The 54,792-nt window shown below is 69.3% G+C and carries 56 protein-coding genes (1 of these 56 only partly in view); 26 read left to right on the forward strand and 30 right to left on the reverse strand.

The features are described from left to right. The 5 genes from EPN98_RS03890 to EPN98_RS03910 all read left to right on the forward strand — a co-directional run. A partial coding sequence (locus EPN98_RS03890; RefSeq protein WP_293360602.1) for a magnesium chelatase domain-containing protein occupies positions 1–389 on the forward strand: 389 nt, incomplete at its 5' end. After that, positions 386–991: a CvpA family protein gene (locus tag EPN98_RS03895; RefSeq protein WP_293360604.1), complete on the forward strand. Its 606-nt coding sequence runs from the start codon at positions 386–388 to the stop codon at positions 989–991. The genes EPN98_RS03890 and EPN98_RS03895, both read left to right, overlap by 4 nt. Continuing rightward, positions 988–2,478 carry an amidophosphoribosyltransferase gene (gene purF, locus EPN98_RS03900; protein WP_293360607.1) on the forward strand — a complete coding sequence of 497 codons (1,491 nt, stop codon included), beginning with the start codon at positions 988–990 and terminating at the stop codon, positions 2,476–2,478. Before EPN98_RS03895 ends, purF begins: the two co-directional genes overlap by 4 nt. After that, on the forward strand, positions 2,475–3,470 hold the full coding sequence (locus EPN98_RS03905) for a bile acid:sodium symporter family protein (protein WP_293360609.1): 996 nt from the start codon (positions 2,475–2,477) through the stop codon (positions 3,468–3,470). The genes purF and EPN98_RS03905 overlap by 4 nt, the downstream gene beginning before the upstream one ends. A 12-nt stretch (positions 3,471–3,482) precedes the next feature. Beyond that, complete coding sequence (locus EPN98_RS03910) at positions 3,483–4,229, forward strand: SDR family NAD(P)-dependent oxidoreductase (protein ID WP_293360612.1); 747 nt, start codon at positions 3,483–3,485, stop codon at positions 4,227–4,229. Here EPN98_RS03910 and der read toward each other — a convergent pair. From der to EPN98_RS03950, 8 genes are all read right to left on the reverse strand, one after another. Beyond that, entirely contained in the window at positions 4,177–5,757 is a 1,581-nt protein-coding gene (gene der / locus EPN98_RS03915) for a ribosome biogenesis GTPase Der (RefSeq protein WP_293360615.1), read from the reverse strand. The two genes, EPN98_RS03910 and der, sit on opposite strands and share 53 nt — an antisense overlap. 21 nt (positions 5,758–5,778) lie before the next feature. Further along, positions 5,779–7,167, reverse strand: coding sequence for a PQQ-binding-like beta-propeller repeat protein (locus tag EPN98_RS03920; protein WP_293360617.1), 1,389 nt, complete (start codon positions 7,165–7,167; stop codon positions 5,779–5,781). Next, positions 7,164–7,940 (reverse strand): tetratricopeptide repeat protein, encoded by a 777-nt coding sequence (locus tag EPN98_RS03925; protein ID WP_293360619.1) that lies wholly within the window; start codon positions 7,938–7,940, stop codon positions 7,164–7,166. The genes EPN98_RS03920 and EPN98_RS03925 overlap by 4 nt, the downstream gene beginning before the upstream one ends. 337 nt (positions 7,941–8,277) lie before the next feature. Beyond that, positions 8,278–8,931: a hypothetical protein gene (locus EPN98_RS03930; RefSeq protein WP_293360622.1), complete on the reverse strand. Its 654-nt coding sequence runs from the start codon at positions 8,929–8,931 to the stop codon at positions 8,278–8,280. A gap of 232 nt (positions 8,932–9,163) precedes the next feature. Further along, a complete protein-coding gene (locus EPN98_RS03935) occupies positions 9,164–9,454 on the reverse strand; it encodes a hypothetical protein (RefSeq protein ID WP_293360625.1) in 291 nt (96 codons plus the stop codon). Positions 9,455–9,460: 6 nt separating this feature from the next. Then, positions 9,461–9,901: an iron-sulfur cluster assembly scaffold protein gene (locus EPN98_RS03940; RefSeq protein WP_293360628.1), complete on the reverse strand. Its 441-nt coding sequence runs from the start codon at positions 9,899–9,901 to the stop codon at positions 9,461–9,463. A 36-nt stretch (positions 9,902–9,937) separates the two neighbouring features. Then, a complete protein-coding gene (locus tag EPN98_RS03945) occupies positions 9,938–10,267 on the reverse strand; it encodes a hypothetical protein (protein WP_293360630.1) in 330 nt (109 codons plus the stop codon). Between the two features lie 12 nt (positions 10,268–10,279). Continuing rightward, positions 10,280–12,511 (reverse strand): sulfatase-like hydrolase/transferase, encoded by a 2,232-nt coding sequence (locus EPN98_RS03950; RefSeq protein ID WP_293360633.1) that lies wholly within the window; start codon positions 12,509–12,511, stop codon positions 10,280–10,282. A gap of 140 nt (positions 12,512–12,651) precedes the next feature. On the opposite strand from EPN98_RS03950, the gene EPN98_RS03955 reads away from it, so the two are divergent. Further along, complete coding sequence (locus tag EPN98_RS03955) at positions 12,652–13,722, forward strand: sensor histidine kinase (protein WP_293360636.1); 1,071 nt, start codon at positions 12,652–12,654, stop codon at positions 13,720–13,722. Positions 13,723–13,791: 69 nt separating this feature from the next. On the opposite strand, the gene EPN98_RS03960 is transcribed toward EPN98_RS03955, so the two are convergent. Both EPN98_RS03960 and cysS read right to left on the reverse strand, forming a co-directional pair. Beyond that, positions 13,792–14,364, reverse strand: coding sequence for an SRPBCC domain-containing protein (locus EPN98_RS03960; RefSeq protein ID WP_293360639.1), 573 nt, complete (start codon positions 14,362–14,364; stop codon positions 13,792–13,794). Continuing rightward, positions 14,361–15,791, reverse strand: coding sequence for a cysteine--tRNA ligase (gene cysS / locus EPN98_RS03965; protein ID WP_293360641.1), 1,431 nt, complete (start codon positions 15,789–15,791; stop codon positions 14,361–14,363). Before cysS ends, EPN98_RS03960 begins: the two co-directional genes overlap by 4 nt. A 165-nt stretch (positions 15,792–15,956) precedes the next feature. Between cysS and folE the strand changes: the two genes are divergently transcribed. Further along, positions 15,957–16,586, forward strand: a complete 630-nt coding sequence (gene folE / locus EPN98_RS03970; protein WP_293360643.1) for a GTP cyclohydrolase I FolE — start codon at positions 15,957–15,959, stop codon at positions 16,584–16,586. On the opposite strand, the gene EPN98_RS03975 is transcribed toward folE, so the two are convergent. Further along, on the reverse strand, positions 16,583–17,719 hold the full coding sequence (locus tag EPN98_RS03975; protein ID WP_293360646.1) for a serine hydrolase domain-containing protein: 1,137 nt from the start codon (positions 17,717–17,719) through the stop codon (positions 16,583–16,585). The genes folE and EPN98_RS03975 overlap by 4 nt on opposite strands. Before the next feature lie 100 nt (positions 17,720–17,819). Between EPN98_RS03975 and hisI the strand changes: the two genes are divergently transcribed. The 4 genes from hisI to EPN98_RS03995 are packed head-to-tail and all read left to right on the forward strand — an operon-like array spanning position 17,820 to position 19,958. After that, positions 17,820–18,215 carry a phosphoribosyl-AMP cyclohydrolase gene (hisI, locus tag EPN98_RS03980; protein WP_293360649.1) on the forward strand — a complete coding sequence of 132 codons (396 nt, stop codon included), beginning with the start codon at positions 17,820–17,822 and terminating at the stop codon, positions 18,213–18,215. Further along, complete coding sequence (locus EPN98_RS03985) at positions 18,212–18,838, forward strand: LysE family translocator (protein WP_293360651.1); 627 nt, start codon at positions 18,212–18,214, stop codon at positions 18,836–18,838. The genes hisI and EPN98_RS03985 overlap by 4 nt, the downstream gene beginning before the upstream one ends. Before the next feature lie 14 nt (positions 18,839–18,852). Then, positions 18,853–19,281: a hypothetical protein gene (locus tag EPN98_RS03990; protein ID WP_293360654.1), complete on the forward strand. Its 429-nt coding sequence runs from the start codon at positions 18,853–18,855 to the stop codon at positions 19,279–19,281. After that, complete coding sequence (locus EPN98_RS03995) at positions 19,278–19,958, forward strand: HTTM domain-containing protein (RefSeq protein WP_293360657.1); 681 nt, start codon at positions 19,278–19,280, stop codon at positions 19,956–19,958. The genes EPN98_RS03990 and EPN98_RS03995 overlap by 4 nt, the downstream gene beginning before the upstream one ends. On the opposite strand, the gene EPN98_RS04000 is transcribed toward EPN98_RS03995, so the two are convergent. After that, a complete protein-coding gene (locus tag EPN98_RS04000; RefSeq protein ID WP_293360660.1) occupies positions 19,955–21,601 on the reverse strand; it encodes an alkaline phosphatase D family protein in 1,647 nt (548 codons plus the stop codon). The two genes, EPN98_RS03995 and EPN98_RS04000, sit on opposite strands and share 4 nt — an antisense overlap. Before the next feature lie 62 nt (positions 21,602–21,663). On the opposite strand from EPN98_RS04000, the gene EPN98_RS04005 reads away from it, so the two are divergent. Both EPN98_RS04005 and EPN98_RS04010 read left to right on the forward strand, forming a co-directional pair. After that, complete coding sequence (locus EPN98_RS04005) at positions 21,664–21,981, forward strand: ferritin family protein (RefSeq protein WP_293360663.1); 318 nt, start codon at positions 21,664–21,666, stop codon at positions 21,979–21,981. Next, positions 21,971–22,951, forward strand: a complete 981-nt coding sequence (locus EPN98_RS04010; RefSeq protein WP_293360666.1) for an RluA family pseudouridine synthase — start codon at positions 21,971–21,973, stop codon at positions 22,949–22,951. Before EPN98_RS04005 ends, EPN98_RS04010 begins: the two co-directional genes overlap by 11 nt. Here EPN98_RS04010 and EPN98_RS04015 read toward each other — a convergent pair. Then, positions 22,948–23,439 (reverse strand): VOC family protein, encoded by a 492-nt coding sequence (locus EPN98_RS04015; RefSeq protein WP_293360669.1) that lies wholly within the window; start codon positions 23,437–23,439, stop codon positions 22,948–22,950. The genes EPN98_RS04010 and EPN98_RS04015 overlap by 4 nt on opposite strands. Before the next feature lie 364 nt (positions 23,440–23,803). On the opposite strand from EPN98_RS04015, the gene rpoH reads away from it, so the two are divergent. Next, complete coding sequence (gene rpoH / locus EPN98_RS04020) at positions 23,804–24,691, forward strand: RNA polymerase sigma factor RpoH (protein WP_293360672.1); 888 nt, start codon at positions 23,804–23,806, stop codon at positions 24,689–24,691. 75 nt (positions 24,692–24,766) lie between these two features. Here the strand turns inward: rpoH and EPN98_RS04025 are convergent, their stop codons facing one another. Continuing rightward, the gene (locus EPN98_RS04025) at positions 24,767–26,395 is read right to left on the reverse strand and encodes an ABC-F family ATP-binding cassette domain-containing protein (protein ID WP_293360675.1); all 1,629 of its coding nucleotides are present in this window, start codon (positions 26,393–26,395) and stop codon (positions 24,767–24,769) included. Between the two features lie 215 nt (positions 26,396–26,610). Here EPN98_RS04025 and EPN98_RS04030 point away from each other — a divergent pair, with 215 nt between their 5' ends. Both EPN98_RS04030 and EPN98_RS04035 read left to right on the forward strand, forming a co-directional pair. Beyond that, positions 26,611–28,230: a HAMP domain-containing sensor histidine kinase gene (locus tag EPN98_RS04030; protein WP_293360678.1), complete on the forward strand. Its 1,620-nt coding sequence runs from the start codon at positions 26,611–26,613 to the stop codon at positions 28,228–28,230. Between the two features lie 9 nt (positions 28,231–28,239). Continuing rightward, entirely contained in the window at positions 28,240–28,959 is a 720-nt protein-coding gene (locus tag EPN98_RS04035; protein ID WP_293360680.1) for a response regulator transcription factor, read from the forward strand. Positions 28,960–28,985: 26 nt separating this feature from the next. On the opposite strand, the gene EPN98_RS04040 is transcribed toward EPN98_RS04035, so the two are convergent. The 5 genes from EPN98_RS04040 to EPN98_RS04060 form a co-directional block, all read right to left on the reverse strand. Beyond that, positions 28,986–29,549, reverse strand: coding sequence for a hypothetical protein (locus tag EPN98_RS04040; RefSeq protein WP_293360683.1), 564 nt, complete (start codon positions 29,547–29,549; stop codon positions 28,986–28,988). Between the two features lie 95 nt (positions 29,550–29,644). After that, positions 29,645–30,298 carry a hypothetical protein gene (locus EPN98_RS04045; RefSeq protein WP_293360686.1) on the reverse strand — a complete coding sequence of 218 codons (654 nt, stop codon included), beginning with the start codon at positions 30,296–30,298 and terminating at the stop codon, positions 29,645–29,647. A gap of 37 nt (positions 30,299–30,335) precedes the next feature. Then, positions 30,336–31,013, reverse strand: a complete 678-nt coding sequence (locus EPN98_RS04050) for a DUF2490 domain-containing protein (RefSeq protein ID WP_293360688.1) — start codon at positions 31,011–31,013, stop codon at positions 30,336–30,338. Next, positions 31,001–31,684, reverse strand: coding sequence for an OmpW family outer membrane protein (locus EPN98_RS04055; RefSeq protein WP_293360691.1), 684 nt, complete (start codon positions 31,682–31,684; stop codon positions 31,001–31,003). Before EPN98_RS04055 ends, EPN98_RS04050 begins: the two co-directional genes overlap by 13 nt. Before the next feature lie 143 nt (positions 31,685–31,827). Beyond that, on the reverse strand, positions 31,828–33,093 hold the full coding sequence (locus EPN98_RS04060) for a P1 family peptidase (protein ID WP_293360694.1): 1,266 nt from the start codon (positions 33,091–33,093) through the stop codon (positions 31,828–31,830). A gap of 296 nt (positions 33,094–33,389) precedes the next feature. Between EPN98_RS04060 and EPN98_RS04065 the strand changes: the two genes are divergently transcribed. The 5 genes from EPN98_RS04065 (at position 33,390) to EPN98_RS04085 (ending at position 39,941) form a co-directional block, all read left to right on the forward strand. Then, positions 33,390–36,812 (forward strand): response regulator, encoded by a 3,423-nt coding sequence (locus tag EPN98_RS04065; RefSeq protein WP_293360696.1) that lies wholly within the window; start codon positions 33,390–33,392, stop codon positions 36,810–36,812. Next, positions 36,809–37,645 carry a CheR family methyltransferase gene (locus tag EPN98_RS04070; RefSeq protein ID WP_293360699.1) on the forward strand — a complete coding sequence of 279 codons (837 nt, stop codon included), beginning with the start codon at positions 36,809–36,811 and terminating at the stop codon, positions 37,643–37,645. The genes EPN98_RS04065 and EPN98_RS04070 overlap by 4 nt, the downstream gene beginning before the upstream one ends. After that, a complete protein-coding gene (locus EPN98_RS04075) occupies positions 37,642–38,235 on the forward strand; it encodes a chemotaxis protein CheB (RefSeq protein WP_293360702.1) in 594 nt (197 codons plus the stop codon). Before EPN98_RS04070 ends, EPN98_RS04075 begins: the two co-directional genes overlap by 4 nt. Next, the gene (locus EPN98_RS04080; RefSeq protein ID WP_293360704.1) at positions 38,232–39,374 is read left to right on the forward strand and encodes a hybrid sensor histidine kinase/response regulator; all 1,143 of its coding nucleotides are present in this window, start codon (positions 38,232–38,234) and stop codon (positions 39,372–39,374) included. Before EPN98_RS04075 ends, EPN98_RS04080 begins: the two co-directional genes overlap by 4 nt. A gap of 120 nt (positions 39,375–39,494) precedes the next feature. Beyond that, on the forward strand, positions 39,495–39,941 hold the full coding sequence (locus EPN98_RS04085; protein ID WP_366558455.1) for a fasciclin domain-containing protein: 447 nt from the start codon (positions 39,495–39,497) through the stop codon (positions 39,939–39,941). A gap of 85 nt (positions 39,942–40,026) precedes the next feature. On the opposite strand, the gene EPN98_RS04090 is transcribed toward EPN98_RS04085, so the two are convergent. From EPN98_RS04090 to ligD, 7 genes are all read right to left on the reverse strand, one after another. Beyond that, the gene (locus EPN98_RS04090; RefSeq protein WP_293360710.1) at positions 40,027–40,662 is read right to left on the reverse strand and encodes a TetR/AcrR family transcriptional regulator C-terminal ligand-binding domain-containing protein; all 636 of its coding nucleotides are present in this window, start codon (positions 40,660–40,662) and stop codon (positions 40,027–40,029) included. A 75-nt stretch (positions 40,663–40,737) separates the two neighbouring features. Beyond that, positions 40,738–41,970, reverse strand: coding sequence for a DUF6880 family protein (locus tag EPN98_RS04095; RefSeq protein WP_293360714.1), 1,233 nt, complete (start codon positions 41,968–41,970; stop codon positions 40,738–40,740). Positions 41,971–42,181: 211 nt separating this feature from the next. Next, the gene (locus EPN98_RS04100; protein ID WP_293360716.1) at positions 42,182–42,571 is read right to left on the reverse strand and encodes a VOC family protein; all 390 of its coding nucleotides are present in this window, start codon (positions 42,569–42,571) and stop codon (positions 42,182–42,184) included. Further along, a complete protein-coding gene (locus EPN98_RS04105; RefSeq protein WP_293360718.1) occupies positions 42,571–43,329 on the reverse strand; it encodes a helix-turn-helix domain-containing protein in 759 nt (252 codons plus the stop codon). The genes EPN98_RS04100 and EPN98_RS04105 overlap by 1 nt, the downstream gene beginning before the upstream one ends. A gap of 110 nt (positions 43,330–43,439) precedes the next feature. Beyond that, the gene (locus EPN98_RS04110) at positions 43,440–44,504 is read right to left on the reverse strand and encodes a tetratricopeptide repeat protein (RefSeq protein WP_293360721.1); all 1,065 of its coding nucleotides are present in this window, start codon (positions 44,502–44,504) and stop codon (positions 43,440–43,442) included. A 3-nt stretch (positions 44,505–44,507) separates the two neighbouring features. Then, positions 44,508–45,401, reverse strand: a complete 894-nt coding sequence (locus EPN98_RS04115) for a Ku protein (protein ID WP_293360723.1) — start codon at positions 45,399–45,401, stop codon at positions 44,508–44,510. 11 nt (positions 45,402–45,412) lie between these two features. Then, positions 45,413–47,884, reverse strand: a complete 2,472-nt coding sequence (ligD, locus tag EPN98_RS04120) for a DNA ligase D (protein ID WP_293360725.1) — start codon at positions 47,882–47,884, stop codon at positions 45,413–45,415. Between ligD and EPN98_RS04125 the strand changes: the two genes are divergently transcribed. Next, positions 47,883–48,602, forward strand: a complete 720-nt coding sequence (locus EPN98_RS04125) for an alpha/beta family hydrolase (protein ID WP_293360728.1) — start codon at positions 47,883–47,885, stop codon at positions 48,600–48,602. The genes ligD and EPN98_RS04125 overlap by 2 nt on opposite strands. Positions 48,603–48,635: 33 nt before the next feature. Here the strand turns inward: EPN98_RS04125 and EPN98_RS04130 are convergent, their stop codons facing one another. Continuing rightward, positions 48,636–49,424, reverse strand: a complete 789-nt coding sequence (locus EPN98_RS04130; protein ID WP_293360731.1) for a hypothetical protein — start codon at positions 49,422–49,424, stop codon at positions 48,636–48,638. A gap of 210 nt (positions 49,425–49,634) precedes the next feature. Between EPN98_RS04130 and EPN98_RS04135 the strand changes: the two genes are divergently transcribed. Further along, on the forward strand, positions 49,635–50,432 hold the full coding sequence (locus EPN98_RS04135) for an SDR family oxidoreductase (protein ID WP_293360734.1): 798 nt from the start codon (positions 49,635–49,637) through the stop codon (positions 50,430–50,432). A gap of 79 nt (positions 50,433–50,511) precedes the next feature. Here EPN98_RS04135 and EPN98_RS04140 read toward each other — a convergent pair whose 3' ends face one another. After that, a complete protein-coding gene (locus EPN98_RS04140; RefSeq protein ID WP_293360736.1) occupies positions 50,512–50,895 on the reverse strand; it encodes a response regulator in 384 nt (127 codons plus the stop codon). Positions 50,896–51,310: 415 nt separating this feature from the next. Between EPN98_RS04140 and EPN98_RS04145 the strand changes: the two genes are divergently transcribed. Further along, positions 51,311–51,649: a helix-turn-helix transcriptional regulator gene (locus tag EPN98_RS04145; RefSeq protein ID WP_293360739.1), complete on the forward strand. Its 339-nt coding sequence runs from the start codon at positions 51,311–51,313 to the stop codon at positions 51,647–51,649. A 16-nt stretch (positions 51,650–51,665) separates the two neighbouring features. Here EPN98_RS04145 and EPN98_RS04150 read toward each other — a convergent pair whose 3' ends face one another. After that, positions 51,666–51,998, reverse strand: coding sequence for a hypothetical protein (locus EPN98_RS04150; RefSeq protein WP_293360742.1), 333 nt, complete (start codon positions 51,996–51,998; stop codon positions 51,666–51,668). 40 nt (positions 51,999–52,038) lie between these two features. Next, positions 52,039–52,677 carry a polyhydroxyalkanoate synthesis repressor PhaR gene (gene phaR / locus EPN98_RS04155; RefSeq protein ID WP_293360745.1) on the reverse strand — a complete coding sequence of 213 codons (639 nt, stop codon included), beginning with the start codon at positions 52,675–52,677 and terminating at the stop codon, positions 52,039–52,041. A 175-nt stretch (positions 52,678–52,852) separates the two neighbouring features. Here phaR and EPN98_RS04160 point away from each other — a divergent pair, with 175 nt between their 5' ends. Beyond that, positions 52,853–54,028 (forward strand): acetyl-CoA C-acetyltransferase, encoded by a 1,176-nt coding sequence (locus EPN98_RS04160; RefSeq protein ID WP_293360747.1) that lies wholly within the window; start codon positions 52,853–52,855, stop codon positions 54,026–54,028. A gap of 47 nt (positions 54,029–54,075) precedes the next feature. Beyond that, positions 54,076–54,792, forward strand: partial view of an acetoacetyl-CoA reductase gene (gene phbB / locus EPN98_RS04165; RefSeq protein ID WP_293360750.1) — the 5' portion only. 9 nt of this gene lie beyond the right edge of the window; only the first 717 of its 726 coding nucleotides appear in the window; the start codon lies at positions 54,076–54,078; its stop codon lies off the right edge, out of view.

Genomic DNA, 54,792 nt, shown 5'->3' on the forward strand with positions numbered 1-54,792 from the left:
CGGGGCGACTCGCGATGATCCTCGCGGTGCTCGAGGCGCGGTGCGGCCTTGGGTTCGGGGACAAGGATGTCTATCTGAACGTCGCGGGGGGACTGCGCATCTCGGAGCCAGCCGCTGACCTCGCCGCCGCCGCCGCCCTCGCCTCCTCCGCCTTCGACGTGGCGCTGCCGCAGGATTGCGTCGTCTTCGGCGAGATCAGCCTCTCGGGTGAGGTGCGCGCCGTGAGCCGCATGGATTCCCGCATGAAGGAGGCCGCCAAGCTGGGCTTCCGTCGCGCCTTCGGTCCGGCCGACAACGAGGCGACCGGCGGACTGACCTTCACCGGCGTGGCCCGGCTGGCCGACGCCGTTCAGCGGATCCACGATGGGGACTGGGGCGGGAAGTCGTGACGCAGTTCGACTTCATCGTGCTGGGCCTGCTGCTGATCTCCGCGGCGGTCGGCTTTGCGCGGGGCGCCGTACGCGAGGTGTTCGCGCTGGTGGCCCTGGTCGCCGCGGCGGCCCTGGCGCTGTTCGGACTGCCGGTGTTCGGTCCTATGGTCCGTGAAGTGATCAAGCCGGGCTGGCTCGGAACGGCCGCGGCCCTGGTGCTGGTGTTCGGCGTGGCCTTCGTGGCCCTGCGGCTTATCGGCGCGGCGATCGCTCGCCAGGTCCAGAACACCCAGATGCTGGGCTTCCTCGACCGCTCGCTGGGTCTGCTGATTGGCCTGGGGCGAGGCCTCATCGTGCTGGGCGCGCTTTTCCTCATGTTCACCGCCGCTACGCCCGAAGACCTCCGCCCGCGCTGGATAACGGGCGCCCAGACCTGGCCGTTGGCCTCCAGCATGGGCGGCCTCATCCTCAAGCTGACGCCGCAAGGACTGGATTTCGCAGGGCGCCTGAAACCAGCGCTGGACCGCGCTGTCGGTGAAGCGTCAGGTGACAGAACGACGACAGACAGGTACGAGGCGCGCGAACCCACAGCTGCCGACCGTCCGGAGCGATCCCGATGAGCCAGGTGAACGAGCGCTGGCGCCGACCAGCGCGCGATCCCGATGATGATTCCCCGCGCCTCGAATGCGGGGTGTTCGGGATCTATGACACCCCGGAAGCCTCCGGGATCACGGCCCTGGGCCTGCATGCTTTGCAGCACAGGGGCCAGGAGGCTTGCGGCATCGCGTCGTTCGACGGCCAGCGGTACCATACCGAGCGCCACATGGGGTATGTGGGGGACGCCTTCGGCGGCGGGGACCTCAACAAGCGACTGCCCGGCCGCGTCGCCATCGGCCACACCCGCTACTCCACCGCCGGCGGCAGCTTCATCCGCAATGTTCAGCCGATGTTCGCCGATCTTGAGGCGGGCGGCATCGCCCTGGCCCACAACGGCAACCTCACGAACTTCCACACACTGCGCGAGCAGCTGGTGCAGGAAGGCTCGATCTTTCAGTCCACCTCCGACTCCGAGGCGATCCTGCATCTGATCGCCCGCTCGCGGCGGCCGAAGTTCCTCGACCGTTTCACCGAGGCGCTTCAGCAGATCGAGGGCGGCTACGCCCTGGTCGCGATGACCAACAAGAAGCTGATCGGCGTCCGCGACCCGTTGGGCATCCGGCCGCTGGTGCTGGGCGACCTGAATGGCAAGGCCGTGTTCGCCTCCGAGACCTGCGCCCTGGACATGATCGGCGCCACCTTCGTCCGCGACGTCGAGCACGGCGAGATGGTCGTGGCCGACGACAAGGGCCTGCGCAGTTTCCGGCCGTTCCCGGCGCAACAGGCCCGTCCCTGCATTTTCGAGTACGTTTACTTCGCCCGCCCCGACTCGGTCGTGAATGGCCGCTCGGTCTACGAGGTCCGCAAGCGCATGGGCCGCCGACTGGCGCAGGAGACGCCCGCCGACGTCGACGTCGTCGTCCCGGTTCCCGACTCGGGCGTGCCGGCGGCCCTCGGCTACGCTCAGGAGGCCGGTCTGCCCTTCGAGATGGGCATCATCCGCAACCACTATGTCGGCCGCACCTTCATCCAGCCCACTCAGGGCGAGCGCGAGCTGGGCGTGCGCATGAAGCTGGCCCCGAACCGCGCCGTGCTGGCGGGCAAGAAAGTGCTGCTGGTCGACGATTCGATCGTGCGCGGCACGAACTCGGTCCGCGTCGTGAAGATGGTCCGCGAGGCAGGCGCCGCCGAGGTTCACCTGCGTTCGGCCTCGCCGCCGATCCAGTGGCCCGACTACTACGGCATCGACATGCCCGATCGTGAGAAGCTGCTGGCCGCCAATCACAGCGTCGAAGAGATCGCCAAGCTTCTGGACGTGGATTCGATGGGCTACCTGTCGGTCGACGGGCTGTACTGGGCCATGGAGGCCGGCGAGCGCAACGCGGCCCACCCGCAGTTCACCGACCACTACTTCACCGGCGACTATCCGACCCGGCTGCTGGACAAGGAAATCGCTCAAGGCCGCAACGAGCTGGTCGAGCGACAGCTCTCGTTCCTGGTCGACGCGTGAGCCTGATCGGGCGGATCAAGCCCGACTGGTATCTGATCTTCATCATCGGCGCCGGGGCCCTTGCCTCGGTCCTGCCGGCGCGCAGCGAAGCGGCCGTCTGGCTGGGCGGCTTGACCAAGGCGGCCATCGCGGTCGTGTTCTTCCTGCATGGCGCGCGGCTTTCGCGCGAGGCGGTGATCCGAGGGATCGTGCATTGGCGCCTGCATCTGACGATCCTGGCCGCCACCTTCGTCCTCTTCCCGGCGTTGACCGTCGGCATGACCCTGCTGCCAGCCTGGATCACGCCGCCGGAGCTGGCGGCCGGCCTGATCCTTCTGGGCTGCCTGCCATCCACCATCCAGAGCTCCATCGCCTTCGTGGGCATTGCCCGCGGTAATGTGGCCGCCGCCGTCGCCTCGGCCTCGGCCTCGAACCTCATCGGGGTGTTCCTGACGCCGCTACTGGCCGGGCTGCTGATGCACACCGAAGGCGCGGTGAACCCGGGCGCCTTCACGATCATCATCGTGCAACTGCTGGTCCCGTTCGCCCTGGGCCAGGCGGCGCGCCCGTGGGTGGGCGAGTTCGTCGCGCGCCGGAACAAGCAACTGGGCCTGCTGGATCGTGGCACCATCGTGCTGATCGTCTACGTCGCCTTCTCCAGCGCTGTCGTCGAGGGCGTGTGGAGCCGGCTGGGTGCGATGGACCTGGTTCGTCTGCTGGTGCTGTGCAGCGTGCTCCTTGCGGCCGTGCTGGCGATCACCGCGGTCGCGGCCCGGGCCCTCGGCTTCTCGAAGGAAGACCAGATCGCCATCGTCTTCTGCGGCTCGAAGAAGTCGCTGGCGAGCGGCGCGCCCATCGCGGCGGCCCTGCTCACGCCAGCGGTGGCGGGCGTGGCGATGATCCCGCTGATGGTCTTCCACCAGATCCAGCTGATGGCCTGCGCGGCGCTGGCTCAACGCTACGCCCAGAGGCCTGACACGCCCCCGCCTGACAATGGCGCCCAGACCGGCTAGAGAGCCCGCCTCATGTCTACGCCGCTCAAAGATCACATCGCCCTCGTCACCGGCGCCAGCCGGGGTATCGGACGCGCCGCCGCGCTCGCGCTGGCCCAGGCGGGCGCGCACGTCGTCGCCGTGGCCCGCACCCAGGGCGCGCTCGAAGAGCTGGACGACGAGATCCGAACGCTCACCGGCGAGTCGGCCACCCTGGTTCCCATGGACATCGCCGCTGAAGGCGATGGCCTGGACCAGCTGGGCCTGGCCATCCACCAGCGGTTCGGCCGGCTGGACGTGCTGGTGCACGCCGCGGCGATGTTGGGCCCGATGACGCCTGTGTTCCATGTCGATCCGAAGCAGTGGGACCGGGTGGTCGCCGTGAACCTTACGGCGTCCTTCCGTCTGATCCGGTCGTGCGAGCCACTGCTGCGGGCCTCAGAGCGGCCCCGGGCCATCTTCCTGACCAGCGGGCGGGCGATCCGGCCGAAGGCGTTCTGGGGGCCCTACGGCGTGACCAAGGCAGGCCTGGAGCACCTGGTGCGGACCTGGGCCGACGAGCTGGAGCAGACCAAGGTCCGCGCTGTGCTGCTGGACCCCAGCGTGATGCGCACCCGGATGCGGGCCGAAGCCATGCCGGGCGAGGATCCGACCGCCCTGCCCGATCCTTCAGAGATCGGACCGCTGATCGTCGAGCTGGCCCAGGCCGACCTGGGGCTGCCGAGCGCTAGCGTGGTTTTCGAGAACTGGAAGCAGGCCGGGACGCTCGCTTCGGCTTGACGCCGGGGCGCAGCAGCTTGGCGGCGCGGCCACGCGGCGCCCCGTCCTTCACCTTCCGCGGCTTCTTGGGCCCCTTGGCCTTGCCCTCGGCGCCGGCGCGCGCCTTCTCGGCGGCCTCCTTGCGGGCCTTGGCGACCATGCCGGTCTTGCGCGAGGTGGGCGCGGTCTTGGCCGGCCCGGGACCGCTCTTGGCCTCGCCCTCGGCGTAGGGGTTCTTGTTCGAGCGCACGGTCAGGCGGATCGGCACGCCCGGCAGGTCGAAGCTCTCGCGGATCGAGTTGATCAGATAGCGGCGATAGTGGTCGGGCAGCTGGTCGGCCCGGCTGGCGAACAGCACGAACGTGGGCGGGCGGGCCTTGATCTGCGCCATGTACTTGGGCTTCACGCGGCGACCGTTGACGGCCGGCGGCGGGTGGCGTTCGGTGGCCATGCGCAGCCAGTCGTTGAGGTCGCGCGTCTTGACCTTGGTCGCCCAGTCGCCGTGCGCCTTGATCACCGCGGGCATCAGGCGGTCGAGACCGCGGCCGGTCTCGGCGGAGAGCGCCACCACGGGCGAGCCCTTCACCTGCGGCAGCAGCCGGGTCGCTTCCTCGATGAACTCGGCCAGCTTGGCGCCGGGGTCCTCCACCAGGTCCCACTTGGCCAGGCAGAACACCAGGGCGCGACCTTCGCGTTCGACCAGGTCGGCGATCTGCAGGTCCTGGATCTCGAACGGATGGGTCGCGTCCATCACCAGGATCACCACCTCGGCGAAGGTGATCGCGCGGATGGAGTCATGCGTGGAGAGTTTCTCCAGCTTTTCCTGAACCCTGGCCTTGCGTCTTAACCCGGCGGTGTCGACCAGTCGGATGGCGCGATCGTCCCAGGTCCAGTCCACGGGGATGGCGTCACGGGTGATCCCGGCCTCGGGGCCCACCAGCAGCCGGTCCTCCCCGATGAGGGCGTTGACCAGCGTAGACTTGCCCGCGTTCGGTCGCCCGACGATGGCGATGCTGATCGGCTTGTCGGCGGCGTCCGCCTCGTCGTCCTCGTCCTCGACCGCATAGACGGCGACCGCGGCGTAGAGATCGGCCATGCCCTCGCCGTGCTCGGCCGAGATAGGGATAGGCTCGCCCAGGCCCAGACCGAAGGCCTCGAGCACGCCGCTCTCGGAGGCCTTGCTTTCGGACTTGTTGGCGGCGAGCACGACGGGCTTGCCCTTGCGGCGCAGAACGTCCGCGAAGATCTCGTCGGCCGGCGTCACGCCCTCGCGGGCGTCGACCACGAAGATCGAGATGTCGGCCTCGTCGACCGCGAGCTCGGTCTGGGCGCGCATGCGCGCTTCCAGGCTTTCGTCGGTGACGTCCTCGAAGCCGGCGGTGTCGATCAGATCCAGATCGAGGTCGCCGAGACGGCCCGTCCCGAAGCGGCGGTCACGGGTCACCCCCGGCTGGTCATCGACGATGGCGAGCTTCTTGCCCGCCAGCCGGTTGAACAGCGTGGATTTTCCGACATTCGGTCGCCCGACGATCGCGATCTTAAGCGCCATGGGCCCCTTGTAGCGTCCTGATCAGCGAATCGCGATCAGGTCCGCCTCCTGCGTGATCACATAGACCATGTCGCCCATCGCGATCGGGGCGATGGTCGAAGCGCCCTTCAGGCTGAGGCGCTTAATGACCTCTCCGGTCTTGGCGTTCAGGGCGACCAGTTCACCGGTCTGGCCGACGATCAGCAGGCGCTCGCCGGCCAGCAGTGGGCTGGACCAGATCGGCCGGTTCTGCTTCTGGCCGCCAAGTCCGAAGACCCCGCCCTTCTTCTTCGCCTTGAAGCCCTGGTTGAGGTTCTTCATCCAGTAGATCTGGCCGCTTTCACGGCTGGCGCAGATCACCTCGCCGTTCTTCGAGACCACATAGACCACATCGCCTGCGGGCAGCGGCGCGGTGACGCCCACCACCGGAAGGCTCCAGCGCGCCTGGCCGGTCCGCAGGTCGGTGGCGGCGAAGACGCCCGAGTGGCTGACAGCGAAGACGTCGCCCTGGTAGATCACCGGGCGGCCCGGGATGTCGCGGATCTCGGACAGCGCGCTGGTGCGGCTGGCCCGCGACAGGGCCTCGTTCCAGAGATCGTTACCGTTGGAGGCGCGCAGGGCCACCAGCTCGCCCGATCCGAAAGCGGCGACCACCGTGTCGCCCGACACCGCCGGGCTCGAGGCCGACAGGATGCGGGCCGATTCCGACAGGGCCTGATAGGTCCACGACGGCGCGCCGGTGGCGGCGTCGAAGGTCAGGAGCGTGTTGTCCAGCGCGACCGCGAACACCCGGCCGCCCGAGACGGTGGGCGCGCCATGGATGGCCTCGCTGGTCTTGGTGCGCCAGCCAACCGCGCCGGTCTTGGCGTCGATCTGGAGCACCTGGCGGTGGCCCGAGACCGCATAAATCTTGCCGTCGGCGAAGGCGATGCCGCCGCCGAAGCCTAGCTTGTCGCGCTTGTTGTCGCCGGGGTTGGTGCCCGTGCGCCAGACCTGCGAGCCCGAGCGGGCGTCCATGGCGACGACACGGCCGTCGGCGTCCATTGCGAACACCTTGCCGTCAGCGGCGATCGGCGGCGCGGTGACGTAGCGACCCCGCTTGTTGGCCTGGCCGAAGTTCTTGCGCCACGCGATGTCCAGGTTCGGCGCGGCGTCCACCGCGCCCACCGACTGTTCGGGCGAGCCGCCCGGTAGCGGCCACGCATCGAGCTTCACCGGCGTCGGCAGGGCGAAATCGACGCCCTTTAGCGCTTCCGCCGGCTCCAGGACCTGGTCGGCGGCGATGATCGAGATGCGCTGGCCCTCGCCGGCCAGCTCGGCCGGGGTGTCATCTTTCTTGTCGAAGGGATTGAGCCGGCTGACGGTCGAGCAGCCGGCCATGCCCAGCGCGGCCACCGCGACGGCGGCCAGGATCGTGTTGCGGCGGATCATTGGGGCGCGCCCGCCTCGGGTTGCGGCCCGGCGGGGCCCGGAGGCGGCCCGAGCAAGGTCGACGGGTCCATCGGCATCTGGGGCGGCAGCGCGATGGCGTTGCTGACCACACTGGCGAGTTGCTTGGCCGAGCCGGAGTCGATCAGGGCGATCGCCGCCTGGGCGCGGGCCTGGGCCCCCTGGGCCGCGTCGAGCGACTGCGAGATCAGCACGAAGTCGCCGCGGGCGCCGGCGGTGTCGCCTGCGCGCAGCTTCACGAAGGCCAGCGCTTCCCGCGCCTGGACCCGATACGGACGACCTTCTTCCATCAGCGGCTTCAAGCGCCCCTCCAGCTCGGTACGAGGAGCCGTGTCGAGGAGCGCCAAGGCGGATTTGAGGCGCGCGGCGTCGCCGATCACCGGATCGGAAGCGGCCTTGGCCGCTTCGTCCAGGAGTTTCACGCCCTCGGCGGTCTTCTTGGCGTCGAACTCGTACGCCGCCAAGTGCATCATCGAGAGCGCCTTGTAGGACGAAGCCTGCGACTTGGAGATCTCGGTCCACAGCTTGCGGGCGCCGTCGCGGTCGCCCTGACCGAACGATTCCATGGCCGCGGCGTACTGCTCGGACGCCTTGTTGGTCTGGCTGGTGCTCCAGCTGTCGTAGCCCCAGTAGCCCAGGAACGCCAAAAGCACGGCCGCGGTGAGCCCCCCGGCCCAGGGCAGCGCCTTGAGGGCGAGCTGCTTGTAGCGGTCGGAGCGAAGCTGCTCTTCGACCTCTTCGAATAGATCGGTCACGTACGGGGGCTCCGGGCGGCGCAAAGTCTCAAAACGAGGGGCGGAACCTATAGTGCGCGCCGCCCTGCCTCAAGCCTGCGAGCCGTGGAGCCGCAGGGGCGGTCACTTAGGGCGTGCGAAAAAGGTTCGAAGCGGGGGTTGAACCCCGGAAAACACGGAAAGGGCTGGGCGGGCGAGGCCGTGCGCGCCGCAGGCGCCGTCATCCTTCAACCACGAACCACACGAACCACACGAACCACACGAACATGCGGCGGCGCGCTCGGAGGTCGACCTGGAGCGTTCGTGTGGTTCGTGTGGTTCGTGGACAATCCAGAGGGCGCTTCGCGCGGGTGGCGCGTCAGCCGGAGGGGCGCCAGGGCGGTTTCGAGGGACGCGCCGGGGTGAGATCCGGGGCCGTCGCGTGCAGGCCGGCGGTGAAGGCGCGGGCGGCGGCGTTGGCGGCGGCGACGTCTTCGGGTGTGGAGGGTTCGGGGTCGGGGAAGAAGGTGGGCGCCGGCAGATCTCGCCAGCGTTGGGCATAGTCGTCGGGGAGGCCCAAGGCCTTGCAGACGCGGCGGATGACGGTGTCCACGTCGTCCACGATCCAGTCGGGCTTTTCGTTCCAGTCGTCCACTTCGCGGTCGAAGCGGTGGCACCAGTCGGTGTGCAGCGCCTCATCGCCATCGGCGGCGGCGGAGATCACGCGCTCGACGGCGTCCTGCACCTGCGCGGTGCGCTCATCGATGGCCTGCTCGTGGAGGTCTTGTGCGGAACGGCGCGGCGCCTCGCGTTCGGTCTTCGCGCGGTCGGCCCTCAGCTTGCTGAGGAGCGCCAGCGTCTGGCGGAGCGAACGGGTCAGGCGGGTGTAGGCGCGGGCCAGGTCGGAGAGTTCGGCCGTGTCTTCGGTGGCGAGCGCCTTCTGCTGCACGTGGCGGGCGAAGGCGAAGTCCATGCGGGCCGTCTGGGCCAGCAGCTGGTCCTCTTCGAAGATGTCGGGCGCGGGCTCGGACATGATCGCGAGTGGAACATGGGGGTACGACAGAAACGGTCGTAGAAGCGCTTTTCGTTCCCAATTTTATGGAACGTCATGGCCGGGACAGGCCCGGCCACCCAGAAGCGCCGACGTTTCCGGAAGAGCGCGGGCGGAAGAGTCGGGGCGCCTTGCTGCCAACGCCTCGTATCTGGGTGGCCGGGACAGGCCCGGCCATGACGTTCAGGAGGGATGGCGGGTGCGGGAGGGGCAGCTACCCCTTCGGCAGTTCGCGGATTTCGACGGTGCCGCCGGCTTCGTAGACCGGGTTGCCCTGCAACAGTTCGCGCGCGTCGGCCAGGGTGGCGGCGGTGATGCGGATGAAGCCCGAGATGTGGGCCGTGGGCTCGGGGGCGTCGCCCGACTTCTTCACGCAGCAGCCCTGGCCGATCGAGCTGCCGCCCTGGAAGACGCCGGCTTCGCGCAGGCGCGACAGGTACGGGTCCCAGTCCAGGCCGTCGCCGCCCGCCGCGTCGTCATGATGGAGGAAGATGAAATCCCGCATGCCCGTCTATCGCTCTCCACCACTCACGATCGCGTTCTTCACCGCCTCGGCCGCCGCCTCGAAGGCGAGCAGGGTCGAGGTGTGCCGGGCCGGATAATCCTTCACCGGAGCCAGCAACGCCAGTTCGGCGAAGCGGCCTTCGGGCGCGGGACCATCCGCCTTCAGCATCGCCCGGAACGCATCACGGGTGGTCTCGAGTTCCGCGAGGCTGGCGCCGATCACGTGCGCGCCCAGCACCGCCGCCGACGCCTGGCCCAGCGCGCAGGCCTTCACGTCCTGAGCGAAGTCGGCGACCCGATCGCCCTCGACCTTCACATCGACCGTGACGCGGCTGCCGCAGAGCTTGGAGACCTTCTCCGACGTGGCGTCGGGATCGGTCAGCCGTCCCACCCGAGGCAGGTTCGCCGCGAGCTTGAGAAGCCTCGCCGAGTAGAGGTCGTCGATCATCGCCCCTAGGTCGGGGTTCGGGGCGCCGAAGTCAAATCAGGCTTTCGCCAGGTCGCGAAGCGCGGCCGTCAGGCAGCGGGCCCGCACCGCCTCGAGGTCGGCGACATAGGCGTCGCGGGCGTAGATCGAGGTCTCTCGGTTCACCCGCAGGATGTTGCGTTCGAACGCGGCGCGGGTGGAACGCGCCATGGCGCCGAAGTAGCCGTTCTCGAGCTGGATCACGCCGGGCGGCGGCGGGTCGAACAGGGTCGCGACCCTGGCCCAGTAGGCCTCGTCGTCCGCCCGCGCGTCGGCCGCCAGGGCCATCCCGCCGACCGCAGGCGCCGCGCCGGCGGCGGCCAGGATCGTACGGCGGGACAGGTCCATGGGGGACTCCGGCTATTGGCGCGCCATCTCGGCCTCGCCGACCGCATCGCCGTCAAGCGCCTGGTCGTCGGCCAGGTTCACGGTGACCTTCTTCAGCACCCCGGTGAACGAAAACGGAGCAGGGTAGTCCGCGACCGGGCTGCCGCGATCCAGGCCGATGTCGAGGCCGGACCACGAGATCAGGGTGACGAAGCCGGTGGTGGCGGTGACGCTGCCCGCCGGCTGGCCGTCGATGGTGAGCGTGAACGTGCGCGGGCCTTCGTCGCTGCGCCGGGCCGAGACGCCCAGGCGGGTGGCGGTGGGCGGGACCGGGCGGTCGGAGCTGACGGTGGTCTTCTGGCCGCCGATGTTCAGGGTGTGATGCAGCCGGCCGTCCTTGAGGTAGAGGCTGTAGCCGCTGGTGGCGTCGCCATGGGCCAGCAGGACGCCCTCCTCGCCGCCGGTCAGCGCCACATGGGCCTCGATCACATAGCTGCGGGCGCGGACGTCTGGGGCCACGTCGGTGGGCAGGTGGCCCATGCCGGCGTGGAAGACGAAGCGGGACCGGCTGGCGCGGAACCGTTCCGAGTTCTCGGCGAAGCGGGGGCCGAAGCGATCGTCCAGGGGCAGCACCTGGTGGGCCTCGGCCATGGCCCACCACTCGTCGATCATCGCCTGCAGCTTCGCCGGCTCGCGCGCCGCGAAGTCGTCGGTCTCGGAGAAGTCCTTGTCGAGGTGGAACAGCTCCCACCTGTCGTTGTCGAAAGGCGTGCCGGGCGGGTGGAAGGCGACGGCCTTCCAGCCGTCCTTCCAGAGGCCGCGGTGGCCGAACATCTCAAAGTACTGCGGCTTCGCCCTCGGCGGGGCGGCCGGGTCGGTCAGGGCGGCGGCGAAGCTTTCGCCCTCCAGGGGCATCTGAGCCACGCCCGCCACCTGCTCGGGCGGCTGGACGCCGATCAGATCCAGCAGGGTCGGGACCAGGTCGCTAGCGTGGGCGAAGCGCTCGCGCACCTCGCCCCGGGCGGGCAGTCCCTTGGGCCAGGAGATCACCAGCGGGTCGCGGATGCCGCCGCCGTGGGTGTTCTGCTTGTAGCGGCGCAGCGGCGTGTTGGACGCCATCGCCCAGCCTTGCGGGAAGTTCGAGTGGGTGTCGGGCCCGCCGATGTCGTCGATCCGGGCCAGCTTCTCCTCCATCGGCTCGCCACGGAAGTTGAACGGGCCCATGGCGTTGACGAAGCCCAGCGGCCCGCCCTCCTGCGATGCGCCATTGTCGCTGAGGATCAAGATCAGGGTGTCGTCGCGCACGCCGGCCTGCTCGAGGAAGTCGAACAGGCGGCCCAGGTGTTGGTCGGTGTGGTCCAGCATGGCGGCGAACGCGCTCTGCAGGCGAGTGAACACGCGGCGCTCGTCGGCCGAGTAGCTCTCCCACGGCCGGATGCCCTCGTTGCGCTCGGGGAGGCGGGTGTCGCGCGGCACGATGCCCAGCGCCTTCTGGCGCGCCAGCCGCCGCTCGCGCTCGGCGTCCCAGCCGCCCTCGAACACCGCGTCGTAGCTCTTGATCAGGTCGGCCGGCGCCTGGTGGGGCGCGTGGCAGGCGCCGGGGGCCAGCCAGAGCAGCCATGGCGTCTGGGGCGCATCGGCCATGTGATCGGCGAGATAACGGATCGACTGGTCCACCAGATCCTCGGTCAGGTGGTAGCCGGTCTCGAAGGTTCCCGGCGGAGTGATCGGCGTGTTGTCGCGCACCAGCTCTGGCGAATACTGGTCGGTCTCGGCATCCATGAAGCCGTAGAACCGGTCGAAGCCGCGCCCCAGCGGCCAGCCGTCGAACGGACCCGACGGGCCGGTCTCGGTCAGCGGCGTCACGTGCCACTTGCCCAGCATGTAGTTCCGATAGCCGTGCGGGCGCAGCATCTCGGGCAGGGTGCCGGCCTCCTTGGCGATCTTGCCGCGATAGCCGGGATAGCCACTGTCGAAGTTGGCCAGGCAGCCCACGCCCACGGAATGGTGGTTGCGCCCGGTGAGCAGGGCCGCGCGCGTGGTCGAGCACATGGCGGTGGTGTGGAAGCCCGCCATGCGCAGGCCCTGAGCGGCGACCCTGTCGATGTTGGGCGTGCGGATCGGCGAGCCGTAGCAGCCGAAATCCGAGAAGCCGACGTCGTCGAACAGCACCACCAGGATGTTCGGCGCGCCCTTGGGCGGCCGCGGAGACTCGGGCCACTCGGGCGTGGACTCCGCCACCGTCCGTCCGATCCTGCCCGCCATGCGTCGCCTCCCTGGGTGTGCGTCGAAATATTGGACTAAAAAGTCAGAAACGCCAATGGCCCAGGCGCGTTGATTGTTGCGGGATCGCTCGCCGCCTGGGATTGCTGAGCGTCGCGTCGATCCGGCCTGGGGGACCTTCGATGGGCCTATTCGACTCCGTTCGCTCGCTGTTCGAGACCGAGGCGCTTAGTCCGCACGGCATCTGCCTGCTCTGGCGACCCGAACTGATCTGGACCCATGCGATCTCGGACCTGATCATCGGCGTCGCCTACTTCTCGATTCCCCTGGCGCTGGGCGTGTTCCTGTACCATCGCCGCGACGTCCGCTTCAGCTGGGCGATCTGGCTGTTCGTGGCCTTCATCATGCTGTGCGGCGTCACCCACTTCATGATGATCTGGACGCTGTGGAACCCGGACTACGGGGTCGAGGCGATCATCAAGGCCGCGACGGCGGCGGCGTCGCTGGTGACCGCGGCGGCGCTCTGGCCCCTGCTGCCGCGGGCCATCGCATTGCCGTCCACGGCGGCGCTGCAGGCCGGACTGGCCGAGCGCGACGCAGCGCTCGAGGAACTGCGCGGGGCCATGAAGACGATGATGGAGATGCGCGTCCACGAGTCGCGCCAGAAGCTGCTGCTCGACGAGCTGAACCACCGCGTGAAGAACACGCTGGCCTCGGTGCAGTCGGTGGCGGTGCAGACGCTCTCCGACACGCGCGATCTGGAAGGCGCGCGCAACCTGTTCATCGAGCGACTGATGGCGCTGTCATCCACTCACAACCTGCTGGTGACACGCGAGTGGGAGAGCGCCTCGTTCCACGAACTGGTCGAGGCGACGCTTCGGCCCTATGGGCGACCGTACGGCATTTCCGGCGCGGATCTGCGCCTCGACGCCAACCTGGCGGTGAGCCTGGGCATGGCGCTGCACGAACTGGCCACCAACGCGGTGAAGTACGGGGCCTGGCGGGGCGAAGGGCGGGTGGACATCGAGGTCGACGTCGACGGGGATCAGGCCCTCACCATCGTCTGGCGTGAGAGCGGCGGCCCGCCGGTGACGCCCCCCGCGCGGCGCGGCTTCGGTTCACGCCTGCTGGAACGCGGCGTGGCCACGGAGGTGCTGGGCGAGGTGAACCTGGACTTCCGCGAGGCGGGGCTGGTCTGCACCATCCATGCGCAGGCGAGCGCGCGGATGCAGATCATGGAGCCGGCGGGCTAGGGACGGTGGCTGATCCGCGGGTTCGGCGGCGATGACGTTCCAGGGCAGGGGACAAGACCGACGCCGGGTCTATCCCCGACTCGCCGCCCACTCGGCTTCGGCGCGTTCCTTCAAGGCTTCGTTCATGGCCTGGAAGCCGCGGCGCACGACGCGGCCCACGCGCTTGCCCAGCGAGGGGCCCATGAAGCCGCCGAAGATCTCGCCGTTGTCCACGATGCAGCCAGACTCGGAGAGGGGCGAGATCTCGATGTAGCGCAGGGTCCTTATGAGTCCGCCCATCATGGTGAGCCGCCAGTGCAGCTGCTCGTTGGGCACCCACTCCAGCACCTTGGGCTTCAGCTCCTGGACCGGCTGGCCGGGCAGGGCCAGCGAGACCGTGAGGGTCTCGCCGATGCGGATATTGCCCTCGGCCCTGGGATAGGTGGGGTTCCACTCGCTCCAGCGGGCCAGATCGTAGACGACGTCCCAGATCACCTCGGGCGGCGCCTGGATGCCGATGCGGTCCTCGACCCGCAGGCCCGAGGGCGCCTTGGGCGGGGGCGGCCGGCCCTCGGTCTTGAGGCTCATGATCTGGGGGCCCATGCCGCCCTTGCGGCCGCCGGGCTTGGCCAGAAGTTCCGGGCCGGGCTTGAAGGGGCTCATGGCTGCTCCTTGATCCGCCAGGTGGCGCCGTTGGGACCGTCCATCACCTCGACATTAAGCGCGGCGAGTTCGCCACGAATGCGGTCGGCTTCGGGCCAATTCTTGGCGGCCCGGGCGGCGTGCCGGTCGGCGATGAGGGCCTCGACGCGGGACTTCAGGTCGTCGTCCGCGCCACTCTGGAACCAGGACTGCGGGTCGGCGGTCAGGAAGCCCATGAGGTTCCCCGCCTCGACCAGCAGCCCGCGGCCGCTGGCGACGGCGCGGGCGTCCTTGGCCATCACCGCGGCGCGGACCTTGTCGGCCAGCTGGAAGAGGGCGGCGAAGGCGGCGGGGGTGTTGAGGTCGTCGTGCAGGGCGGCGCGCACGGCGGCGTGGTCGGCGGCGGCGGACGCGTTCTGCCAGCCGTCGGCCGACGGCTCGCCGGCCAGAAACCGGGCCGAGTCATCCAGCACCCGGTAGAGCCGGTCCAGCGCGCTTTTGGCCTGCTCGATCAGGCTGTCGGTCCACTCCAGTTCCTGGCGGTAATGGCCGGCCAGCAGCGCCCAGCGCAGGGCCTCGCCCGGATAGGTCTTCAGGAGGTCGTGAGCGAGCGCCACGTTGCCGAGGCTCTTGCTCATCTTCTCCTCGCCCATGTTGAGGAAGCCGTTGTGCAGCCAGTAGTGAGCGTATTCGCGCTCGCCGTGGCCCGAGCAGACGCCCTGGGCCAGCTCGTTCTCGTGGTGCGGGAAGATCAGGTCGACCCCGCCGCCGTGGATGTCGATCGGAAGGCCCAGGGCCTCCTCGATCATGGCGGTGCACTCGATATGCCACCCGGGGCGGCCCTTGCCCCACGGGCTCTCCCATTCGGGCTCGCCGGGCTTGGACGGCTTCCAGAGCACGAAGTCGCGCGGGTCGTTCTTGTAGGGCGCGACGTCGACGCGGGCGCCGGCGATCAGGTCGTCCATCGGCTTCTTCGACAGCTTGCCGTAGTCGGCGAACGCCTGGGTGTCGAACAGCACGTGGCCCTCGGCGGCGTAGGCGCCGTTGTTGCGGATCAGGTCGCCGATCATCGCGATGATGGCGTCCATGGTCTCGGTGACCCGCGGCTGGAACGTGGGCCGCAGCGCGCCCAGCGCCGCGGCGTCGGCGTTGTAGGCGTCGAGATAGCGGTCGGTGATCGTGCGGATCGGCACGCCCTCGTCGGCGGCCTTCTTGTTGATCTTGTCGTCCACGTCCGTGACGTTGGCGGCGTAGAGCACGGCGTGGTCGCCATAGGCGTCGCGCAGCACCCGGAACAGCAGGTCGAAGACCACCACCGGCCGGAAATTGCCGATGTGGGCGAAGTTGTAGACCGTGGGCCCACAGACATACATCGTCACCCGGCTGGGATCCTTGGGTGCGAACGGCCGCTTCGAACGGCTCATGGTGTCGTAGAGGCTAAGGGTCATATCTCACGGTTACGCTGCGGAACGGTTGCCCAGGACGGGCCCGCGCCCATATACAGATCGCCCGGACAGGAGGCCAAGCGCCCAAGTCCGTAGTGAAGGGTGGCACGCGTAATCTCCGGGACCATCGTCCTGGCGCAACTCAGCCCTGGAAAGAAACGCTCTCTCATGGACGCTCCTGCCCGCGACCGAACCCTGATCGGGTCCGAGGACGGTACTCTTGAGCCCTTCAAGCGGCCGACCCGCGAAGAAGCTATGGAAGCCGTGCGCACGCTGATCGCGTGGGCCGGCGACGATCCGCGCCGCGAAGGCGTGATCGACACGCCCAAGCGCGTCGTCGACGCCTACGGCGAATGGTTCGAGGGCTACAAGCTCGACCCGTCGAAGGAGCTGAGCCGCACGTTCGAGGACGTGCAGGGCTACGACGACATCGTCATGCTGCGCGAGATCGAGGTGGAGAGCCACTGCGAGCACCACATGGCGCCGTTCCTGGGCAAAGCCTACGTGGCCTACATGCCGACGAACCGGGTGGTGGGCATCTCCAAGCTGGCCAAGGTGGTCGAGATCTTCGCCCGCCGTCTCCAGACCCAGGAGACGATGACCCAGCAGATCGCCGACGCCATCACGGACAGTCTGCGCCCCGCTGGCGTGGCCGTCCTGATCGACGCGGCGCACCAGTGCATGACCACCCGCGGCGTGCACCACCGCCACGTGAGCACGATCACCACCCAGTTCACGGGCGTGTTCAAGACCGACGCGACGCTGCGTCAGCGCTTCCTGGACTTCGTGAACCGCTAAGTCGCGGTCGCGGACAGTAGCAAGTTCGCCGTGGCCTGGGGCGACCCGGGCCCGGTGAACGCCACCGCGAAGTAGGCGCCGCGCGCCGTCGAATAGCCGGCGGTCGCGGTCGCTCCGGGTAGTCCCCCGTCGTGGCCCAGCCACAGGTCAGCCTGCCCGCCCGCCGAGGCCAGGTCGGTGACCGTGACGCCCAGCCCGTAGAAGCTCACCCGCGCGCCGAACATCGGATAGAGCCGCGCGAAGCGCCGGCTCGTGATCTCGTGGCTGTGCAGCCGCCCAGCGAACACCCCACGCCAGAACCGCACCATGTCGGCGGCCGAGGCCGCGACCGGGCCCGCTGCCCAGGGCGTGGTGACGTCGTCGTTGGCGCCGTCGCTCGCCTGCGGGCCGGGCGCGGGCAGGGCCATGCCCGCGAGGGACTGTCGGGGCGCCAGGATCGTCGTCTCGGTCAGCCCCAGCCGGTCCACCACCCGAGCCGTGACCACCTCATGGAAGGGCCGCTGCTCGATCAACTCCACGATCCGGCCCAGCAGCGTGTAGCCGGTGTTGGAATAGGACCATGCCGCCCCCGGGCAGAACTCCGGCGGATGGGCAAAGGCCGCCGCCAGCGCTTCCTCGGGCGACTTGTAGCCAGACCGGGCCCGAAGGGCCGCGTCGGCCTGGAAGCTGAAGAGCCCGCTGGTGTGCGCCAGCAGGTCCTCCGCGGTGATCAGCCTGGCGTTGGGCGCCGCCGGGACCCAGCGGCTGAGCGGGGCGTCCAGCGCGAGCCGGCCTTCCTCGACCAGTTGCAGGACTGCGGTCGCCGTGTGCGCCTTGCCGGCGCTGGCCCAATAGAACCGTTCGGCTTGCGCACCCGCGGCCGCCTGCGTCCGGGTCCAGATCGGCCCCTCGGCGCGCGCCAGGGCCGCTGTCGCCGCCACCGGCCGGGCCCGCTCCATCGCCTGGCCGAACGCGGCGTCGAGGGCCGCATCGTCGGGTGGAGCGCCGCTCGCCCTGGCCGCCTCGAGCATCGGCGCCGTCAGGCCCGTGAAGGGCGCGCCTCCTACGTAGGTCTTGCGCGCCCGGCACGTCGCCGCCGCCGGACTCGCGCCCAGGGCAAGCAGACTGCCGATGACTTCGCGCCGGTGAACCATCCGCCTCTCTCCCTGATCGCTCAGGCTTGGCCAGCGATTGCAGCAAAGGTTGGGCGCTGAAACCCGGTGCGCTTGTGGCGCGGCTGAGCCATATGGAGGGATGACCAGCAGCTTCCCCACCGCCCGCTCCGCCGAAGCCCTCGAGCAGGGCAACTCGCTCAGTCCGCGCTTCGACGCCAACGGCCTGATCGCCGCGGTGGCGACCCACGCCGAGACCGGCGAGGTGCTGATGCTGGCGTGGATGAACGAGGAGGCGCTGAAGCTCACGCTCTCCACCGGTGAGGCCCACTATTGGAGCCGCTCGCGGGGCGAGCTCTGGCACAAGGGCGCGACCAGCGGGCAGGTGCAGGTGATCGACGAAATGCGCGTCGACTGCGACCAGGATGCGATCTGGCTGAAGGTGTTCCCGCAGGGCGACGGCGGGGCCTGCCACACGGGCGCGCGCTCGTGCTTCTACCGCGTGGTGGAAGGCGGCAAGCTGGTGAAGCGGCCGTGACGGTCGTCCAGGCGCTGTCGGCCTATGTGGTCGCCGCCGGCCTGCTGACGCTGACCCCGGGGCTGGACACCGCGCTCATCCTGCGCACGGCGGCGGTCGAAGGGCCGAAGCGGGCGGCTTTCGCGGCGCTCGGGATCAACATCGGCTGCCTGATCTGGGGCGCGGCGGTGGCGCTAGGCCTCGGCGCGCTACTGGCCGCCTCGACGCTGGCGTTCACTGTCCTGAAGTGGATCGGCGCGGTCTATCTGGTCTGGCTGGGCCTCAATCTGCTGCTGAAGCCGCGGGACCGCTTCGAGGTCAGCGACGGCGCAAGGGTCGGGGGCGGCGACCTGGCGTGGATGCGGCGGGGGTTCCTGACCAACCTGCTGAACCCCAAGGTCGGGATCTTCTACGTCTCGTTCCTGCCCCAGTTCCTGCCGACCGGGGTGCAGGCCGCACCCTTCATCTTCCTGCTGGCGGTGATCCATGTGGTCCTGGGCAGCTGCTGGTCCGCGACCCTGATACTGGCCACGCGGCCTATCGCGGGTTTCCTGCAGCGCGCCGCGGTGGTGCGCTGGCTCGACCGGGTGACGGGCGGCCTGTTCCTGGCGTTCGGCGTGCGATTGGCGCTGGAACGGCGCTAGCGGACCTTGCGGCGGTGATCCTGCGGCCCTTCGCCCTGCTGCTGCCGGCGCTGATCCCGTCGTGGAACTTCTTCGACGTCATCGCCCCCTCGCCGCGGATCGAGGCGGCGCGGTTGGCGTCCCCCGATGCGCAGCCGGTCTGGCGCGAGTTCCGGCCCCGGCCGCAGCGCGTCTCGCCCGGGGAAATGGTGCGCCGGTTGGTCTGGAACCCGCGCTGGAACGAGACCCTGTTCCTGGTCACCTGCGCCGAGCGGCTGGTTGACCATCCCACGCGGCACAGCGAGGACGAGATCTTCCGGCGGATCGCCGCCGACCTGGTCCGCGAGCCTGGCGAGCCCTGGCTGGTGTTCCGGCTGGTGTTCGTCAGCCGCCAGGGCGAGGCGATCGAGCGGGAGGTGTTGTTCGAGGCGCAGCCGCGGCGGCTGGCGGAGCTGGCCCCGTGACGTTCGAGAGCGCCGTCCGCCTGACCGAGATCCTGCTGGCGCTGGCCCTGGCGCAGCAGAGCCTGGAGCACCTGCGCGGGCCGCGCCGCGACCGCCTGCTGTTCGCCGGCCGGATCGGGCTGTGCGGACTGGTGATCCTGGGCTTGGCGCAGCCCTGGCCACTGGTCGGGCTGGCGGTGTTGTCGCTGGCCATTCTCCAGCGCTACCAGGGGCCCTACAATGGCGGCAGCGACCGGATGGGCCTGCTGGCGCTGTGGTGCCTGACGCTGGCCCGCGTCCTGCCCGAGCCGGCCTGGCGCGAGCTGGCGTTCGGCTACCTGGGCCTGCAACTGGTGCTCAGCTACGTGATCTCGGGCTGGGTGAAGGTGATCAACCCCGACTGGCGCAGCGGCCGGGCGCTGGGCGACGTATTCCGGTTCAGCGCCTATCCGGTTAGCGAAGACCTGCGCGGCTGGGCCGAACGGCCGCGCGTGCTGGCGGCGATGTCCTGGGCGGTGATGGGCTTCGAGCTGGCCATGCCGCTGACGCTGATCTCCCGCGAGACGCTGATCGCGGGACTGGCGGCGGCGGCGGCCTTCCACCTCGCCAACGCCTGCCTGTTCGGGCTCAACCGCTTCTTCTGGACATGGCTCGCGGCCTATCCGGCGATCCTCTGGCTGCAGGCGCGGTTCTTCTAGACCTCGCTCAGCGCCGAGACGCCCTTGCCCTCGGGCCTGGCCTTGAAGCTCTTCACCACCTTGGTCTCGAAGGTCTTCGAGGTGATGGTCGAGACCGCGACCATGTCAGCGCGCGCCTCGTTGCGGGTGAGGGTGAGCAGCACGTAGCCCTTCGAGACCTGGTCGTTGAACACCACGTCCTTGTTGGCCTTGGCGATCAGGTCGCCGGCGTTGATGCCGGGCGACAGCTCGCCGGCGCCGGGGCTGGTGATGCCGGTCGTGCCGAACTCGCAGGCGACGCGCTGGCCCGAGGCGTCGTGCAGTTCGTTGGCCCAGAACGCGTGGCTGTCGCCGGACAGCACGATCGGGCGGGCGCCGGTCTTGCGGAACAGGCCATAGACCCGCTCGCGGTCGACGGGATAGCCGTCCCACATGTCGAGGCCGGCCGGCAGGCCCAGGGCTGCGGCCTGTTCGTAGCGCTGCACGCGCCGTTGGGCCGAGGCGGGGATGGCGGCGTACTGCTCGGCCGTCAGCTCCTTCTTCGGGCTGGGGTACATGACGTGGGCCATGACCACCTCGTTGCCGATCACCTGCCAGGCGTGGCCGGCTTTGACCGAGCGGGCCAGTTCGGCCGCGACCCAGACCTCCTGCTTGTCGCCCATCATCCGGCGCTTGGGATCGGCCAGCTTGGCCTTCAGCTTGGTCAGGTCGCGCTTGCCGTCGACCTCGGGGGCGTCGCCGTCGAGGGTGACCTGCTGGTCGCGGGCGGTCAGCCGGGTCTCGATCATGATCAGGCTGGCCAGGTCGCCGAAGTCGAAGCTGCGCATGGCCGCTTCGGCCAGGCCGCCGCTCGCCGGCTCGCGGATCGGCATCCACTCGAAGTAGGCCTTCAGCGCCGCGGCCTTGCGGGCCGTCCAGTCGCCTTCAGCGCCGGGCGTGTGGTTCTGGGCGCCCATGGAGAAGCTGTCGTTGGCGGTCTCGTGGTCGTCCCAGACGACGATCCAGGGGGCCTTGGCGTGGGCCGCCTGCAGGCTGGGATCGGTCTTGTACTGCGCGTGACGGCGGCGATAGTCGTCGAGGCTGACGATTTCGCGCGGCGGATCGTGCGGCCGCTCGGCGGCGACGGGCGAGTCCATGCCGTAGGTGCCCGGCCCGCCGTACTCGTAGATGTAGTCGCCCAGGTGCAGCACCGCGTCGATACGCGGCGCGTCGGCGATGGCCTGGTAGGCGTTGAAATAGCCGTTGGGGAACAGCGAGCACGAGGCGACCGCAAGGACCACGTCCTGGGTCGCGCCCTTGGGCAGGGTGCGCGTGCGCCCCATCGGCGACTTCACCCCGGCGGCCTCGAACTCGAACGTATAGGCGCGGCCGGCGTCGAGCCCCGTGGCGTCGACCTTGACCGTATAGTCCCGCGACGGGCCGGTGACGCCCGAACCGCGCTTCGCTCCGCCGGCGCGGCGGTCGACGGGGTTAAGGCGCCAGACGTAGGCGATGTCGGCCCCGGGCTTTTCGGGCGTGATGCGGGTCCAGAGGATCACCCGATCCGGCCGGGGATCGCCCGAGGCGACGCCGTGCCGGAAGCTTACGGTGGAGCTTTGTGCGGCCGCAGGCGTTGCAGCCCCAAGACCCAGCAGCGTCAGCGCCTTGCGACGGTCGATCCGCATGTTCGTTGCTCCCCGCTTCGAACGCCCTATGACCGATTCATACCACAGGAGTACGACAGCTCATGTCCAGCGAAGGCCTTCACGTTCCCCGCGAGAAACTCTCCAAGAAGACCCTGGAGCTCCACTATGCCATCGCCAGCCTGATGGAGGAGTTCGAGGCGGTGGACTGGTATCGCCAGCGGGCGGACGACACGGAGGATCCGGAGCTGAAGAAGATTCTGCTGCACAACGCTCGCGAGGAGTTGGAGCACGCGGCGATGGTGCTGGAGTGGATCCGGCGCAACGACCAGGACGCCGACGAGCAGCTGAGGGAGTATCTGTTCAAGGACGGCTCGATCACGGGCCATGAGGAAGGCGCCGCCGACAAGCATGGCCTCTGAAGCCGACGACGACGAGGTCTTCGGGCTGCGGGTGGTGACGCTCGCGGGCGGCGGGCGCGTGGACAAGGCGCTGGCCGAGGCGCTGCCCGAGTTCAGCCGCGCGCGGATTCAGGCGCTGATGGCCGAGGGACGGGTCAGCCAGGGCGGCGCGCCCGTCTCGGACGGCTCGGCCAAGGCGGTCGCCGGCGACTACCGGCTGGAGATACCGCCGCCGATCGCCGCCGAGCCGAAGCCGGAGAATATCCCGCTGGTGGTGCTGTACGAGGACGCGCACCTCATCGTCGTCGACAAGCCGGCCGGCATCGCCATGCACCCGGCGCCGGGCAGCGAGAGCGGCACTCTGGTCAACGCCCTGCTGCACCACTGCGGCGACACGCTGTCGGGGATCGGCGGGGTGGCGCGGCCGGGGATCGTGCACCGGATCGACAAGGAGACCTCGGGCGTGGTCGTGGTCGCCAAGACCGACGCGGCGCACCAGGGGCTCTCGACGCTGTTCGCCGCCCACGACATCGACCGCGTCTATGTGGCCTTCACCCGCGGGGCGCCGTCGCCGATCAAGGGCACGATCGAGGGGGCCATCGGGCGCTCGCCGAACGACCGCAAGAAGATGGCGATGGTGAAGAGCGGCGGCCGCCACGCGGTCACCCACTACACCGTCGTTCGCACCTTCGGCCCGGTGGAGCGGCCGCTGGCCGCGCGGGTGGCGTGCCGGCTGGAGACGGGCCGCACCCACCAGATCCGGGTCCACCTGGCCAGCAAGGGGACGCCCTGCCTGGGCGATCCGGTCTATGGCTCGGGCAGCCCGGCCGGGCCGGTGAAGGCCTGCATCGAAACGGCGCAGCTTTCGCGCCAGGCCCTGCACGCCGCGGTGCTGGGCTTCGTCCACCCGATCACCGGCGAGACGATCCGTTGCGAAAGCCCGCTGCCCCCCGACATGGCCCGGCTCGAGGCGCTGCTCTCGCAGCTCTAGGCGGCCACGGCGGCGTCAGCGGCGGCCTCGATCTCGGCGATGACGATCTTGTGCTGCTTGAGCATGGCCCCCATCGCCGCCTTCGCCCGGCGCGGGTCGGGGTCGCTTAGCAGCTGGCCCAGGCGGCGCGGGTTCACCTGCCACGACAGGCCCCAGCGATCCTTCAGCCAGCCGCAGGGACCTTCCTCGCCGCCCTCGGTCAGCGCCGCCCACAGCCGGTCGACCTCGGCCTGGTCGTCCGCCGCGATCGACAGCGAGAAGGCCTCGTTGAACTTGAACTCCGAACCGCCGTTCAGGGCCACAAAGCTGACGCCGTCGATCTCGAACTCGACGGTCATGACGTCGCCCTTCCGGTTCCCGCCCGGCGCGTCGTCGGGATAGCGGTGGGTCGCTGTGATCCTCGCGTTGGGCAGCAGTGAGACATAGAACGTCACGGCCGCTTCGGCCTGGCCGTGATCGAACCAGAGGAACGGGGACACCTTGGACATGAGGGGCTCCTAAGGGATTGGACGACCCCAAGGACGGAGGGTCCGGGCCAGTTCCGACACGGCGGCCACAAAAGGGCGACGCGCACCCGGCGACACCTCCGCCAGAAAAGCGCACGGTCATGCAGTTTTCCTATCCGGCCGATGAGGAACGGCGCCTTGTTGCTGCCATCCGAGCGGCGTAAAAATCCTGACCATGGAAGTCAGGCTTTCGTCGGGTCGTCTCTCCCAGCGACCTAGCGTCACCGCAACCGCGTACCTATTTGTGGGTTGAGAGGGGACGATCGTCGACGCGCGCCCGGAGGGTTGAACCGGACCAGATGCGCGGCGGCCCGAAGAAAGTCCTTTTGTAGTGAGGGGATAGACCATGGCCGCGAACGCTATTGCCGTGATGTCGCCGGAAGGCGGGCTCAGCCGGTACCTGTCGGAAATCCGCAAGTTCCCCATGCTGGCCAAGGACGAGGAGTTCATGCTGGCCAAGCGCTGGCAGGAGCACAGCGACACCGAGGCCGCTCACCAGATGGTCACCAGCCACCTGCGCCTCGTGGCGAAGATCGCCATGGGCTACCGCGGCTACGGCCTGCCGATCGGCGAGGTGATCTCCGAGGGCAACGTCGGCCTGATGCAGGCCGTGAAGAAGTTCGACCCGGACAAGGGCTTCCGCCTGGCGACCTACGCCATGTGGTGGATCCGCGCCTCGATCCAGGAATACATCCTGCGCAGCTGGTCGCTCGTGAAGATGGGCACCACGGCGGCGCAGAAGAAGCTGTTCTTCAACCTGCGCAAGGCCAAGTCCGAGATCGCCGCCCTGCAGGAAGGCGATCTGCGGCCCGACCAGGTCAGCCAGATCGCCACCAAGCTGGGCGTGCTGGACGAAGAGGTCGTGTCGATGAACCGCCGCCTGAGCGGGGGCGACGCCAGCCTGAACGCCCCGCTGCGGTCGGACGGCGAGAGCGAATGGCAGGACTGGCTGGTCGACGACCAGACGCCCAGCCAGGAAGCCGTCATCGGCGACAACCAGGAAATGAACCTGCGCATGAGCCTGCTGGAATCGGCGATGACCGAGCTCAGCGAGCGCGAGCGCCATATCCTGACCGAGCGCCGGCTGAAGGACGAGCCGACCACCCTGGAAGAGCTGGCCGCCGAATACGGCGTCAGCCGCGAGCGTGTGCGCCAGATCGAGGTGCGCGCCTTCGAGAAGCTCCAGAAGAACATGCGGGCCGCGGCCAGCGAACGGAACCTGATCGAGGCCTAAAGCCTCACGGTCTGGTGTCAGAGACGAGACGGGCGGCCGGGGCGACCTGGCCGCCCTTTTTCGTTGGGCTCTGCTCTACGCGCCCGGGTGCAGGCCCGGCGCTTCCTGGCCGGTGCGGGCGACGTACTCGGTATAGCCGCCGCCGTACTGGTGGACGCCTTCGGGGGTGAGTTCCAGGACGCGGTTGGAGAGGGCCGCCAGAAAGTGGCGGTCGTGGCTGACGAACAGCATCGTGCCCTCGAAGTCGGCCAGGGCGGCGACCAGCATCTCCTTGGTCACCATGTCGAGGTGGTTGGTGGGCTCGTCCAGGACCAGGAGGTTGGGCGGATCGAAGAGCATCTTGGCCATGACAAGGCGGGCCTTCTCGCCGCCGGAGAGGACGCGGCAGGGCTTTTCGACGTCGTCGCCCGAGAAGCCGAAGCAGCCTGCGAGCGTGCGCAACGCGCCCTGTCCCGCCTGGGGGAATGAGCTGTCGAGGGACTCGAAGATGGTCTCCTCGCCATCCAGCAGGTCCATGGAGTGCTGGGCGAAGTAGCCCATGCGCACGCTGGCGCCGATGTTGACCGCGCCGCGGTCGGGCTGGGTGGCGCCGGCCACCAGCTTCAGCAGGGTGGACTTGCCTGCGCCGTTGGCGCCCAGGACGCACCAGCGCTCCTTGCGGCGGACCAGGAAGTCGAGGCCCTCGTAGATCGGCTGGGCGCCGTAGCCCTTGTGGACGCCCTTGAGGCTGATGACGTCGTCGCCCGACCGCGGCGGGCTGCGGAACTCGAACTGGACCGACTGGCGGCGGCGGGGGGCCTCGACCCGCTCGATCTTGTCCAGCTTCTTGACCCGGCTCTGGACCTGGGCGGCGTGGCTGGCGCGCGCCTTGAACTTCTCGATGAACTTGATTTCCTTGGCCAGCATCGCCTGCTGGCGCTCGTACTGGGCCTGGCGCTGCTGTTCGCTGAGCGCGCGCTGCTGGTCGTAGAAGTCTAGATCGCCCGAGTAGGTGATCAGCTCGCCGCCGTCGATCTCCACCACCTTGCCGATGATGCGGTTCATGAAGGCGCGGTCGTGCGATGTCATCAGGAGCGCGCCGCTGTAATTCTTGAGGAAGGCCTCCAGCCAGATGAGGCTTTCCAGGTCGAGGTGGTTGCTGGGCTCGTCCAGCAGCATGCCGTCGGGCCGCTGCAGCAGGATGCGGGCCAGGGCGACGCGCATCTTCCAGCCGCCCGACAGCAGACCGACGTCGCCGTCCATCCGCTCCTGGCTGAAGCTCAGGCCCGCCAGCACCTCGCGGGCGCGGGCTTCCAGGGCATAGCCGTCCAGCTCCTGGAAGCGCTCCAGCACCTCGCCGTAGCGTTCCATGAGGGCGTCCAGCTGGTCGGCCTGGTCGGGATCGACCATGGCGGCCTCGAGCGACGCCATCTCGGCGGCCAGGGCGCTGACCGGGCCCACGCCGTCCATCACCGCGGCGACCGCGCTCTGGCCCGACATCTCGCCGACGTCCTGGCTGAAGTAGCCGATGGTCATCCCGGGATCGATCACCACCAGACCGTCGTCGGGCTGCTCCTGGCCCGTGATCATGCGAAACAGGGTGGTCTTGCCGGCGCCGTTCGGGCCGACCAGCCCCACCTTCTCGCCCTTCTGGAGGTTCATCGAGGCTTCGATGAACAGGATCTGGTGGCCGTTCTGCTTGGAGATGTTGTCGAGGCGGATCATGGGGCGGCCTGCTAGAGCGCGCTGGGCGAAAGTGGAAGCCGGTTTCGCCCCGAAGCGCGCCCTAGATCAAAGAGTTCGAGCCCGTTCATTCGGGATCAGATGATTCCATCTGAGCCCGACAGGCTCAGGCCGAGGGCGGATGGTCTCAGGGGCGCCCCTGGACGGTGACGCTTCGGCGCCCCATCTGGCCATGAGGCGCGAGGCGAAGGCGAGCGATGGCCCGACGGCTTTTTTCCACCCAGCTGGTGATCGCACTGACGATCATGGCCTCCCTGGCTCTGGCGCAGGGGATGCTGGCGGGCTGGAACGCCAACCGCGCCGAGCATCAGGTGCTGCGCGGCCGCGTGGCCGGCGACCTGCAGTCCGGCTTCTGGGAGCTGTCAGCCACCAAACAACGCCTGCGGGCCTGGTCGCTGCGCGCGCTGATCGGGGCGGACCATGCGCCCGGCGACGGCGAGATGCTGCGCTTGCGGATGGCGGCCACCATCGACCGCCTGCAGCGCCTGAGCGCCGAGGCCGACCGGATGGACCGGGAGGCGGGGGTGGGTTCGGCCGAAGGGCCGGCGCGGGACGAGACCCTGGCGTTGCTGGAGTCCAGCGTCGTGGCGTTGAAGGAGCCCATCGCCGAGATCAACCGGCGGGGTCCGACCCGTGATGCGCGGACGGCCTGGGCCGCCATCGAGTCGGTGTTCGACCGGGGCGCCGGGCGTGACCTGCGCGAGCTATTGAACCAGCGGATCGAGACCGAGGCCGAGATCCTCAAACGCGCGCGGGCGGCGGCGGATCGCTCGCTGGAGCGGGTGGCCCTGATGACCACGGCCACCGCGGTGCTGCTGGGACTGACGGCGCTGGTGCTGGCGTTCTATTTCGCGCGCGCCCTGCGGCGGCCGCTGGCCGAGATGTCGGCGGTGGCCAAGGCGTTCGAGCAGGGCCAGCTGACCCACCGGATGCCAGCCGGCGGCTACAGGGAGTTCGCCCGCTTCGGGGACAGTATCAACCGCATGGCCGAGGAACTGCTGGCCCGGCGCGAGCAGGAGGCGGGCGCCCGGGCCCAGCTGGAGGTGCAGGTGGCGGCGCGCACCCGGGAGCTGGAGGCGGCCCTGGGCGAGCTGCGGCAGGCCGAGACCCGGCGACGGCAACTGCTGGGCGACATCAGCCATGAGCTGCGCACGCCGACCACGGCGATCCGCGGCGAGGCCGAGGTGGCGCTGCGCGGCGGGGCGAAGGCGGCGGAGACCTACCGCGAGGCGCTGTCGCGGATCAGCCAGGCGTCCCGGCAGATGGGAACGCTGATCGAGGATCTGCTGATGATGGCCCGCAGCGACGCGGAGGTGCTCTATCTGGACCTGACGGACCTGGACGCCAACGCGCCGCTGGAGGAGGCCCTCGCCGGCGCCTCGTCAATGGCGCGGCAGCGGGACCTGAAGCTGTCGGTCGCGGTGGATCCCGCGCCCGCCATGGTGCGCGGGGACGGGCAGCGGCTGCAGCAGATCATGGCGCTGCTGCTGGACAATGCCCTGCGGTACTCGGCGCGTGGCGGCAAGGTGACGGTGACGGCAGGCCCCCATCCGGACGCGCCGGGAACGTGGCGACTGCGCATCGCCAACGGCGGCGTGGGCGTGGCCCCGGAGGATCTGCCCCGGGTCTTCGAACGCGGGTTCCGGGCCGCAAATGCGCGGGCGCACCGGCCGGACGGCACGGGCCTTGGCCTGTCCATCGCCCGGGCGTTGGCCGAGCGACAGGGCGGGACGGTGTCGCTCGAGAGCTCCGAAGCCGAAGGCACGGTGGCGACCCTCAGCCTGCCGCTGACTGGCGCTCTGGCGTCGGTGGCGTAAAGGACCGCCATGCATATTCTGATCGTCGAGGACGACTCGCGGGTGTCGGACTTCCTGGACCGCGGGTTGCGGGCCGAGGGCTACAAGGTGCGCGTGGCGCGGGACGGGCCCTCAGGCCTGCAGGCGGCCGGCGAGATGGCGACCATGTTGGCGGAGCTGGACCAGGCAGGCGTAATCCTGCTGGACCTCATGCTGCCTGTCGTGAACGGGATGGAGGTCTGCCAGACGCTGCGGGCCGCCGGCAACATGACCCCGGTGCTGATGCTGACCGCGTTGGGAACCGTGGAGGACCGGGTGTCGGGCCTGCGCATGGGCGCCGACGACTATCTCGTGAAGCCGTTCGCCTTCGAGGAGTTGCTGGCGCGCATCGAGGCGCTGCTGCGCCGCCCCCGCAATCAGCGTGCGGCGCCGGAACGGCAGTTGCGGGTGCAGGACCTGGAGCTGGACCGCTCGACCATGCGGGTGTCGCGGGACGGGCGGGAGATCGTGATGACAGCGCGCGAGCTGGCGCTGCTGGAGCTGTTCATGTCGTCGCCCGGGCGGATCCTCAGCCGGGAGCGCATCCTGTCCAACGTCTGGGGGGTGGACGAGGACCCGCTGACGAACGTGGTCGATGTCTATGTGCGGCGGCTGCGCGCGAAGATCGACGACAGCGACCAGCCCTCGCTGATTTCCACCGTGCGAGGGCTGGGCTATCGGATGGAGACGAGCGTCCGGGCCCCGGCCTGAACCAGGACCCGTACGCCGTCGCCGGATCAGCTGCCGTAGGGCAGGGACGAGTGGTGCAGGACGATGCGGACCACGCCGTCGTCGGTCTTCTTGAAGGTCCAGGTCTTGTCGACCTTGGTGACCTTGCCGTCCTTGTCGGTGATCATGACGTTGCCCATGGTGTTGGCGGTGTCGCCATGGATCTGAAGGGCGGCGTTCTTGATCTCGACCGAGCGCCAGCCCTTGAGGGCGAAGCCGGTGTCGGCCGGATATTTCGAATCGTGACCCACGAAGTAGGCCAGCGCGCCCTCCTTGGTGGTGCGGAAGGTCTGCGGCGCCTGGGTCAGGGTCGGCTTGAAGAGGACGGGGCCGAGATTGTAGCCGTAGGCCTTGTCGAGCACCGTGCTGGCCAGCTTGCGGGCCTTGTCGATGCCGCCGGCTTCATACTCCTTCGAGATGGCGACGAGGGCTTCGCCCCAGGCCTTCTGCGCGGCCAGCACTTCGGATTCCGTGAGCGTGCCGCGGTAGACGGCGTCGGCGGAGGCGCTGGCCGGGACGAGGGCCGTGGCCGCGAGCAGCGAGGCGGCGAGGACGAGCGACTTGGTCTTCATGGTCTAGGTCTCCAGTTGGGTCGGCGGCGGACGCCGCGCGACGGGATTGCTGAGGGACGAACCGACGCCGCCCCTTTGGACGGCGAGGGATTGGGTCAGTCGGCGGCCAGTGGCCTCACGACATTGGTCTGCTGAACGGCGGCGAGGAGGCCGGCAGCCTCCGCCGGGGCGAGGCCCACCGTGACGTCGGCGCCGTTCCGGTCCTTCAGCCGCATGAGCCACGGGGTGCGGTCAGCAGCGCGGTAGGATGCGGCGATCTCGCGGACGGTCGCTTCGGGAATGTCGACGACAACGCGGACGTACTGGCTGCAGGTCGAGATCGCCTCGTAGCACTCGTCCTGCCAGTGGTAGGCGATGCGCGGGGTCACCCTGCGCAGCTCGCCGCCCGAGCGGAACTGGGCCACGTCGAGCGACTTCTTCGGGCCCGCGTAATAGAGGTCGTAGGAGATCCGCCACGAGGTCGCGCCGGTCTTGCGCTCGACGATCGCCTGCAGGTGGGCGTCGCCGACGTGAGCTCCGGTGATGCTGCGATCGCGGCGATAGGCCGGCTTGGTGGACAGCACGACGCTGTCTTCCAGCGGATCGTCGATCACCGCGACGCGACTTGCGAAGTCCTGCGGCGACAGGCTGGCGAGGGAGCGGGGCAGCTCGATCGCGCCGGCCGCCGGCGCGAACGCGAGCAGGCCGACCAGCGCCGCGGCGCTGGCCAGCCGGCGATAGGCGCCGACCTTCGGAACGTCAGGGTTCATCGTCGTCTCCACGGGTTTCGGGACGAGGCCCGGTCGGTCAGAACTGGACATTGGCGGTGACGCTCAGGGCGTGCTGGGCGCCGTTGCGTCCGGCGCGGACCACGTACTGGTTGAGATAGCCGGGCTCGAGGGAGAGGCCCTCCCGGACAGGAACCGAGACGCCCACGAAGCTGCGCACCAGGTGCAGGCCGTCGCGCTGGCCCCAGTCGGTCTTGTTCAGGCCGAAGAACAACTCGTTCGTCGCCACGGCCCGAACCTTGCCTGTGAGAGGCGCGGTGAGCCGGAACTGCTGGCGGACCCGCAGGCCGGTGTCGTCGCGACCCTCGACCCAGCGCTGCTCCACCCGGGTCCGGCCATTCAGGGTCAGGCCCTTGCCGTCGCCGGCGGCCCGAAAGGTCAACTGCTGCCATGCCCGGTGTTCGTGGGTGACCGGTCGTCCCGCGGGGCTGATGCGCACGTAGGCGTAGCCCACGAAGGCCGTGGTGGTGTCGCTGAGGCGCAGGCCGACCGCCGGGCGGAAGACCACCTGACCCAGGCGCGAAGCGTCGTCGAAGAACCGCGCCTGGGTATCGAGGGTGACCAGGGTGCGCGGGCCGATGTCCGTCGTGAAATGGGCGACGGACCAGACCTGGTTGTCGACATCGGCCGCATGGCCGGCGCCGGCGATCAGGCTGAGTCCGATCGCGACGCCGGCGGAGCGCATCAGAACCGCCATGCCAGCCCCGCGCTGACCACCAGCGGATCAAGCTTGTGCTTGGTCTTGAGGACCGTGGTGGCGCCCGCGTCGAACCGGGCCGTGGTGTCGATGAAGTACTGCTTCACATCCAGCGAGAGGCCGAAGGGCATGCCCTTGAGCGGGACGTCGACCCCAGCCTGGATCACCGCGCCGAGTTCGTTGGACAGATCGGCCCGCGTCGCGCCGAGGCCGCGGGCGCCGGCGCCCAGGCCCTCGCCGAAGAAGATGAAGTAGCTCCCTCCGGCGCCGACGTAGGGCTTCACGCCGTTCTCCAGCGGGAAGTGGTACTTCAGCGTCACCGTCGCCGGGATGACCTCGGCGTTGTCGATCAGCCGAACGCCCTTGACCGAGCCGGTCCCAGTGACGTCGTGGCGGCTGACGCAGCAGTAGGTCTCGACCGAGATATTCGGCGTGACGAAGTACTCGGCCGCGACCGTGGGTACGTAGGCGGTGTCGGCCTTGGTGTCGGCGCGGGCGGGCAGCGGGATGCGGTCGCGGACGACGGAGGTGATCCCGCCGTCGACATCCACCATGGTGGCCATCGCCTTGATCTGGATATCGCCTGCCTCAGGCGCGGCGGCGGCGGCGGACGTCGCGAGGGCGCTGGCGGCCATGAGTGCGGCGGCGAAGGACCAAGACCTTGATTCCATACGTGATACTCTCCTCAAGCGGGCGATGAGCCGCCGTTGGGGAGAGATCTATGCAGCGGTTGTGAACCGCGCCTGTCGCCTGGATTAACGGCAGATTACAGCCAAGCCTGGGGCTTAGGCCCCGTTGTCCTCGCCCGAGAGGGTCATTTGGCCGGCGGCGGCGGCGCCAGCATGCCGTGCGCCTTGAGCACGCTCTTTAGCTGGTCGTGCGGGAGGGCCGAGACGGTCCAGTAGTCGGCGCCGGTCATCGTGCGGGCCGCGACCATGGCGTTGACGACCGCCTCCTCGACGCCCTGGACCGTGGCTTCCAGCAGCGGGTTGAGCGCGGCGCTCTTGAGGCGCTGGAGGGCGGCCGGCTTGGCCGCATCGGTCGTCCAGTTGCCGTCGTCGGCGCCCGCGTTGGCCGTGGAGAAGGCGATGAAGATGTCGCCCGAGCCGTCCGACTCGTAGGCGCCCAGGCGGCCCAGGCCCACCGCCGCGCGGCGCGCCAGACGCTTCAGTTGCTCGGGCGTCAGCGGCGCGTCGGTGGCGATGACGATGATGATCGAGCCGCGATGCTCCTGGTCGGGCAGGTCGGCGATGGCCAGCTTGGCGGGGTCGCAGACGGGCGGGGGCGCGCCGCCGCCCAACGACTGCGGCGGCGTGGTCAGTTTGGCGACGCAGGGCCGCTGCAGGGTCATCTCGCGGGCCACGGGTATGCCGGCGATCCGCAGGCCGCGGGCGGAGCCGTAGTTGCACTGGACCAGCACGCCCAGGGTGTAGCCGCCGGCCAGGGTGTTCAGCTTGCGCGACGCCGTGCCGGTGCCGCCCTTGAAGCCGTTGCAGACCATGCCGACGCCGCCGCCCACGTTGCCCTCGGCCACGGGCCCCGACCGGGCGGAGTCCAGCGCGGCGAGGGCGTCCTTGGCCGTCACATGCTGGCCAGCCATATCGTGCAGCGGCACATCGGCGGTCTCGCCCACCACGGGGTACCAGAACAGCCCGCCGGGACGGTGGTCGGCCAGCCACTGGAACGCCGCATCGCGCACCACGCCCACGCTGCCCGTGCCGGTGATCAGGATTGGGGTCTCCAGCACGCCGCTTTCCTCGACCCAGTGCGTGCCGGTCAGGTCGCCGTTGCCGTTGCCGGCGAAGAAGCCGGCGAACACAGCCCGGGCATCCGCCTTACCGCGCGGGAATACCGCCGTGACCCCGGTGCGGACCGGGCCCTTACCGCGGACCAGCGCGCCCTCGCCCGAGATCATCGTGCGGAACCCCACCTCGACGCCGGCCACGTCGGTGATGGCGTTCAGGGGGCCGGGCGTCCCGTCGAAGGGCACGCCGAGATCGCGCGCCCGGGGCTCGGCGGCCATGGCCGGGGCCGCCGCCGCCAGGGTGAAGACCGCCGCCAGGATCGCCGTCGTACGCATGGTTGCCCCCGTGAAGACGGGGAGGCTACGCGGTCGTCGCCTCCGGCGCCATCGGGAAGCGGAGGCGGCTCAGGGCGCCCGGCGCAGGACCAGGAATTTGTCGGCTTGGGCGGCTGTCGACGTCGCGGACGGTGGGTCCTGCGGCTGCTCGCTCGCATGAACGGATTGCGTGGAACCAAAGCCAAGCTGGGCCATTTCATCGGCCGGGGATGGCATCGGCTCTGCCGATATCGACCCGTCATGTCCGCGTCTCTGGGCCGCCGTCGGCGCCGGATCCAACCTTTTGCAGGACGACGATGCCGACGCCGCCTTCCAATCCCGCCCAACCTCACCGCTCGCGGGTCGAACTGTGGAACGGCTTGGGCTTGGCCGCCGTCCTGATGTTCTTCCTGCTGAGCGGCGGCATCTCCTACTGGAACATCGCGACGCTGCAGGAGAACAACGCGCGGATTCGCCAGTCCCACGACGTGATCGTCGCGCTAGACGACCTGATGGCCACGGTGCAGGACGCCGAGACCGGCCAACGCGGCTATCTGCTCACCGGCAACGACCGCTACCTCGAGCCCTATCAGAAAGCTGCGGCCGCTGTGACGCCCGGGCTGGACGAAGTGGCGGCGCTGACCCGCAACAACGTGGTTCAGCAGACCAACGTCGCGAAGCTGCGGCCCAGTCTCGCCGCGAAGATGGCGGAGCTGGATCAGACCATCGAACTGCGCCGCGCGGGCGGCGCTGACGCGGCGCTGGCGATCGTGCGGACCGATCGCGGCAGGGCCGACATGGACGCCATCCGCGCCCGCATGGAGACCATGCGCCAGGAGGAGCAGCGCCTGCGCGCGACCCGCGTCACGACGATGCAGGCCGCGCAGCGGACGGCCGTCCTGAGCAGCGCGCTGTCCGCACTGCTCGGTGCGGCGCTGACGGTGATCGTGTTCCTGCTGGTCCGCAACAACACCCGCGCCCGCGCCCGGCAGGCCTGGCTGCAGTCCGGCCAGGTGGAGCTGAGCGCGGCGATGATGGGCGAGAAGTCCGTCGAGCAGCTCTCCGACAGCATCCTGGCGTTCCTGGCGCGATACGCGGGTGCGCAGGCAGGCGCATTGTACAAGGGCGAGGGCGACCAGTTCCGGCTTGTGGCCAGCCTGGGCGTTCCGGCGGATGCGGACATTCCGCAGCGCTTCACGCGTAAGGAAGGCCTGCTGGGACATGTGGCCGGCGAGGGGCGCCCGGTCGTGATCAGCGACATCCCCGACGGCTATCTCTCTGTCGGCTCGGCCTTCGGGCGCGACAAGCCGCGTCATCTGCTGATCGTCCCCGCGCTCGCCGACGGCGCGGTGAACGGTGTCATCGAGTTGGGCTTCCTCAAGCCGATCGACGGCGAGGTCCAGGAGTTGCTGGCGCAGAGCGCGGCGGCCATCGGGATCGCCCTGCGGTCGGCCCGCTATCGGGCTCAGCTGCAGGACGCCCTGGAGGAGACACAGCGCCAGTCCGAGGAACTGCAGGTCCAGAGCGAGGAGCTGCGGGTCACCAACGAAGAGCTGGAGGAGCAGGGGCGCGCGCTGAAGGAACAGCAGGTCCGCCTGGAGCAGCAGCAGGTGGAGCTGGAGCAGACCAACAGCCAGCTGGAGGAACAGGCCCAGACGCTGGAGGCGCAGCGCGACGATCTGGAGCGCACCAGCGCCGCGGTCGAACAGAAGGCGCGCGAGCTGGAGCAGGCCAGCCAGTACAAGTCGGACTTCCTGGCCAACATGTCCCACGAGCTGCGCACGCCGCTGAACTCGCTGCTGATCCTGTCGAAGCTGCTCGGCGACAATCCCGAGGGCACGCTGTCGGACGAGCAGGTGAAGTACGCGCGGACCATCCAGTCGTCGGGCAACGACCTGCTGACCCTGATCAACGACATCCTGGATCTGTCGAAGATCGAGGCCGGTCAGCTGCAGATCCAGCCCGAGCGCGTGCCCCTGCAGCGCCTGGCGAGCGACATCCGCGCGCTGTTCGAGCCGGTGGCCGGCGAGCGGGGCCTGCAGTTCGACATCCACGCGGCGGACGATCTCCCCGCGATCATCGAGACCGATCGGCTGCGCCTTGAGCAGATCCTGAAGAACCTGCTGTCGAACGCCTTCAAGTTCACCGAGAAGGGGAGCGTGCAGCTCACGATCGCCCGCGCGGCCGGCGAGCGGCTGTCGCTGGCCGTGAAGGACACCGGAATCGGCATCTCGTCCGAGCAGCAGCAGGGCATCTTCGAGGCCTTCCGCCAGGCCGACGGCGCGATCAGCCGCCGCTATGGCGGCACCGGCCTGGGCCTGTCCATTTCCCGCGAGCTGGCGCGGTTGCTGGGCGGCGCGGTCACGCTGGAGAGCCAGCCTGGCCAGGGCAGCACCTTCACCCTGACGGTTCCGCTAGCCTATGACGCCGCCGAGGTCTCGCCGCACGAGCCGCGGCCGGCGCCGGTGGACGACACGCCTGCGCCCAGCCCCAGGGTCCGGCGCAAGTCGGCGCCGGCGAGAGTGGTCGATGACCGGGCCATGCTGTCGGACACGCGGCGCCTGCTGCTGGTGATCGAGGACGATCCGACATTCGCCGGCATCGTCTGCGACCTCTCCCACGAGCTGGGTTTCCAGTGCCTGGTCGCGCCCACGGCCGAGGAGGCGCTGGAGCTGGCGGCGCAGTTCCGGCCGCACGCGATCGTGCTGGACGTGGGCCTGCCGGACCAGTCGGGCCTGACGGTTCTCGACCGGCTGAAGCGCGACGACGCCACCCGGCACATTCCGATCCACGTGATCTCGGGCGCGGACCACAGCCAGACGGCGCTGTCGCTGGGCGCGGTGGGCTACCTTCTGAAGCCGGTCGAGCGCGAGAAGCTCTCAGAGGTTCTGCAGAACCTGGAGTCGCAACTGACGCGCAGCATGCGGCGCGTTCTGATCGTCGAGGACGACGATGTGCAGCGCGACGCGGTGGGCCGCCTGCTGGCCTCGGGCGATGTCGAAACGGTGGGCGTGGGCACCGCCGCCGAGTGCTTGGACAAGCTGAAGTCCGAGACCTTCGACTGCATGGTGCTGGACCTGTCGCTGCCCGACGCCTCGGGCTTCTCGCTGCTGGAGACCCTCAGCCGGGGCGATCACTCGTTCCCGCCGGTGATTGTCTACACCGGCCACGACCTGTCGGCCGACGACGAGCAGCGCCTGCGCCGCTATTCACACTCGATCATCATCAAGGGCGCCAAGTCGCCCGAGCGGCTGCTGGATGAGGTCTTGCTGTTCCTGCACCAGGTGGTGGCTGACCTGCCGCCCGAGCAGCAGAAGATGATCCGCAAGGCGCGCAACCGCGACTCGGTGCTGGAGGGCCGCCGCATCCTGGTCGTCGAGGACGACGTGCGGAACGTCTACTCGCTGACAAGTGTTCTCGAGCCGCGCGGCGCCGCGGTGCAGATCGCGCGCAACGGCGAGGAGGCGCTTGAAGCGCTGGCTCGCGCAGCCGACGGCGGCGAGCCGATGATCGACCTGGTGCTGATGGACGTGATGATGCCGGTGATGGACGGGCTGGAGGCCACCCGCCGAATCCGCGGCGACGGCCGGTGGGGCGACCTGCCGATCGTCATGCTGACGGCGAAGGCGATGCCCGACGACCAGGAGCGCTGCCTCGAGGCGGGGGCCAGCGACTACATGGCCAAGCCGATCGACGTCGACAAACTCCTGTCTCTGGTCCGGGTCTGGATGCCGCGGTGAGTAGGAACCTGCGTGACGGGGTCGAGGACCTGGAGATCGGCCTGCTGCTGGAGGCCTTGTTCCAGCGATACCACTACGATTTCCGCAACTATGCGCGCGCGTCGATCAAGCGTCGTCTGGTGCAGGCGCGCGATCAGATGGGTTTCCCGAGCCTCTCGGCTATGCAGGAAAGCCTTTTGCACGACCCCTCCGTCCTTGATCGACTGCTGGGCTACCTGACGGTGCAGGTCAGCGAGATGTTCCGCGACCCCTCGTACTTCCGCGCCCTGCGGGAAAAGGTGCTGCCCCACCTTCGGACCTATCCGTCCCTCAAGGTCTGGGTGGCCGGCTGCAGCCACGGCGAGGAGGTGTACTCCCTGGCCATCCTGTTCCGCGAGGAGGGCCTGGAGGAGCGCACGATCTTCTACGCCACCGACATCAACCCGGCCGCCCTGCAGGCTGCTGAGGCCGGCGTCTATCCGCTGGACCAGCTCAGGAGGTTCACCGCCAACCACCAGAAGGCCGGGGGCAAGTCCTCGCTCTCGGACTACTACACGGCCGACTATCGCCGGGCGATCTTCGACAAGACGCTGCGCAGCCGGGTCGTCTTCTCGGACCACAGCCTCGTCACCGATGCCGTGTTCGGCGAGATGCACCTGATCTCGTGTCGCAACGTGCTGATCTACTTCGACCGCCCGCTGCAGGACCGGGCCATCGGGCTCTTCCGTGACTCCCTGGTGCGCAAGGGGTTCCTGGGGCTGGGGTCGAAGGAGAGTCTGCGCTTTTCCCGCCACGCGGGCGCGTTCGCCGAGTTCGTCCGCGAGGACAAGATCTACCAGAGGCGCGATTCATGACCGTCGCGCCCGAAACCGGGCTGGCACCCGCGACGGCTGTGGTCATCGGCGGGTCGGCCGGCGCCGTGCAGGCGCTGCTGCGTATCCTGCCGACGCTGCCCGCCGACTATCCGGCGCCGGTGATGGTGGTGGTGCATATCCCGGCAGACCGCGACAATGCGCTGGTGCCGCTGCTCCGGGACCGCTGCCGCATGACGGTGAAGGAGGCCGAGGACAAGGAGCCGGCGCTGCCTGGCGTGATCTATTTCGCTCCATCCGACTATCACCTGCTGGCTGAGACCGACCGAACGCTTTCCCTCTCCTCCGACGAACCAGTGAACATGTCCCGACCCGCCATCGACGTGCTGTTCGAGAGCGCCGCGGACGCCTTCGGCCCCGCGCTCACCGCCGTCGTGCTGACCGGCGCCAACAGCGACGGCGCCCACGGCGCGAAGGCGGTTGTCGCCGCGGGCGGGGTCGTGGTGGTCGAGGACCCGGCGGGCGCCTACGCCTCGGCCATGCCGGCCGCCGCCCTGCAGGCCTGTCCGGCGGCGACGCCCATGAACCTGGACGCCATCGCCGCCTACCTCTCGCGCCTGGGGACGACATGACTCGCGTCGAGGACCCGATCCATTTCCTTCTGGTCGATGACCTGCGGGAAAACCTGCTGGCCCTCGAGGCCCTGCTCCAGCGCGAGGGGCTGGTGTGCCTCAAGGCCCGCAGCGGCGACGAGGCGCTGGAACTGCTGCTGTCGCACGACGTCGCGCTGGCGCTGCTGGATGTCCAGATGCCGGGCATGGACGGGTTCCAGTTGGCCGAGTTCATGCGCGGCGCCGAGGTCTCGCGCCACGTGCCCATCATCTTCCTGACCGCGGGCACGGCGGATCGCCAACGGCGCTTCCGGGGCTATGAGGCGGGCGCCGTGGACTTCCTGCAGAAGCCGGTCGAAGCCGACATCCTGCGCAGCAAGGCCAATGTCTTCTTTGATCTTCACCGGCAGCGCCGCCAGATCATGGCGCAGCGCGACGAGTTGGAGGTCCTGGCCGAAGCCCTGAAGACAGTCGACCGCCACAAAAACGAATTCCTGGCCGTCCTGGGCCATGAGATCCGCAACCCGGTGATGGCGCTGAACGCGGGGCTCCATTTCCTGCGCCGCCGAAAGGATCCGGAGAGGGCCGACGAGATCCACGCTCAGATGGAGCGGCAGGTGGCGCACCTGACCCGGCTCGTGGACGACATGCTCGACATCTCGCGCATCGATCAGGGCAAGATCGCGCTCAGCAAGGAGCGGGTCGCCCTGCGGACGGTGCTCGAGTTCGCCGTCGAGGCCAGCCGGGCGCAGATCGATGCGGCGGGCCACGCGTTCGCGGCGGACATCCCGACCGAGCCGGTCTGCCTGCACGCCGACGCCACCCGCCTCGCTCAGGTGGTGGGCAACCTGCTCAACAACGCCGCCCGATACACGCCCGCCGGAGGCCGCATCGCGCTGCAGGCCCGGGTGGTGGACAGTTTCGCGGAGATCGACGTCACCGACACGGGCATCGGAATCCCGCCGGCCATGCAGACAAAGATCTTTGAGCTGTTCGCGCAGGTGAAGAGCCCGACCGAACGGGCGCAGGAAGGCCTGGGCATCGGGCTTGCGCTGGGCAAGCAGCTCATGGAGCTGCATGGCGGCACGATCTCGCTGGCGTCGAGCCGTCCGGGCGCCGGCAGCACGTTCAGGATCCGGCTCCCGATCCTCGAGGCCTGAGCCAGGGGCCCTTGAACCCCGCTTTTCGATTTCTATATCTCGAATGATATAGAAATCGAAAAGGACTCCAGCATGCTGACCAGACGCTTCCTCGGCCTCGCCACCGCCTGCGCGTTCGCGATGGCCTCGCCCGCGCTCGCCCAGGGCGCGCCGAAGGCCGACATCGTCGACACGGCCGTCGCGGCGGGTCAGTTCAAGACCCTGGCGGCCGCGCTGAACGCCGCCGGCCTCGTCGGCACGCTGAAGAGCGCAGGCCCGTTCACGGTGTTCGCGCCCACCGACGCGGCGTTCGCCAAGCTGCCGGCGGGGACCGTCGACACGCTGCTCAAGCCCGAGAACAAGGCTCAGCTGGTCGCCGTGCTCACCTATCACGTGGTCCCGGGCAAGGTCCCTAGCTCGGCCCTTGCCGGCAAGGTCACCGATGCGAAGACCGTCGAGGGTCGGACGGTCAAGATCGACGCCACCGGCGGCGGCGTGACGGTGAACGGCGCCAAGGTCGTGGCCGCGGACGTGGCGGCCACCAACGGGGTCATCCACGTGGTGGATACGGTCCTGATCCCGAAATAGAACCCACGGCGGCCAAGCCCGCGGACCTTTCGAAGCCTCCCAAGTCCCGGAGGTCCGGGCCGCCACGGGGGACGCCGCGCCGGAGTCAGTCCGGCGCGGCGTACGCCCTAAGAAACGCCGCGCAGATGCTGTCGAACGCCGCCGGAAGGTCGACCGGGCTGGTCTCGCGGCCGCCCAGGTGGTCCTGGTGCAGGATCGCCAGCAACAGGGGCGAGATCAGGAACAGCGCCGCGGCGCGCGTATCGGTCTCGATCATCTCGCCACGCGCCACGTGCGCATCCAGCCGCTTGCGTAGGACTTCCACCGACGGGTCGATGATGTGCCGCAGCGTCGCCGGTCCGATCTCGGAATCCAGCAGGCCCTCGGCGATGCTGACGGCGAACACGTCCCCCAGCCGCACATCGCGCGGCGCCCGCATCGCGGCCAGCAGGGCTGCGCAATAGTCACGGATCGATTTCTCGAGGCTTCCGGTGGGCTCGGCCACCGCGTCGAGGCCGCGGCGTCCCGTCTCGAGGTAGCTCTCCAGGATGGCCCCGATCAGCGCCGGGCGATCGCCGAAATAGTGACGCAGCGTGGGGACCGAGACGTCGCCGGCTTCGGCCAGCTGGCGGAAGCTGGGGCGCGCGGTTTCACGACGCATCAGGCGGGCGGTGATGCGCCGCAGCAGCCCAGTGCGCTTGGCGTCATAGTCCGCGTCGCGCGCGCCTTTCGGTCTCGACAAGTCAACGCCCCTTCCGAGGCTGGCTTATCGGCTCGCGCGCGGCAGGTCCACTTCGACCGGCTCGGCGGGGCCGTCTCACAACGCGATGGTGTCGGCTTCCTGGGTGAGGCGGTCGCAAGTGGCCAAGTCGCGGCGGCGGAAGGCGGCGGCCGCAGCGGCGCGCAGCAGCCGGTGCGCGGCCCGGGGCTGGCGCGCCCGCAGCCGCGCGGCCCATGTCTCGGCCTGCTCGGCGCTGATGCGTAGTTCGTCGGCCCGCGCCTCGATCATCACCGCCGCCTCGGGCAGTGCGGGCCAGTCCATGAGGAACTGCAGGCCGCGGCCGGCGTCGGCATGGGCCGAGGCGTGCTCAAAGGCGCGGTTCTCGGCCTCGACATCCTCGAAGTCGGGGAGTCGCCGCGCGAAATCCCGCACGCGCTCGACCGACAGGGTCCGTTCGAACGAGGCCCAACGGGCCTCCTGCGCCGCCTCGCCCTGTCCGGCGGCGTCCAGGTAGGCGATGACCGCGCTCTCCCAGCCGAAGTCGGGCTCGCCGCCCTGGCGTGCGCCTTCCAGCAGGCGGCCGGCCTCGCTGACCCGACCCGCCGCGAGAAGGCGGCGCGCCGCCTCGGCGGCCACGGCCGGCGTCCGCGCGGCCTGGGCCGTCAGGGTGGACAGGAAGGCGTCGACGTCGCCGGCGGCGTCCGCGACTTGGCGCAGGATCAGCGACCATCCGGGACCGCCTTCGCCACGGTCGCGCAGGCGCGCGAGCAGGGCCTGCAGGATCGCCGGCGAGGCCTGGGCCAGGGCCGCGGGAAGCCAGGCCGCCCAGGCGGCGGGGTTGCGCGCGACAGCCTCCACAAGGCCGTCGATGGCGCGAAGGTCGCTGCGCGCGCCCAGCAGACGGCCCACGTCGTCGGCGGCGCGGTCGAACACGGCGGCCACGCTGCCATCCTTGTCGCGGACGCGCGAGTCGAGGCGCCGCGCGAGATCCATGAACGCCAGCATCCGCGACAGAGCCGCCGGAGCGTCCAGCTCCGCCAGGCGCTCGGCGATCAGGGCGCGCAGACCTTCGAGGTCGGCCACGAAGCTGGGCCGCCGGCGCCACGGGACCTTCGAGCGGCTGCTCTCGAGGCTGGCCAGGCGCTTGTCCAGCTCGAGCGTAAGGTGATCGGCGCCCTGCTCGGCGGCCAGTTCCATCCGCAGCCGCCGCTTCACGTCGGGGCGGGCCTCGGCCACCTCGACCAGGATCGCCGCAAGGCGTTCGGCGCCGAGGCGCGCGAGGTTGTCGGGGCTGACCTTCTTCAGGCTGGCGACGGTGGGCGGCTTCATCGGGCTCCATCTGGACCGTTTCGCGGGCGGCGCAAGGCCTGGCTGTGAAGCCTTTCCGCGGCTGCCACGCTCCCGGGGCCCGATCGGTGGGACGGGTGTTCGGAATGTCGCCCGCTCAGTCGGTGGCGCGAGAAGCCGTAGACGCCGCTGGAGTCGCCACGCGGGGCGTGTCCGCCCGACGTCGATCGTCTCGCGGGCTGTGGCTTGGGGCTCAGCGGCCGGCCGGCTGGAACAGTTCGACGACGTTGCCGGCCGGGTCCAACAGCAGGACCTGGTGGCCGCCGGGGCCGGACAGGATCTCGTTGCGGAACGGGACGCCGGCGGCCTTGAGGCGGGCGACCTCGGCGTGGATGTCATCGACGATCAGGTGGATGCGGTTCCAGCCGCCGGGGCCGGGTGTCTCCCCGTCGGGCATGGGGCGTCCCGCCGAGCTGACCGGCCCGCTGAGCAGCAGGCGCAGGCCGCCGCGCGCGACGTCGGCGAACGCGGGCGGGTAGCTGGTCAGCACCTCGAAGCCCAGCTGCTTGGTGTAGAATTCGATCGCCGCGGCGACGTCGTCGACCATGTAGCGGACGCAGACCATCTCGTTCGGGTTGGCCATCATTCTCCTCCGGGCGGGTGGGCGAGGGCGGTGAGTAGGAAGCCGATGCGTGTGGCGAGTTCGGCGGCGGCCTGCTGGAACAGCGGATAGGTGACCTCGTCGGGGTCGCCGGTGGCGGGGTTGGGGAGGCTCCAGTGAATGGCCTCCGGCACGCCCGGGAATTCCGGGCACACCTCGCGGACGCGGTCGCAAAGGCTGATCACCCGGTCGAAGCATTGGCCCGCATAGACGTCGAACGACTTCGGGGCATGGCTGGACATGTCGAGGCCGTAGGCTTCGCGCAGGGCGCGCACGGCGTTGGGGTGCAGCGGACGCGGTTGACTGCCGGCGCTGAACGCCTGGACCGCGCCGCCGGAAAGGGCCCCGGCCAGCGCCTCGGCCATCTGCGAACGCGCACTGTTACCGGTGCACAGGAACAGGATGCGAGGTGCGCCGGCCGGGGCCTCGTCCCGCGGGGGAGGCGCGAGACGAAGACCAGGGTGCAGGGCCGTCCCCGCGGCCGACAGCAGGTCGCCGATCCGGGGCAGGTCGATGCCGTAGTAGGTGTCGCGCCGATCGGCCGAGCTGCGGCGCGACGACACCAGCCGGCCCTCGCGCAGCTTGCCCAGGTGGTACGAGACCAGGTTCTGCGGCTCACCGACCAGACCAGTCAGCTCGCGGACGGTGCGGTCGCTTCGACCGAGTTCCCCCAGTAGACGCCAGCGCACGGGATGGCCGGCCAGCTGCAGGAACTCGGAGGGCGCGACGTGGGGAACCATGTCGCGATATCAATCAATTTACATTGATGAGTCAATCTAGATTGATGGAGCCGCGTAGGGGGAGGGGAACTGGCGCCAGGGTTAGCCTTCCGGCCCTGCGTGTCCCGGCCCTAGGCCAGGCTCGCGCAGTACTGCAGGGCGCGGCGGGCGGTGCGGGCCCAGTCTTCGGGAGGGTCGAGCGCGAGGTAGCGCTCGTAGAGGGCCTTGGCCTCGCCCATCGCGCCGGACTTCATACGCAACTGGGCGAGGTTGAAGACGGCGTCGGGGTGGCGCGGGTCGGTGTCGAGGACGCGGACCAGTTCGCCGGCCGCCTCGCCCTCGCGACCCTCGGCGTCCAGGGCCTGAGCCAGGTTGTATCGGGCCTCCACGAAGCGCGGGTCGCGGGCCAGGGCGCGCTGGTAGGCGAGGCGGGCCTGGTCGAAGGCGCCCTGGGCGAGGCGGATGTTGCCGTGGTTGTAGGGGGCGATGGCGTCCTTGCGGTCGGCGCGCGCGCAGAGATCGTAGAGATGGGCGGCCGCCTCCAGGTCGCCTTCAGCCTCGGCCATGGCGGCGGCCTCGAACAGATCGTCCAGCGTGGCGTGGGCCTCGTCGAAGGGCAGTTGGCCCTGGCCCTCGAGGTTCGTGACGCCGTCGGCCCATTTCAGCGCGGCGTCGCCGGCGGGGGTGAGCACGATGCGGTAGCGGCCGCGGGGCGAGAGGTCCCGGGCGCGGGTCAGGATGCGGACGACGTGGCCCAGGGTGCGGCCGTGGGCCAACAGGTCGGCGGCGGTGCGCAGGGTCTGCGCGTCGGCGAAGCGGACGTTCTCGCCCTCGACGGTCACCAGGTCGAAGGCGGCGAGCACGAGCGCGTCGTCGGGGGTCAGCCGGGTGTCGGCCAGTGCGGCGGCGAGGGGGAGGGTGGCCGGCTGAGCGGTCGCCTGACCGGCCAGAGCGGCGGCGAAGGCCCGCTCGCCGAGGACGGGCACGGCCCGTTCTCGGGCGGCGGCGATGCGGTCGGCCAGGGCGCCGGTGTCGATCAGCGCGGTGGCCAGCGCGCCCACCACCAGTACGTCGGACCGCCGGGTCAGGTCGCGCGCGACGAGGCCGCCGGCCTGTCGGATCGCCTCGTCCAGCCGCTCGCGCTCGCCTGCGGCGAAGCGGCCGTAGAGCGCGATCGCACGGTCACGGACATCCATGGATCACGAGGCGGCGGACGCCTTCTTCTTCGACGTGGCCTTGGGAGCGGCGGCTTTGGCGGCCGAAGCCGGCTTGGCCTCGCCCTTCTTGGCGGGCTTGCCCAGGCTGGGGGCGGGCGGACGACGTTCTTCCTCGATCGAGCGGCGCAGCGCGTCCATCAGGTTGACGACGTTGCCGCGCTCGGGGGCCTTGGTGATGACCGGCTGGCCGCCGGCGATCTTGGACTTCACCAGGGTCAGCAGAGCTTCCTCGTAGCGGTCCTCGAAGGCCTCGGGATGGAATTCCATCTGCTTGCTGGCGATGATCTGCTTGGCCATGGCCAGCATGTCGGGCGCGTACTTGGCGTTCAGCTTGTCGAGGGCGGTGGAGGCGTCGCGGATTTCCTTGGCCGAGCGCAGCGTGGTCAGCCGGAAGCCGTCCTCGATAGGGTCGATGGTGACCAGCCGCTCGCGGCCCGAGAGCACGATGCGGGCGATCGCCACCTTTCCGGCCTCACGCATCGCATCCAGGATCACCGCGAAGGTCTCCTCGGCGATCGGGCCGTCGGGGGCCAGGTAGTAGGTGTTGTCCTGGTAGATGCTGTCGATTTCGGAGCGGTCGACGAAGCCGTCGATGTCGATGGTCTTGGAAGACTCGACCTCGATCTCGTCCAGCTCCTCGGCCGTGACGACGACGTACTTGTCCTTTTCGAACTGATAGCCCTTCACGAGATCGGCGCGGTCGATCTCGCCGAGTTCGGGGTCATGGTATTTCTGCTGCACGCGGTTCAGCGTGTCCTTGTGCAGCAGGTTGAAGGAGATCTTTCCCGCCGACGCGGACGTCGCGGGAAACAGCTTCACCGGGCAAGAGACCAGCGACAGCTTCAGGTAACCCTTCCAACTCGCGCGGCCCGCCATGGCCCATCCCCTTAACTCTTCATCCCCACGTCACGCCGCATCTTGGGCGTAATCTTTGAACTACTCGATAATAGCTCATCCCAGGGGTCTGCGGCCAGACTCTCCAGCCGCTTCACGATGTTAAGACGATTGAACGCGGCGCCGCCCGACAGTTTCCGCAGCTCTTCCCATTCGATCGGCGTGGCGACCGGGAAGCTCGGCCTGGCCCGGAGCGAGTAGGACGCCACCGCGCTCGCGCCACGGGCGTTGCGCAGATAGTCGAGGTAGATGCGCCCCTTGCGCCGCTCCTTCGAGGAGACAGCCGTAAAGAGCGTCGGGTGCTCGGCGGCCATGGCGCGCGAGATCGCCTCGGCGAAGCCTTTCACGGTCGGCCAGTCGTGCCCCGGGGCCAGCGCGGTCACCAGGTGCAGGCCCTTGCCGCCGGTGGTGCGCAGGAACGTGCGCAGGCCCATGCCCTCCATCCGCGCGCGCAGGAGTTCGGCCCCGTCGCACACCCTGGCCCAGGGCAGGCTCTCGTCGGGGTCGAGATCCATGACGATGCGGTCAGGGTGTTCCGGATCGTCGATGCGGCAGCCCCAGAGGTGGTATTCCAGGGCCCCGAACTGGGCGAGGCCCAGGTAGCCCCTGGCCTCGGTGACGGTGATGAACGCGGCCTGTTCGTCTTCGTCCGCCAACTCGACGGTCTCGACCCCCGGCGGCAGGCCGGCGAAGGCGTGGCGCTGATAGAACAGGTCCTTCAGGTCGCCGGTAGGACAACGGATAACGGTGACCGGCCGTCGTAGAAGTTCGGGCAGCATCCAGTCTCCGACCCGGGCGTAGTGGATCGCCACGTCCAGCTTGGTGACGCCTGTGCCGGCGCCGGCCAGGGCGAACTCGCGCTGGGGATTGGTCAGATGTATCGACGCCAGGTCGCGGTCGCTGACCAGTCGGGGTTTCACGGCGCCGATGGACGACTTCATCTTGCGGGGGCTCATGCCGAAGAAAACGGGCGCCCGGGGCGCATCGTTCACCGAGCGGCTGCGATAGCCCACTTCGATCTCGTAGACCGGGTCGACCCAGACCGCGCCGGGGGTCTTCGGGGCGGCCACCACGGGCTTGTCCCGGACGTGTTCCGAGAGCGCGGCGTAGAGCTCGCGGGCCTTGTCCTCGCTGATGCCCGAGCCGACACGGGAGGCGTAGACCAACTCGCCGTCGCGCTCCTCGGCGATCAGCAGCGACGAGGCGTTGCGGGGCATGTTCGACAGGAAACCAACCACCACGAAGGTTCCCATCTCGAGGCGCTTGACCTTCACCCAGGACGTCGAGCGGGACTGGACGTAGCGGGCGTCGGCCTTCTTGGAGACGATGCCTTCCAGGCCCATGCGGCAGGCCTGGGCGAACAGGGCGTCGCCGTCGGCGTCGGCGTGGTCGCTGAACTGGATGTGCGAGTTCGAGGCGATCAGGGGCGCGATCAGCCCCTCCAGCGCCTGCTTGCGGTCGATGAGGCGGGCGGCTGAAAGGTCGTGGCCGTCGAGGTAGACGAGGTCGAAGGCGAAGTAGGTCATGGCGTGCGAGGCGCCCTCGCTCAACGCCTGTTCCAGCAGGTCCAGGGTGGAGACTCCGCGCGCGTCCTGGACCACCACCTCGCCATCCAGGATCGCGGTCTTGCAGGGCAACTTCTCGAACGCCTTGGCCAGCGCCGAATAGCGGTGGGTCCAGTCGTGACCGTTCCGGGTGATCAGCCGGATCTGGCCCTCATTGAAGAACACCAGCGTCCGATAGCCGTCGTATTTGATCTCGTGGATCCAGCCCTTGCCCCGTGGGGCCTGCTCGGCGCTCGACGCCAACTGCGGCTTCCATGTCGTCGGGAAGGGGGCGGCGACGGCGCCTGCGATCTTGCCCGGCGCCTTCCGGCGAGCGGCCTTGCGGGGCGCGGCGGCCGGCGCGTCGATGGGGTCCTCGACCGGACGGCCGGTGACCGCGCTGTTGGGCTCCTCCACCAGCACGTCGTAGTCGGCCAGCGGTCGGGCCGAAGGGTCACGCTCCTTGATAAGCAGCCAGTCGGTCCCATCCCCCTTCAGCCGGACCAGCGTCCAGCCGCCCGTGAGCTTCGTGCCCGAGAGGCGAAACTTGATCTCGCCGTCGGCCAGACCCTGCTCGGGATCCTTGAGCGACACATAGGTCCCATGATCCCAGATGATCACCGTGCCCGCGCCATAATTGCCGGCCGGGATGCGTCCCTCGAACGACCCGTACTCGATCGGGTGGTCCTCGGTGAGCTTGGCGAAGCGGCGCACCTTGGTGTCGAGGCACGGGCCTTGCGGCACGGCCCAACTCTTCAACACCCCGCCCATCTCGAGCCGCAGGTCGTAATGCAGGTGGCTGGCCTTGTGCTTCTGGATGACGAAGCGGGGCGTGTCAGATGGGGCGGCCGAACCGCCGACCGGCTCGGGCGTCTCGCCGAAGCGGCGCTTGGCGCGGTATTTGTCTAGGCTTGACGCCATGTCGGGAACGACCATGCCGAGCCGTGGCGGAAACGTCTATGCTCGCGGCATGCCGACCCAAGCGCTCACCCTCTCCCTGCCCAACGGCGAGACCGTCTCGGGGCTGTGGCAGTCGCCTGCCGACCCGGCGGTCGTGATGGTGCTGGCCCATGGCGCCGGCGCGGGCATGACGCATCGGCACATGGCGGCGACCGCGGACGGGCTGGAGGCGCTGGGCGTGGCCACGCTGCGCTACCAGTTCCCCTACATGGAGAAGGGCGGCAAGCGACCCGATACGCCGTCGGTGGCGCAGGCGGCGGTGCGCGCGGCGGCGGAGGAGGGGCTGAGGCGGGCCGGCGATCTGCCCCTGTTCGCCGGCGGCCGCTCGTTCGGCGCGCGGATGACCTCGCAGGCTCAGGCCAAAGGGGAGCTGGCGGGCGTGCGCGGCCTGGTGTTCTTCGCCTTTCCGCTGCACGCATCGGGCAAGCCGGGGACCGAACGGGCCGATCATCTGCAGGACGTGGCGGTCCCGATGCTGTTCCTGCAGGGCACGAAGGACACGCTCGCCGAGCTGGATCTGCTCAAGCCGGTGGTGGCGGGACTCGGCGCGCGGGCGACGCTGATCCTGGCCGACGACGCCGACCACTCGTTCCACGTCCCCGCCCGCACCGGCCGAAAAGACCCGGAGGTCCTGGCCGAGCTCCTGGCGCGGGCGGTGACGTGGATGCGCGCCGTCTGAAGTGCACCCCTGACAGCGCGCGAGGGGAGCTTTTTAGATGTTGAAGATCCAGCCGTCGGTCAGGCTGGACTGCTGGACGCCGACCAGGATCATCTGATTGCCTCCGCCCAGGTCGATGATCACGTCGCCGCCCGACTGGCTGACCGTGTAGGTGGTCCCCGACAACACGCCGACGCGGTCGCCCTCGCCGCGGTTGAAGTCGGTGACCCGGTCAATGCCGGCGCCCGTGAAGGTGTGGAAGATGTCGGCCCCGGCCCCGCCGGTGACGGTGTCGCTGCCGCGGTCGCCCGACAGGAAGTCATTGCCGGGCCCCCCCAACAGCACATCGTCGTCGCGGCCGCCGCGGACCACGTCGTTCCCGTCGCCGCCGGCCAGGGTGTCGTTGCCGCCGTTGCCCTGGACGAAGTCGAAGCCGAGTCCGCCGTCGATGCTGTCGGCGCCGGCGAAGCCCTGCAGGATCTCGGCGATGGCGCCGCCCGTGACCACGTCGTTGCCGGTCATGATCTGGGCGATCAGGTTGTCGAAGCTCGGGGCCTGCGTGGCCGAGAACGGCAGCGAGAAGTCGCTGATCTGCAGCAGGGTCTGGCCGTTGAAATCGACCCGCAGGCCGGTGAACTCGCCGCCCGTCGGGACGCCGGCGATGGTGGTGAAGTTGCCGCTGTAGATGGCGTCGACGGTCCCGGTGATCGTTCCGGAGACCGAGACGCGAACGTGCAGCGTGGTGGCGTTCGCGGTCACCAGCGTGGCGTTGGCGACGGCGATCACCGAGACGTCGGCGAACGTCACCGTTCCGGTGTTCGGATTGTAGGACAGTCTGGCCATGTGCACCCCCATTGCGACTGGACGCCCGCAGTTGGTCTGCGTTGCGATCCGTGGGTACAGGCGCTGGCCGGTCCCGGCGTCCCCCGATTGGGGGTGTTGAGGGGGCGGAAACGACGGCGACCGAGCGTGAGCCTTCCTTGGCGTCACGATTGCCGCCGCGGCGACCCCGCGCAAAGCTTCCCGCCAACGACGTGGAATGGGAGCGAGACGATGACGGATATTCTGGATCTGGGCGGCCGTGTCGCGCTGGTGACGGGCGCGGGCCAGGGCGTGGGGCGGCAGATCGCGTTGCAGCTGGCCGACGCGCAAGGCAGCGGGGGCGTGGTGGTCAACGACTATGTGCTGGCCCGCGCCGAGGCGGTGGCCGAGGAAATCAAGGCGGCGGGCGGCAAGGCGATCGCCCTGCAGTGCGACGTCTCGGACCACGCGGCAGTGAAGGAGATGGTGGCCAAGGCCGCGTCCGATGTGGGCGTGGTGGGCATCCTGGTGAACAACGCCGGCAACGCGGGCGCCAATCCGTCCGCCGAGCTGGGCAAGCCGTTCTGGGAAACCGGCCCCGAGGTCTGGAACAGCTTCATCGGCGTGAACCTGTACGGCGTGATGAACTGCACCGCCGCGGTGATCCCCGGCATGCTGCAGCGCCAGGCGCCGGGCCGGATCATCACCGTCATCTCGGACGCCAGCCGGTGGGGCGACGCGGGCCTGGAGATCTATGCGGGCGCCAAGGCGGGCGCGGCGGGCTTCATGCGCTCGGTGGCACGGTCGCTTGGCCGCTACGGCATCACGGCCAACTCGGTGGCGATCGCGCTGACGGCGACGCCGGCGGTGGAACGCACGCTGAACGGCGATCCCGAACGGCTGAAGCGAACCCTGGAGAAGTACATCATCCGCCGCCCCGGCCGGCCGGACGACATCGCCAACATGGTCCAGTTCCTGGCCTCGGACGCCTCGCCCTGGATCACGGGCCAGGTCTATCCGGTCAACGGTGGGTTCTCGTTCGCGCTGTAGGCGAGGAACGTCATGGTCGGCCTTGCGCCGGCCATGACGTTCAAGATCGGACGGCAAGGCGTGCGGGCGTTGCGCGCCCCTAAGCCAGGGCCAGCGAGACTTCGCGCAGCAGCTGGTAGGCGTCGATCGGCTTGGTGACGAAGGCGGCGGCGCCGTCGGCGAGGATGCGGCTGCGCTGGTCCTCCGCGGCGGTCGCGATGACGACGGGGATATTGGCGGTGGCCGGGTCGGCCCGCAGACGCGCCAGGGTGGCGTGGCCGTCCAGCACCGGCATCCGCAGATCGAGCACCACGACGTCGGGTCGCGACTGCGAGACGGCGGCCAGGGCGGCCAGACCGTCCGCGGCGCTGTCGACGCGGTAGCCGGCGGCGCTGAGCGCCAGGCTCAACCCGCTCCGCAGCATGTCGTGGTCGTCGACCACCAGCACCCGACGCTGGCGCCGCTTACCGGTCTTGCCCGTCATCTTGGCTCCCCTACGTTCACTATGACGTAGCGGCGGGGGCGACGCCCTGCGGCGCAGTGTCCACAATGCCTGGGCGAATGCGCAGGCGTGTGCGCGCTAGCCGTGTGCGTGACCCGTGAAGCCGCGGGGCGCCTTGGGTCGGCTCGTCGTCGCGCCTGGCGACGGTGGGCGCGCCGATGTCGCCGGGTTCGAGGATCGAGATCATGGACGGTTCCTCCTGTCTCGAACCCGCCTTGTCCGGTCCGGCCCCCGGCGGCTGGCGGGATGCGGACGTCATCGTCAGGTGAAGGCCGACAGGATCAGCGTGACCACGGCGACTTCGAACGCGCGGGAAAGGAAGAGCAGCATCGGTGGCCCCGTGGCGGGTGGTCCTGCGAACCGTTAAGCAAGTTCCGCGCCACACGAGGCTGGATGGATGGCCCTCTTCTTCGACGCCCCCTGGTTTGACGAGAAACTCGAGGAGAGGGGGCTTTCGCGCGCCGTGATGGCGGCTGTGGCCGGGCTTTCTGAGGACGAGCTGACGCTGGTCTTCAAGGACCAGAGGGAAGTTTCCGCCGGGCAGGTGGCGGCCTTTGCCGAGCTGCTGGGGGTTTCGGCCGCCGAAGTCGCCAACCGCGCCGGCGTTTCGACGCCCGTGCCCGGACAGGACGCCGGAGCGCGCATCGCTGCGCTCGAGCGACGGGTGGCCGCGTTGGAGGCCGAGGTCGCGCGACTCAAGTCCTCAGGCGGCGGCCCGAACCCGTCGGGCGCCTGAAGCGTGAGCTTGGGGCCTAGATCTCGGTCCGGGCCTGGCGGCCCTTGCGGGCGCGCCGGTCGTAGCTGCCGGACCACTCGATGCTGTTGTACGCGTCGCGAGCCAGGCCAAAGAGGCCGGGGCCGGCGCGCAGGCCGCGGCGTTCGCCGTGCTGACCCATCAGCTGGGCCGCCACCTCGGAATAGCCTTGGCGTGGATCGTCCTTGAAGGTGCGCGGGCTGGCGGCGGGCGTCACCGCGACCGGCATGTTCGCCTCGCCCGCGCCATGGGTGTCCTCGGCCCGGTCGGCCTCGGCTCTATTGGCCCTGCGCACGAGGGCCGCATGGCGAATGCGGTCAATGCGAGACATCGTGCCCCACAACCAGCAATAGCCGCGCCACCACCAAGAGTCAGCCTTTCGCGAGCTTGTCGAGCTGAGCCTGCATCTCGGCCATCTGCTTGCGCAAGAGCGTTAACGCCTCATCGGACTGAGTGTCCGCTTTTGTCGCAGGCGGGGGAGCAGGAGCTACGGGCTCATCGCCGCGGGCCGGAGGCGCGTAGGCAAAGGGCGAGAACATCTTCATCGCCCGGTCGAACAGCTGGAGATTCTGACGGATCTGTTCCTCGTAGGCGCCGATGCCCGCACCCTGGCCGAACGTCGCGAACTGGTTGCGCAGGCGCTCCTGCTGCTGGGTGAAACTGGCCAGCGACATCTCGAGATAGCTGGGCACGAACGCCTGCATCGAGTTGCCGTAGAAGCTGATCAGCTGGCGCAGGAACTGGATCGGCAGAAGGCTCTGCCCCTCCTGGCTCTCTTCCTCGAAGATGATCTGCGTGAGGACGGTGCGGGTGATGTCCTCGTTGGTCTTGGCGTCATAGACGACGAAGTCGACGCCCTGCTTCACCATCTCGCTGAGGTGCTCGAGGGTGACGTAGCTGGACGAGGCAGTGTTGTAGAGTCGCCGGTTGGCGTACTTCTTGATGACGACGCGCTCGCCGCCCGCGGAACTTCCCGCAGCCTCGGCGCCGGTCCCTTGGGTGTCGGCCATCCCTGTTCCTTCGTGAGGCGCCCGAAGACTCGTCCGCCATTCTGCAGCGCAGTATCGCGGATGCGAGCACATAAGCAAATGGCATCAACCAATTGGGGAGCCGGGCCTTGCCCTCCCTTCGAGGGAAGTCAATAGATGTCGCCTGGGCCGTCTGAAACCCAACAGGGACAAGTCAATGACCGACATCGTGATCGTCTCCGCAGCCCGTACGCCGGTGGGCTCCTTCAATGGCGCGCTGTCGAGCCTGCCTGCCCACGAGCTGGGCAAGATCGCCATCCAGGCGGCCATCGAGCGGGCCGGCATCAAGGCCTCGGACGTGGATGAGGTGGTGCTGGGCCAGGTGCTGCAGGCCGGCGCCGGGCAGGGGCCCGCGCGTCAGGCGGCGGTCAACGCCGGCATCCCGAACGAAAGCCCGGCGTGGAGCCTCAACCAGCTTTGCGGTTCGGGCCTGCGGGCCGTGGCCCTGGCGGCGCAGCAGATCACCGACGGGTCGGCCGACATCGTCATCGCCGGCGGCCAGGAAAGCATGAGCCAGTCGCCCCACGCCCAGCAGCTGCGCGGCGGCCAGAAGATGGGCGACCTGGCGCTGGTCGACACCATGATCAAGGACGGCCTGTGGGACGCCTTCCACGGCTATCACATGGGCCAGACGGCCGAGAACATCGCGGCCCGCTGGCAGATCACCCGCGAGGACCAGGACAAGTTCGCGGTCGTGTCGCAGAACCGCGCCGAGGCCGCCCAGAAGGCCGGCAAGTTCGTGAGCGAGATCGCGCCGGTGACCATCAAGGGCCGGAAGGGCGACACCGTTGTCGACCAGGACGAATACATCCGTCACGGCGCGACCCTCGAGGCCATGGCGGGCCTGCGTCCGGCGTTCAACAAGGAAGGCTCCGTCACGGCGGCGAACGCCTCGGGGCTCAATGACGGGGCGGCCGCGCTGGTGCTGATGAGCGCCGACGAGGCCAAGAAGCGCGGTCTGAAGCCGATGGCCCGAATCGCCTCCTGGGCCAACGCCGGCGTCGATCCCGAGATCATGGGCACGGGCCCCATCCCCGCCAGCCGCAAGGCGCTGGAGCGGGCGGGCTGGAAGGTCAGCGATCTGGACCTCATCGAATCGAACGAGGCGTTCGCCGCGCAGTCGCTGTGCGTGGTGCGCGAGCTGGGGCTGGATCCGGAGAAGGTGAACGTCAACGGCGGCGCCATCGCCATCGGTCACCCGATCGGCGCATCGGGCGCCCGCATCCTGACCACCCTGCTGCACGAGATGAGCCGCACCGACGCCAAGAAGGGCCTCGCCACGCTGTGCGTCGGCGGCGGCATGGGCGTCGCAATGTGTGTGGAAAAAGTCTGATACCGAACGACCGGATCAACGGCGTCGGCTGCTTAGGGAGAGATTGAATGGCGAGGGTTGCGTTTGTCACCGGGGGGACCCGTGGCATCGGGCGGGCGATCGTCGAGCGGCTGAAGGCCGACGGCCTGCAGGTGGCGGCGGGCTATTCCGGCAACGACGAGGCGGCCGCCGCCTGCGCCAAGGAACTGGGCGTGATGGTGGTCAAGGGCAACGTCGGTGTCTTCGCGGACTGCAGGGCCGCGGTAGACAAGGTCGAAGCGGAACTGGGCCCGATCGATGTGCTGGTGAACAATGCCGGCATCACCCGCGACGGCGTCTTCCACCGCATGACCTCGGAACAATGGAGCGAGGTGATCCGGGTCAACATGGACTCGCTGTTCAACATGACCCGCCAGGTCATCGAGGGCATGCGCGAGCGCGAGTGGGGCCGGATCATCAACATCAGCTCGATCAACGGCCAGAAGGGGCAGGTCGGCCAGACGAACTACTCGGCCGCCAAGGCGGGCGTTATCGGCTTCACCAAGGCGCTGGCGCTCGAGAACGCCAAGAAGGGCGTCACCGTGAACTGCGTCGCCCCCGGCTACATCGACACCGAGATGGTCCAGGCTGTGCCGCCGAAGGTTCTGGAGGGCATCATCGCCCAGATTCCCGCGGGCCGCCTCGGCAGCGGGGAGGAGATCGCCGACACGGTCTCGTTCCTGGCCGGCGAGCGGGCCGCCTACGTGACGGGAACCACTCTTTCATTGAATGGCGGCCAGTACCTG

Origin of the sequence: Phenylobacterium sp. (assembly GCF_004299445.1) — a bacterium.
Lineage (GTDB): Bacteria > Pseudomonadota > Alphaproteobacteria > Caulobacterales > Caulobacteraceae > Phenylobacterium.

Bases quoted from the DNA above. Each gene is read 5' to 3' on its own strand.
- rpoH (WP_293360672.1), top strand. From the start codon at position 23,804: ATGGCCGCGAACGCTATTGCCGTGATGTCGCCGGAAGGCGGGCTCAGC.
- EPN98_RS04145 (WP_293360739.1), top strand. From the start codon at position 51,311: ATGGCCCTCTTCTTCGACGCCCCCTGGTTTGACGAGAAACTCGAGGAG.
- EPN98_RS03955 (WP_293360636.1), top strand. From the start codon at position 12,652: ATGGGCCTATTCGACTCCGTTCGCTCGCTGTTCGAGACCGAGGCGCTT.
- EPN98_RS04095 (WP_293360714.1), bottom strand. From the start codon at position 41,970: ATGAAGCCGCCCACCGTCGCCAGCCTGAAGAAGGTCAGCCCCGACAAC.
- EPN98_RS03960 (WP_293360639.1), bottom strand. From the start codon at position 14,364: ATGAGCCCCTTCAAGCCCGGCCCGGAACTTCTGGCCAAGCCCGGCGGC.
- EPN98_RS04125 (WP_293360728.1), top strand. From the start codon at position 47,883: ATGTCGGGAACGACCATGCCGAGCCGTGGCGGAAACGTCTATGCTCGC.
- EPN98_RS03920 (WP_293360617.1), bottom strand. From the start codon at position 7,167: ATGATCCGCCGCAACACGATCCTGGCCGCCGTCGCGGTGGCCGCGCTG.
- EPN98_RS03910 (WP_293360612.1), top strand. From the start codon at position 3,483: ATGTCTACGCCGCTCAAAGATCACATCGCCCTCGTCACCGGCGCCAGC.
- EPN98_RS04025 (WP_293360675.1), bottom strand. From the start codon at position 26,395: ATGATCCGCCTCGACAACATCTCCAAGCAGAACGGCCACCAGATCCTG.
- EPN98_RS04140 (WP_293360736.1), bottom strand. From the start codon at position 50,895: ATGACGGGCAAGACCGGTAAGCGGCGCCAGCGTCGGGTGCTGGTGGTC.
- EPN98_RS04000 (WP_293360660.1), bottom strand. From the start codon at position 21,601: ATGCGGATCGACCGTCGCAAGGCGCTGACGCTGCTGGGTCTTGGGGCT.
- EPN98_RS04030 (WP_293360678.1), top strand. From the start codon at position 26,611: ATGGCCCGACGGCTTTTTTCCACCCAGCTGGTGATCGCACTGACGATC.
- EPN98_RS04080 (WP_293360704.1), top strand. From the start codon at position 38,232: ATGACTCGCGTCGAGGACCCGATCCATTTCCTTCTGGTCGATGACCTG.
- EPN98_RS04050 (WP_293360688.1), bottom strand. From the start codon at position 31,013: ATGGCGGTTCTGATGCGCTCCGCCGGCGTCGCGATCGGACTCAGCCTG.
- cysS (WP_293360641.1), bottom strand. From the start codon at position 15,791: ATGACCCTTAGCCTCTACGACACCATGAGCCGTTCGAAGCGGCCGTTC.
- EPN98_RS03975 (WP_293360646.1), bottom strand. From the start codon at position 17,719: ATGGTTCACCGGCGCGAAGTCATCGGCAGTCTGCTTGCCCTGGGCGCG.
- EPN98_RS04055 (WP_293360691.1), bottom strand. From the start codon at position 31,684: ATGGAATCAAGGTCTTGGTCCTTCGCCGCCGCACTCATGGCCGCCAGC.
- EPN98_RS04160 (WP_293360747.1), top strand. From the start codon at position 52,853: ATGACCGACATCGTGATCGTCTCCGCAGCCCGTACGCCGGTGGGCTCC.
- ligD (WP_293360725.1), bottom strand. From the start codon at position 47,884: ATGGCGTCAAGCCTAGACAAATACCGCGCCAAGCGCCGCTTCGGCGAG.
- EPN98_RS04075 (WP_293360702.1), top strand. From the start codon at position 37,642: ATGACCGTCGCGCCCGAAACCGGGCTGGCACCCGCGACGGCTGTGGTC.
- EPN98_RS04035 (WP_293360680.1), top strand. From the start codon at position 28,240: ATGCATATTCTGATCGTCGAGGACGACTCGCGGGTGTCGGACTTCCTG.
- EPN98_RS03940 (WP_293360628.1), bottom strand. From the start codon at position 9,901: ATGATCGACGACCTCTACTCGGCGAGGCTTCTCAAGCTCGCGGCGAAC.
- phaR (WP_293360745.1), bottom strand. From the start codon at position 52,677: ATGGCCGACACCCAAGGGACCGGCGCCGAGGCTGCGGGAAGTTCCGCG.
- EPN98_RS03945 (WP_293360630.1), bottom strand. From the start codon at position 10,267: ATGGACCTGTCCCGCCGTACGATCCTGGCCGCCGCCGGCGCGGCGCCT.
- EPN98_RS04100 (WP_293360716.1), bottom strand. From the start codon at position 42,571: ATGGCCAACCCGAACGAGATGGTCTGCGTCCGCTACATGGTCGACGAC.
- EPN98_RS04135 (WP_293360734.1), top strand. From the start codon at position 49,635: ATGACGGATATTCTGGATCTGGGCGGCCGTGTCGCGCTGGTGACGGGC.
- EPN98_RS04045 (WP_293360686.1), bottom strand. From the start codon at position 30,298: ATGAACCCTGACGTTCCGAAGGTCGGCGCCTATCGCCGGCTGGCCAGC.
- der (WP_293360615.1), bottom strand. From the start codon at position 5,757: ATGGCGCTTAAGATCGCGATCGTCGGGCGACCGAATGTCGGAAAATCC.
- purF (WP_293360607.1), top strand. From the start codon at position 988: ATGAGCCAGGTGAACGAGCGCTGGCGCCGACCAGCGCGCGATCCCGAT.
- EPN98_RS04110 (WP_293360721.1), bottom strand. From the start codon at position 44,504: ATGGATGTCCGTGACCGTGCGATCGCGCTCTACGGCCGCTTCGCCGCA.
- EPN98_RS03935 (WP_293360625.1), bottom strand. From the start codon at position 9,454: ATGCGGGATTTCATCTTCCTCCATCATGACGACGCGGCGGGCGGCGAC.
- EPN98_RS04085 (WP_366558455.1), top strand. From the start codon at position 39,495: ATGGCCTCGCCCGCGCTCGCCCAGGGCGCGCCGAAGGCCGACATCGTC.
- EPN98_RS04005 (WP_293360663.1), top strand. From the start codon at position 21,664: ATGTCCAGCGAAGGCCTTCACGTTCCCCGCGAGAAACTCTCCAAGAAG.
- folE (WP_293360643.1), top strand. From the start codon at position 15,957: ATGGACGCTCCTGCCCGCGACCGAACCCTGATCGGGTCCGAGGACGGT.
- EPN98_RS04015 (WP_293360669.1), bottom strand. From the start codon at position 23,439: ATGTCCAAGGTGTCCCCGTTCCTCTGGTTCGATCACGGCCAGGCCGAA.
- EPN98_RS04150 (WP_293360742.1), bottom strand. From the start codon at position 51,998: ATGTCTCGCATTGACCGCATTCGCCATGCGGCCCTCGTGCGCAGGGCC.
- EPN98_RS04105 (WP_293360718.1), bottom strand. From the start codon at position 43,329: ATGGTTCCCCACGTCGCGCCCTCCGAGTTCCTGCAGCTGGCCGGCCAT.
- EPN98_RS04065 (WP_293360696.1), top strand. From the start codon at position 33,390: ATGCCGACGCCGCCTTCCAATCCCGCCCAACCTCACCGCTCGCGGGTC.
- EPN98_RS04130 (WP_293360731.1), bottom strand. From the start codon at position 49,424: ATGGCCAGACTGTCCTACAATCCGAACACCGGAACGGTGACGTTCGCC.
- EPN98_RS04040 (WP_293360683.1), bottom strand. From the start codon at position 29,549: ATGAAGACCAAGTCGCTCGTCCTCGCCGCCTCGCTGCTCGCGGCCACG.
- EPN98_RS04010 (WP_293360666.1), top strand. From the start codon at position 21,971: ATGGCCTCTGAAGCCGACGACGACGAGGTCTTCGGGCTGCGGGTGGTG.
- EPN98_RS04115 (WP_293360723.1), bottom strand. From the start codon at position 45,401: ATGGCGGGCCGCGCGAGTTGGAAGGGTTACCTGAAGCTGTCGCTGGTC.
- EPN98_RS03950 (WP_293360633.1), bottom strand. From the start codon at position 12,511: ATGGCGGGCAGGATCGGACGGACGGTGGCGGAGTCCACGCCCGAGTGG.
- hisI (WP_293360649.1), top strand. From the start codon at position 17,820: ATGACCAGCAGCTTCCCCACCGCCCGCTCCGCCGAAGCCCTCGAGCAG.
- EPN98_RS04060 (WP_293360694.1), bottom strand. From the start codon at position 33,093: ATGCGTACGACGGCGATCCTGGCGGCGGTCTTCACCCTGGCGGCGGCG.
- EPN98_RS03930 (WP_293360622.1), bottom strand. From the start codon at position 8,931: ATGTCCGAGCCCGCGCCCGACATCTTCGAAGAGGACCAGCTGCTGGCC.